Source organism: Pseudarthrobacter raffinosi (assembly GCF_023913835.1).
Classification (GTDB): Bacteria; Actinomycetota; Actinomycetes; order Actinomycetales; family Micrococcaceae; genus Arthrobacter; species Arthrobacter raffinosi.
This window is the reverse complement of sequence record NZ_JAMXBG010000027.1, coordinates 1-49,851: the sequence shown is the minus strand read 5'-3', so window position 1 is coordinate 49,851 and position 49,851 is coordinate 1. Positions and strand designations below refer to the sequence as shown.

The 49,851-nt window shown below is 65.5% G+C and carries 39 protein-coding genes, 2 tRNA genes and 1 pseudogene; 16 read left to right on the top strand and 26 right to left on the bottom strand.

What is annotated here, in order from left to right; translation table 11 throughout:
* Positions 1-366: 366 nt before the first annotated feature.
* From NG697_RS19430 to NG697_RS19420, 3 genes are read right to left on the bottom strand one after another with little or no spacing between them, the layout of a single operon-like run.
* On the bottom strand, positions 367-4,074 hold the full coding sequence (locus NG697_RS19430) for a 1,4-alpha-glucan branching enzyme (RefSeq protein ID WP_252599703.1): 3,708 nt from the start codon (positions 4,072-4,074) through the stop codon (positions 367-369).
* Position 4,075: 1 nt separating this feature from the next.
* The gene (treS, locus tag NG697_RS19425; protein ID WP_252567160.1) at positions 4,076-5,872 is read right to left on the bottom strand and encodes a maltose alpha-D-glucosyltransferase; all 1,797 of its coding nucleotides are present in this window, start codon (positions 5,870-5,872) and stop codon (positions 4,076-4,078) included.
* On the bottom strand, positions 5,869-7,950 hold the full coding sequence (locus NG697_RS19420) for an alpha-1,4-glucan--maltose-1-phosphate maltosyltransferase (protein WP_308293042.1): 2,082 nt from the start codon (positions 7,948-7,950) through the stop codon (positions 5,869-5,871). Before NG697_RS19420 ends, treS begins: the two co-directional genes overlap by 4 nt.
* 152 nt (positions 7,951-8,102) lie before the next feature.
* On the opposite strand from NG697_RS19420, the gene glgP reads away from it, so the two are divergent.
* Positions 8,103-10,721 (top strand): alpha-glucan family phosphorylase, encoded by a 2,619-nt coding sequence (gene glgP / locus NG697_RS19415; protein WP_252614977.1) that lies wholly within the window; start codon positions 8,103-8,105, stop codon positions 10,719-10,721.
* Between the two features lie 60 nt (positions 10,722-10,781).
* Here the strand turns inward: glgP and NG697_RS19410 are convergent, their stop codons facing one another.
* The 8 genes from NG697_RS19410 to NG697_RS19375 form a co-directional block, all read right to left on the bottom strand.
* A complete protein-coding gene (locus NG697_RS19410) occupies positions 10,782-11,138 on the bottom strand; it encodes a barstar family protein (protein ID WP_252599705.1) in 357 nt (118 codons plus the stop codon).
* Positions 11,139-11,146: 8 nt separating this feature from the next.
* On the bottom strand, positions 11,147-11,632 hold the full coding sequence (locus tag NG697_RS19405; RefSeq protein ID WP_252599706.1) for a guanyl-specific ribonuclease: 486 nt from the start codon (positions 11,630-11,632) through the stop codon (positions 11,147-11,149).
* Between the two features lie 18 nt (positions 11,633-11,650).
* Positions 11,651-13,762 (bottom strand): glycogen debranching protein GlgX, encoded by a 2,112-nt coding sequence (gene glgX, locus NG697_RS19400; RefSeq protein WP_252614976.1) that lies wholly within the window; start codon positions 13,760-13,762, stop codon positions 11,651-11,653.
* Between the two features lie 349 nt (positions 13,763-14,111).
* On the bottom strand, positions 14,112-15,101 hold the full coding sequence (rlmB, locus tag NG697_RS19395) for a 23S rRNA (guanosine(2251)-2'-O)-methyltransferase RlmB (RefSeq protein WP_252599708.1): 990 nt from the start codon (positions 15,099-15,101) through the stop codon (positions 14,112-14,114).
* A gap of 68 nt (positions 15,102-15,169) precedes the next feature.
* Positions 15,170-16,627: a cysteine--tRNA ligase gene (gene cysS / locus NG697_RS19390; RefSeq protein WP_252610859.1), complete on the bottom strand. Its 1,458-nt coding sequence runs from the start codon at positions 16,625-16,627 to the stop codon at positions 15,170-15,172.
* 44 nt (positions 16,628-16,671) lie between these two features.
* Positions 16,672-17,196, bottom strand: coding sequence for a 2-C-methyl-D-erythritol 2,4-cyclodiphosphate synthase (ispF, locus tag NG697_RS19385; protein WP_252599710.1), 525 nt, complete (start codon positions 17,194-17,196; stop codon positions 16,672-16,674).
* 2 nt (positions 17,197-17,198) lie between these two features.
* A complete protein-coding gene (ispD, locus tag NG697_RS19380; protein ID WP_252599711.1) occupies positions 17,199-18,005 on the bottom strand; it encodes a 2-C-methyl-D-erythritol 4-phosphate cytidylyltransferase in 807 nt (268 codons plus the stop codon).
* A 133-nt stretch (positions 18,006-18,138) separates the two neighbouring features.
* On the bottom strand, positions 18,139-18,621 hold the full coding sequence (locus NG697_RS19375) for a CarD family transcriptional regulator (RefSeq protein WP_026266570.1): 483 nt from the start codon (positions 18,619-18,621) through the stop codon (positions 18,139-18,141).
* 270 nt (positions 18,622-18,891) lie between these two features.
* On the opposite strand from NG697_RS19375, the gene NG697_RS19370 reads away from it, so the two are divergent.
* Positions 18,892-19,437, top strand: coding sequence for a hypothetical protein (locus NG697_RS19370; protein ID WP_252599826.1), 546 nt, complete (start codon positions 18,892-18,894; stop codon positions 19,435-19,437).
* Positions 19,438-19,544: 107 nt separating this feature from the next.
* Here NG697_RS19370 and NG697_RS19365 read toward each other — a convergent pair whose 3' ends face one another.
* Positions 19,545-20,225 carry a response regulator gene (locus tag NG697_RS19365; protein WP_056342479.1) on the bottom strand — a complete coding sequence of 227 codons (681 nt, stop codon included), beginning with the start codon at positions 20,223-20,225 and terminating at the stop codon, positions 19,545-19,547.
* Positions 20,222-21,430, bottom strand: coding sequence for a sensor histidine kinase (locus NG697_RS19360; protein ID WP_252614978.1), 1,209 nt, complete (start codon positions 21,428-21,430; stop codon positions 20,222-20,224). Before NG697_RS19360 ends, NG697_RS19365 begins: the two co-directional genes overlap by 4 nt.
* Before the next feature lie 202 nt (positions 21,431-21,632).
* On the opposite strand from NG697_RS19360, the gene phoU reads away from it, so the two are divergent.
* A complete protein-coding gene (gene phoU, locus NG697_RS19355) occupies positions 21,633-22,286 on the top strand; it encodes a phosphate signaling complex protein PhoU (protein WP_252599712.1) in 654 nt (217 codons plus the stop codon).
* Between the two features lie 76 nt (positions 22,287-22,362).
* On the opposite strand, the gene NG697_RS19350 is transcribed toward phoU, so the two are convergent.
* The gene (locus tag NG697_RS19350) at positions 22,363-23,109 is read right to left on the bottom strand and encodes a phosphoglyceromutase (protein WP_252599713.1); all 747 of its coding nucleotides are present in this window, start codon (positions 23,107-23,109) and stop codon (positions 22,363-22,365) included.
* A 78-nt stretch (positions 23,110-23,187) separates the two neighbouring features.
* On the opposite strand from NG697_RS19350, the gene NG697_RS19345 reads away from it, so the two are divergent.
* Positions 23,188-24,012: a class I SAM-dependent methyltransferase gene (locus NG697_RS19345; RefSeq protein ID WP_252614975.1), complete on the top strand. Its 825-nt coding sequence runs from the start codon at positions 23,188-23,190 to the stop codon at positions 24,010-24,012.
* Positions 24,013-24,018: 6 nt separating this feature from the next.
* On the opposite strand, the gene NG697_RS19340 is transcribed toward NG697_RS19345, so the two are convergent.
* Complete coding sequence (locus NG697_RS19340) at positions 24,019-24,369, bottom strand: DUF2516 family protein (RefSeq protein ID WP_056342490.1); 351 nt, start codon at positions 24,367-24,369, stop codon at positions 24,019-24,021.
* 9 nt (positions 24,370-24,378) lie between these two features.
* Positions 24,379-25,569: a trans-sulfuration enzyme family protein gene (locus NG697_RS19335; RefSeq protein ID WP_252614974.1), complete on the bottom strand. Its 1,191-nt coding sequence runs from the start codon at positions 25,567-25,569 to the stop codon at positions 24,379-24,381.
* Between the two features lie 53 nt (positions 25,570-25,622).
* Here NG697_RS19335 and tmk point away from each other — a divergent pair, with 53 nt between their 5' ends.
* From tmk to NG697_RS19310, 5 genes are all read left to right on the top strand, one after another.
* Positions 25,623-26,279 carry a dTMP kinase gene (gene tmk, locus NG697_RS19330; protein ID WP_141139516.1) on the top strand — a complete coding sequence of 219 codons (657 nt, stop codon included), beginning with the start codon at positions 25,623-25,625 and terminating at the stop codon, positions 26,277-26,279.
* On the top strand, positions 26,276-27,418 hold the full coding sequence (locus NG697_RS19325) for a DNA polymerase III subunit delta' (RefSeq protein ID WP_252610851.1): 1,143 nt from the start codon (positions 26,276-26,278) through the stop codon (positions 27,416-27,418). Before tmk ends, NG697_RS19325 begins: the two co-directional genes overlap by 4 nt.
* A gap of 21 nt (positions 27,419-27,439) precedes the next feature.
* Entirely contained in the window at positions 27,440-29,005 is a 1,566-nt protein-coding gene (locus NG697_RS19320; RefSeq protein ID WP_252610849.1) for an alpha/beta hydrolase, read from the top strand.
* 108 nt (positions 29,006-29,113) lie between these two features.
* Positions 29,114-29,186 (top strand) — tRNA-Thr (locus NG697_RS19315).
* A gap of 163 nt (positions 29,187-29,349) precedes the next feature.
* Complete coding sequence (locus NG697_RS19310) at positions 29,350-30,249, top strand: DNA/RNA non-specific endonuclease (protein WP_252614973.1); 900 nt, start codon at positions 29,350-29,352, stop codon at positions 30,247-30,249.
* Here NG697_RS19310 and NG697_RS19305 read toward each other — a convergent pair.
* Positions 30,246-30,746 carry a hypothetical protein gene (locus tag NG697_RS19305; protein WP_252614972.1) on the bottom strand — a complete coding sequence of 167 codons (501 nt, stop codon included), beginning with the start codon at positions 30,744-30,746 and terminating at the stop codon, positions 30,246-30,248. The genes NG697_RS19310 and NG697_RS19305 overlap by 4 nt on opposite strands.
* Before the next feature lie 63 nt (positions 30,747-30,809).
* On the opposite strand from NG697_RS19305, the gene NG697_RS19300 reads away from it, so the two are divergent.
* The 4 genes from NG697_RS19300 (at position 30,810) to NG697_RS19285 (ending at position 33,932) form a co-directional block, all read left to right on the top strand.
* The gene (locus NG697_RS19300; protein ID WP_252614971.1) at positions 30,810-31,817 is read left to right on the top strand and encodes a hypothetical protein; all 1,008 of its coding nucleotides are present in this window, start codon (positions 30,810-30,812) and stop codon (positions 31,815-31,817) included.
* A gap of 64 nt (positions 31,818-31,881) precedes the next feature.
* Complete coding sequence (locus NG697_RS19295; protein WP_252614970.1) at positions 31,882-32,301, top strand: DUF6788 family protein; 420 nt, start codon at positions 31,882-31,884, stop codon at positions 32,299-32,301.
* A 119-nt stretch (positions 32,302-32,420) separates the two neighbouring features.
* Entirely contained in the window at positions 32,421-33,632 is a 1,212-nt protein-coding gene (locus NG697_RS19290; protein WP_252614969.1) for an ISKra4 family transposase, read from the top strand.
* A gap of 114 nt (positions 33,633-33,746) precedes the next feature.
* Positions 33,747-33,932: a hypothetical protein gene (locus tag NG697_RS19285; protein ID WP_252614968.1), complete on the top strand. Its 186-nt coding sequence runs from the start codon at positions 33,747-33,749 to the stop codon at positions 33,930-33,932.
* Positions 33,933-33,951: 19 nt separating this feature from the next.
* Here NG697_RS19285 and NG697_RS19280 read toward each other — a convergent pair whose 3' ends face one another.
* The 9 genes and pseudogenes from NG697_RS19280 to NG697_RS19240 all read right to left on the bottom strand — a co-directional run bounded on the left by NG697_RS19280 (position 33,952) and on the right by NG697_RS19240 (position 43,682).
* The gene (locus NG697_RS19280) at positions 33,952-34,431 is read right to left on the bottom strand and encodes a hypothetical protein (protein ID WP_252614967.1); all 480 of its coding nucleotides are present in this window, start codon (positions 34,429-34,431) and stop codon (positions 33,952-33,954) included.
* A gap of 8 nt (positions 34,432-34,439) precedes the next feature.
* On the bottom strand, positions 34,440-35,126 hold the full coding sequence (locus NG697_RS19275; RefSeq protein WP_252599728.1) for a bacterial proteasome activator family protein: 687 nt from the start codon (positions 35,124-35,126) through the stop codon (positions 34,440-34,442).
* 82 nt (positions 35,127-35,208) lie between these two features.
* Positions 35,209-35,412: a YbdD/YjiX family protein gene (locus NG697_RS19270; protein WP_252599729.1), complete on the bottom strand. Its 204-nt coding sequence runs from the start codon at positions 35,410-35,412 to the stop codon at positions 35,209-35,211.
* Positions 35,409-37,712 (bottom strand): carbon starvation CstA family protein, encoded by a 2,304-nt coding sequence (locus NG697_RS19265; RefSeq protein WP_252610835.1) that lies wholly within the window; start codon positions 37,710-37,712, stop codon positions 35,409-35,411. Before NG697_RS19265 ends, NG697_RS19270 begins: the two co-directional genes overlap by 4 nt.
* A gap of 200 nt (positions 37,713-37,912) precedes the next feature.
* Positions 37,913-38,197: a DUF1540 domain-containing protein gene (locus NG697_RS19260; RefSeq protein ID WP_252599732.1), complete on the bottom strand. Its 285-nt coding sequence runs from the start codon at positions 38,195-38,197 to the stop codon at positions 37,913-37,915.
* A 139-nt stretch (positions 38,198-38,336) separates the two neighbouring features.
* Positions 38,337-41,231, bottom strand: coding sequence for an FtsX-like permease family protein (locus NG697_RS19255; protein ID WP_252614966.1), 2,895 nt, complete (start codon positions 41,229-41,231; stop codon positions 38,337-38,339).
* 1 nt (position 41,232) lies between these two features.
* Positions 41,233-41,969: pseudogene (locus NG697_RS19250) on the bottom strand (ABC transporter ATP-binding protein).
* Positions 41,966-42,577, bottom strand: a complete 612-nt coding sequence (locus NG697_RS19245; RefSeq protein WP_252599828.1) for a PadR family transcriptional regulator — start codon at positions 42,575-42,577, stop codon at positions 41,966-41,968. The pseudogene NG697_RS19250 and the gene NG697_RS19245 overlap by 4 nt, the downstream one beginning before the upstream one ends.
* A 121-nt stretch (positions 42,578-42,698) precedes the next feature.
* Entirely contained in the window at positions 42,699-43,682 is a 984-nt protein-coding gene (locus tag NG697_RS19240) for an NAD(P)H-quinone oxidoreductase (protein WP_141139438.1), read from the bottom strand.
* A gap of 109 nt (positions 43,683-43,791) precedes the next feature.
* Between NG697_RS19240 and NG697_RS19235 the strand changes: the two genes are divergently transcribed.
* The 3 genes from NG697_RS19235 to NG697_RS19225 all read left to right on the top strand — a co-directional run bounded on the left by NG697_RS19235 (position 43,792) and on the right by NG697_RS19225 (position 49,593).
* Positions 43,792-43,879, top strand: a tRNA-Ser gene (locus NG697_RS19235).
* A gap of 148 nt (positions 43,880-44,027) precedes the next feature.
* Entirely contained in the window at positions 44,028-44,795 is a 768-nt protein-coding gene (locus tag NG697_RS19230) for a VOC family protein (protein ID WP_252610831.1), read from the top strand.
* 238 nt (positions 44,796-45,033) lie between these two features.
* The gene (locus NG697_RS19225) at positions 45,034-49,593 is read left to right on the top strand and encodes an ExeM/NucH family extracellular endonuclease (protein WP_252614965.1); all 4,560 of its coding nucleotides are present in this window, start codon (positions 45,034-45,036) and stop codon (positions 49,591-49,593) included.
* Positions 49,594-49,851: the final 258 nt, after the last annotated feature.

Here is a 49,851-nt window from a genome sequence, read left to right as displayed (position 1 = left end):
ATCCAGTCAATTCAACCAATTCAATACAATAAATTGGTATCAACAAACTTGGCACACTATTGAGTTCTCAAACAACAGACACACCCGGCACCACCACAACCAACATATCGGCCGTAGATCGCTCCGGAGCAACTTTTCAAACTTACCCGCTGGTCTCACTCTTGTCAAACCGGCATCCGCGACGTTCTCAGCCTGAGGCTTTCGTGTCGGTTTTTTCGGTCTGACTCCGTGGAGCAGCGCGGAAATAAACTCTACCACCACTTTGCCGGGATGGCCAACCAAGCCCCGAACAGCCCCCCGCACCCCCACCCTGAGGGCGGCAAAAAGCCCGGAATCTCAAGGAATTCCGGGCTTTTCGCCGCGCACTTAAGAGAGCGGGTTCACACTTTTCGGTCCGCCGGCCGCCAAGGGAACGGGTTTGAAGTACGCCGCACCCAAAGGCGGCAGCGTCACGGTCAACGATGCCGGCTGGCCATCAAGCCCTTCGTCCAGGGCAATCAGCTCGCCGCCATTCAAAACACCTGAACCGCCGTAGGCCGCAGCATCAGTGTTGAGCACTTCGGTCCAGGCCCCGGCAGCGGGAACGCCGAGGACATAGCCCACATGCGGCCCGCCGGAGAAGTTAACGGCGCACACCAACGGATTGCCGTCCTTGTCCCAGCGGACAAACGTCAGGACATTGCGGTCGGCGTCCCCACCGTTGATCCACTGGAAACCACCGGGCTCGTTGTCCCGAGCGTAGAGGGCCGGCGTCGAGCTGTAGAGCTCGTTGAGGTCCTTGGTGAGGAGCTGCAATCCGCGGTGCGCCGGAATGTCGGCCAGGTACCAGTCCAGTCCATGCTGCTCGGACCATTCAGCCTCCTGGCCGAATTCGGTGCCCATAAAAATGAGCTGCTTGCCCGGGTGCGCCCACTGGTAGGCAAAGAAGGCGCGCAGGTTGGCCAGCTGCTGCCAGCGGTCCCCCGGCATCTTCCGGAGCATGGAGCCCTTGCCGTGCACTACTTCGTCGTGGCTGATGGGGAGAAGGAAGTTCTCGGTGAACGCGTAGACCATCGAGAACGTCAACGTACCGTGGTGCCACTTCCGGTTGATCGGGTCCTCGGAGGCGTACTTGAGGGAGTCGTGCATCCAGCCCATGTTCCACTTGAGCCCGAAGCCCAGGCCGCCGTGGCTTGTGGGGGCGGTGACACCGGGGAAAGCCGTGGACTCTTCGGCGATCATCACCGCGCCCGGGTGGGTCTTGTAGACGGTGGCGTTGACTTCCTGGAGGAAGGAAATGGCTTCCAGGTTCTCGCGTCCGCCAAAGCGGTTGGGCGACCACTGCCCGTCTTCGCGCGAATAGTCCAGGTACAGCATCGAGGCCACCGCATCAACCCGGAGTCCGTCGATGTGGAACTCATCAAGCCAGTACAGCGCGTTGGACACCAGGAAGTTCCGTACCTCGGTGCGGCCGAAGTCGAAGATCAGCGTTCCCCAGTCGGGGTGCTCGCCCAGGTTCGGGTCGGCGTGCTCGTACAGGGGTTCGCCGTCGAACTGAGCCAGCGCCCAGGCATCCTTGGGGAAGTGCGCCGGAACCCAGTCCAGCAGCACGCCGATTCCGGCCTGGTGCAGGGAATCCACCAGGTACCGGAATTCGTCCGGATGGCCAAAGCGCGACGTCGGCGCAAAGTAGGACGTCACCTGGTAGCCCCAGGAGCCGCCGAAGGGATGTTCGGCCACGGGCATGAACTCAACGTGCGTGAAGCCCAGCCACTTGACGTAGTCCACCAACTCTTTGGCGAGCTCGCGGTAGCCCAGGCCAAGGCGCCAGGATCCGAGGTGGACCTCGTAGGCGCTCATCGCCGAATTGTGCGGGTCACGCTGGGCGCGTGCCGCCATCCATTCGGCGTCCTTGAAAACGTAGGACGGTTCCACCACCCGGGACGCCGTCAGCGGCGGGACTTCGGTGCCGAAGGCCAAGGGGTCCGCCTTTTCGACCCAGTGCCCGCTCTTGGACTTGATCTCGAATTTGTAGCACGCCCCTGCTAAAACGCCGGGAAGGAAGACTTCCCACACGCCCGAGGATCCCAGCGAGCGGAGCGAATTTTCGCGGCCGTCCCAGGCGTTGAAGTCACCTTTGACGCGGACCGCCTGCGCGTTCGGTGCCCAGACGGCAAAGGAGACGCCGTCAACATCGCCGAGGGAGGACTTGTAGTGCTGGACGTGCGCGCCCAGGACTTCCCAGAGCTTCTCGTGCCTGCCCTCGCCGATCAGGTGCAGGTCCACTTCACCCACGGTGGGCAGGTAACGGTACGGCTCATCCACCGTCAGGGGCGCGGCACCGGCGTAGGTGACTTCCAGCCGGTAGTCGGGGACGTGGCCGGCCTGCAGCGGTTCGAGGACTGCCACCCATACCCCGTTGTTTTCGTGGGTCATGGGCACTGAGCCCACGGCAGTCACCACGCTCACTGCCTCCGCGAGGTGCTTAAGCGTTCGGACCGTCACATGGCCGTGGTCGTCAAGGTGGGCGCCGAGCACTGAGTGCGGCGCGTGGTGTTCGCCGTTCGCCACGCGGGCCAACGTGTCCGGGTCCACGTGAAGAGGCACCCGGGGCCGGTCTGTACGTGCTGAGCCTGTCATTTTCATACCTTCCGATGCTGCTCCGGCCTGATCGCCGGAGCCTTTAACGCTGAGGAGCCGCCTGGACGCATTCGTTGGAATGGCCAGCCAGTCAGGTCTGTTCCGCAATTCATATACGACTTCATAAAGGGCCTTGTCCAGCCACAATGCCACAAAGAGCGGTGAAGTCCGGTCGATGGTGCCGGGTGTGACTGCGGCATAGCCGGCAAGGAACGCGTCCGCGCAATCATCGACCCAGGACGCCGGAACGCGCGCACCCTGATATTCGCGTTCCGCCGCGCCTGCCGCATAGTCGAAGGAACGCAGCATTCCCACCACGTCCCGGAGCGGAACATCGGGGAAGTTGCGTTCGGCGATGGGCCGCAGTGGCTCACCTTCAAAATCAAGGATGGCCCACCGGCCGGGCTGGCCGCCGTGGCCGGGGACCTGCAGGATCTGGCCGAGGTGGAGATCGCCGTGGATCCGCTGCAGCGGCCCTGCGGGCACGCCGTCGAGCTCGCCAAGCAGAGCCCCTAGCGCGTCGTCGTAAGGCCCGACGGCGGCACTGGCTTCCGCCCATGCCTGCCGGACCCGCTGGGCTACTCCTGGCGCAATGAGCTGACCCGGGGCCGGTTCAACCGCTGTGCCGAGTGCTTCCGCCAGCCGCCGGTGGACTGTGGCTGTGGCAGCGCCCAGGGCATGCGCCTCGGCGGTGAAATCAGCACCGGTGCGCGCGGCATCCACGGCAAGGCGCCAGGCATCGCGGCCGCCGGCGAGGAATTCGTGGGCTACGGCAAGCTCGCCCTGCGATGGCTCCTGTGCCGGGAGCCCCGATGACGCCGGCGCTTGCCATTCCCCGCGGACCCACCCCAGCGTGGCCGGAACCTCGAAGGTGCCCTGGGCCGTCAGTGCCGCCCCTACCTCGACCTCAGGGTTGATCCCTTCGGAGAGGACACGGAAGAATTTCACGATCGCCGCGGACTCGCCGTCGTCAACAATGACAGAGCTGTTGGACTGCTCGCCGGACAGGACTTTGACCATTCCGTGGGCGGTAGGCAGTCGGTGCTCCGACCGGGTGCGGTGGCCCGTCGCCGAGCCCGTGTTCGAGCCCGCTTCGGACCGGATCAGCTCCAGCCAGGAGGACACAAAGGATGGATCGTGAACGGCGTCGTAGATCCAGGCCATGCCGGCCTCGGGAGCCTGGCCTACCAGTGCCCGCTCCGCTCCGGCAAGCGGACTTGCCCGGTAACTCAGCGGGACCTGGACCACGTCAGTCCGGAGACCGCCGTCGGCCGTCCGGGAGGAAACAGCCAGCAGGAAGATCTCCAGCCGGGCCTGCCCGGCGGCATCTTCAAGGCTCAGGCTGCCTGCCTGTTCCAGCGAAAAATCGGCTGTCTTCACGGGGAACCACCGCTGGCGCGGAAGCCATTCGCGGAGGACGGCGCTTAGTGGGGCTGTGAGGGTGGGCTGGGCCATGTCAGTTCTCGATGGACAGGATGGGCAGTGCCTGCGTGTACGGGGAGGCTGGATTGGACGTCGCCGAGCGGACCCGTAGCCAGAAGAAATCATGGCTTCCCAGGGTCAGCGTCAGTGATCCGTCGTCGTCGATCCCGGGGAACGGCTGACCCCCGAACACATCGCGCAGCCCGCGGCCGGCAAACTGCGGAATCCGCAGTTTTGCCGCGACGGGGTGCTGCGAAAGGTTGAAGGCGCACAGAATGGTTTCGCCGGGCAGCCCTGCAGTGTTGTCATCCGACAGTTCGCGAAGATACGCCACCACGGCGTCGTGGTCGGCTTCGACATGTTTGAACGCGCCCAGCCCGAAGGCAGGGTGGTTCTTGCGGACGCTGAGGATCTGCCGGGTCCAGCGGAGCAGGGAACCGGAGTGGGCGGCCTCGGCTTCCACATTGGCCATGCCGTAGCTGTACACCAGCGACTGGATGACCGGCAGGTAGAGCTTGCCGGGATCAGCGTTGGAGAATCCTGCGTTCCGGTCCGGGTTCCACTGCATGGGGGTGCGCACAGCATCGCGGTCATCGAGCCAGATATTGTCCCCCATGCCGATCTCGTCCCCGTAGTACAGGAACGGGCTGCCAGGCAGTGACAGCAGCAGGGCATTGATCAGTTCGATCTCGGCCCGGGAATTATCCAGCAACGGTGCAAGCCGGCGCCGGATCCCGATGTTGGCGCGCATCCGGGGGTCCGGGGCATACCAGCCCAGCATCGCCGCACGCTCGTCGGCCGTGACCATCTCCAGCGTCAGTTCATCGTGGTTGCGCAGGAACGTTCCCCACTGCGCCCCTTCGGGGATCTCCGGGGTGTCATGCATGGTCTCGATGATCGGAGCGGCCTTCTGGTCCCGCAGGGCGTAGTAGAGGCGCGGCATGATGGGGAAATGGAAGGCCATATGGCATTCGGGCTCTTCCGCTGTTCCGAAGTACTCCACCACCTCGTTGGGCGGCTGGTTGGCCTCGGCGATGATGACGCGGCCCGGGTAGCCTTCATCCACCATGGCCCGCAGCTTGCGCAGGAAGTCATGGGTGGCCGGCAGGTTTTCGCAATTGGTCCCCTCTTCCTCGAAGAGGTACGGGATGGCGTCCGCCCGGAAACCGTCGATGCCCTGGTCCAGCCAGAAACGGACCACGTCAAAGAGCGCTTCGATGACCTTGGGGTTCTCAAAGTTCAGGTCAGGCTGGTGGCTGAAGAAGCGGTGCCAGAAGAACTGCCGGCGGATGGGGTCGAAGGTCCAGTTGGACTCCTCCGTGTCCACGAAGATGATGCGGGCGTCCTGGTACTTCTCGTCAGTGTCGCTCCACACGTAAAAGTCGCCAAAGGGACCGTCCGGGTCCTTGCGCGATTCCTGGAACCAGGGGTGCTGGTCCGAGGTGTGGTTCAGCGGCAGGTCAATGATGACCCGGACGCCGCGGGCATGGGACTCGGCCACGAGCCGCTTGAAGTCGCTGATGGTCCCGAACTCATCCAGGACGGAGTTGTAGTCCGAAATGTCATAGCCGCCGTCACGCAGCGGCGACTGGAAGAACGGCGGCAGCCACAGGCAGTCCACGCCAAGCCACTGTAGGTAGTCCAGCCGGTCGATCAGGCCGGAGAAGTCGCCCGAACCGTCGCCGTTCGCATCCGCGAAGGCCCGCACCAGCACCTCATAGAACACAGCTTTCCGATACCAGAGCGGATCGTGGGCCAGGCCAGGGGCGTTCAGCTCAAAGGTGCTCTTGGGGGTGAAATGCTGGCTGGAACTCTGCGGGTTAAAGCTCACTGATGCAATCTCCTCACGCTCAGGATGTGGGCGGGTTCAACGTGCGCGTCCAGGCGGACGTAGTTGTATTCGCCCCATTCCCAGGATTCACCGGAAATGAGGTCATCCACCCGGAACCCGCCGTTGGGCGACAGATCCTCGGGGTCCAGTTCCAGCGCAGCCAGATCCAGTGAAATAGTGCTCTCCCTGATGGCGTGCGGATCAACGTTGACCACCACAATGATGGTGTCCTTGGTGCCGTCCGGCAGGGTCTTGTGCTTGGAGTACACCACCGTGGCGTCGTCGGTGCTGTGGTGGACCGTGAGATTCTGCAGGTCCAGCAGCGCCGGGTGGTTGTGCCTGATTGCGTTGAGCCTGGTCAAGTACGGCGCCAGGGTCCGGCCTGAGGCAGCGGCAGCGTCCCAGTCACGGGCTTTGTATTCGAATTTCTCGTTGTCGATGTACTCTTCCGCGCCGGGGCGGGCAACATGCTCATAAAGTTCGTAGCCGGCATAAACGCCCCACAGGGGGCTGGCGGTGGCGGCCAATGCGGCGCGGATCTTGAACGCCGCCGGACCGCCGAACTGCAGGTATTCCGTGAGGATGTCCGGCGTGTTGACAAAAAAGTTGGGCCGGAAGTACGCCGGCGACTCGTGGCTGACCTCCGTGAAGTAGGTTTCGATTTCCTTTTTGGTGTTCCGCCACGTGAAGTAGGTGTAGGACTGCTGGAAGCCCGCCCGGCCCAGGGCGTGCATCATGGCAGGGCGCGTGAACGCTTCCGCGAGGAACACTACGCCAGGGGTCTTCTTGTTGACCTGGCCAATGAGCCATTCCCAGAACCACACCGGTTTGGTGTGCGGATTATCCACCCGGAAGATCTTCACGCCATGGCTGACCCACAGCAACACGACCCGCAGGATTTCCTTCGCAAGCCCTTCCGGATCATTGTCGAAATTGAGCGGGAAAATGTCCTGGTATTTCTTGGGCGGGTTTTCCGCGTACGCGATGCTCCCGTCAACCCGGGTAGTGAACCATTCCGGGTTGGACTGCACCCAGGGGTGGTCCGGCGCGGCCTGCAGCGCCAGGTCCAGGGCGACTTCCAGGCCCAGTTCGTTGGCGCGGGCAACAAAGGCGTCGAAGTCCTCGAACGTGCCCAGTTCCGGGTGGATGGCGTCGTGGCCGCCCTCCTTGGCGCCGATGGCCCAGGGCGAGCCGGGATCATGCGGGCCGGCAATCAGGGTGTTGTTGGGGCCCTTTCGGTGCTGGATACCGATGGGGTGGATCGGCGGCATATAGAGAACGTCGAAGCCCATTTCCGCCACCGCGTCCAGCCGCTTCGCCGCGGTCCTGAAATTCCCGGACGTCCATGCCCCGGTGGTGGCGTCCCTGACGGCGCCTTCGGACCGGGGGAAGAATTCGTACCAGGCTCCACGGCCTGCGAGATCGCGCTCCACCAGCAGCGGGAACTGCTCGGAAACGGTGATCAGTTCGCGGATCGGCTGGCGGTCCACCACGGCGGCGACGTCCGCGCCGAAGCCGGCTGCCAGACGCTCCTCATCGGTGAGGGACCCGTTGCCCAGAATGGAAGACGCCATGCGCAGGGTACGCCGGTCCGACGCATTGCGGGAGGCGTCGGCGGCCGCCTCCGAGAGCAGCGCCGATCCTTCGGCGAGCATCAGCTCAACGTCGATGCCTGCCGCCACCTTGACTTCGGCGTTGTGGTGCCAGGTTCCGTAGCGGTCGTGCCAGGCCTCGATGAAAAACGTCCAGTTTCCAACGGCCGACGGCGTGAGGATGCCCTCCCAGCGGTCGGTACCGAGGCCGCGTTCCCCCCTGGGCGGCGCCAGCCTGACGCGCTGGCGTTCCTTCCCGCGGGGATCCAGGAGGACCGCGCTGACACCCAGTTGGTCATGCCCCTCCCGGAAGGCCGTGGCGCCCACCACAATTCCCTCCCCCGGCAGGGCCTTGGCAGGATACTTCCCACTCTCCACCACAGGCTGCACTGCAGTGATCGGAAAACGGCCAATTCTTAGCCCGTCGGTGATTTGGCCTTTCGGCTTTTTCTTTGAGGCGGCAGGGGTTACTGAGTTAGTCGTCACAGGCTCGACGTTAGCGAGAAATGGTCCAGATTGCTAAGCCTGCGCTGCTTTTTGTCGCGGCGATTCGACTTATCCGCCACGCCAACTGTCATTTACCTAAAAGAAAGCCAAAGCAGTTCCAGACGTTGATGTTGTCGGTTAGTGTGGCGCAGGTGAAGGCAATCCGCAGATTTACCGTCAGAACAGTCCTCCCGGAACCCATCAGGCCGCTGGCCCTGTTGGCCACCAACCTCCGCTGGTCCTGGCACCGGCCCACCCGTGAACTTTTCGCTGGCCTGAACCGCCGCATCTGGGAGGAATCCGGCCAGGATCCCGTCAGTTTCCTGGGCCGGGTCAGCCGCGAAGAGTTCCAGCGCCTCGCCGCCGACCCCTCGGTAGTGAACCAGGTCCGCGCCGCCGCCGAGGACCTTGACCGGTACCTTGAGCAGCCCCGCTGGTACCAGAGCCTGGGCGAGGATGCCCCGGCCGCCATCGCGTACTTCTCCCCAGAATTTGGCATCACCGAAGTCCTGCCGCAGTACTCCGGCGGCCTGGGCATCCTGGCCGGCGACCACCTCAAGGCCGCCTCGGACCTGGGTGTGCCCCTGATCGGCGTTGGCCTGCTGTACCAGGCTGGTTACTTCAAGCAGTCACTCTCCCGCGACGCCTGGCAGCAGGAAACGTACCCGGTACTCGACCCTGACGGCCTCCCCCTCACTCTGCTTCGTGAACCGTCCGCCGACGGCAACGGCCGGCCTTTGCAGATCTCACTCCCGCTCCCCAACGGGCGCCGGCTGCTGGCACACATCTGGCGTGCCGACGTCGGACGCGTTCCCCTCTTGCTGCTGGACTCCAACGTTCCCGGCAACGACGACGCCGCGCGCAGCATCACCGACCGCCTCTACGGCGGCGGCGGAGACCACCGGCTGCAGCAGGAGCTCCTGCTGGGCATGGGCGGAGTCAAGGCGCTGCGCGCGTACCAGCAGCTCACCGGAACCGCCGCGCCCGAGGTGTTCCACACCAACGAGGGCCATGCCGGCTTCCTGGGGATTGAGCGCATCCAGGAACTGATGGCCGGCGACGCCGCCCTCAGCTTCGACGAAGCCCTCGCCGCCGGCCGGGCGTCCACGGTCTTCACCACCCACACTCCCGTTCCGGCCGGCATCGACCGTTTCGAGATTTCCCAGATCCACCACTTCTTCCAGGCCGGGCTTGCGCCCGCGGTACCCGTGGACCGGATCCTGGAACTGGGCCGGGAAAACTACGCCGACGGCAACCCGTCAGTCTTCAACATGGCGGTGATGGGACTCCGGCTGGCACAGCGGGCCAACGGCGTCGCCAAGCTCCACGGCGAGGTATCCCGCGGGATGTTCTCGGCCCTGTGGCCCGGGTTCGACCACTCAGAGGTGCCCATCACGTCCGTCACCAACGGCGTGCACGTGCCCACGTGGGTCGACGGGCGCATCTCCCAGCTCGCGAGGGAACAGTTCGGCACCGAGGCCGAAGCCCTGGGCCGCTGGGACCTTGCCTACAACGTCAGCGATGCCGACGTCTGGGCGCTGCGCCGTGAAATGCGCACAGCGTTGGTGGAGGACGTACGCCGCCGGCTCCGGGCTGCGTGGAAGAAGCGCGGCGCCGCCGACGCCGAGCTGGGCTGGACCGACAACGTTCTGGACCCCGACGTGCTGACCATCGGCTTCGCCCGGCGCGTCCCCACCTACAAGCGCCTGACGCTGATGCTTCGCGAGCCGGACCGGCTCAAGGCGCTGCTGCTGCATCCGGAACACCCGATCCAACTGGTGATCGCCGGCAAGTCCCACCCGGCAGATGATGCCGGGAAGAAGATGATCCAGGACCTGGTCCGCTTCACGGACGACCCCGAGGTCCGCCACCGCATCGCCTTCCTGCCGAACTACGACATCGCAATGGCCAGGACGCTGTTCCCGGGCTGCGACGTGTGGCTCAACAACCCGCTCCGCCCCCTGGAGGCCTGCGGTACGTCGGGCATGAAGGCCGCCATCAACGGTTCGCTGAACCTTTCTGTGATGGACGGCTGGTGGGATGAAATGTACGACGGCGAGAACGGCTGGGCGATCCCCACCGCCAACAATGACGCGTCCCCCGAAGAGCGGGACGACATCGAGGCCGCGGCACTGTATGAACTCCTGGAAACCCAGGTGGCGCCACGCTTCTACGGGAACACGGTGTCTGACAGCGCCGGTGCTGCCGGACCGTCCACCACGGGCACCGAGAAAGTCCCGACGCACTGGGTGTCAATGATCAAGCACACGTTGTCCCATCTGGGACCGGCCGTTTCCGCGGAGCGCATGCTGCACGACTACGTCAACGTGCTCTACCGGCCCGCCGCCGAGGCCGGACGCAGGGCCGTTGCCAACTCCTACGCCCAGGCCCGTGTGCTGGCGGCATGGACTGCCAAGGTACGTTCGGCGTGGCCTCTGCTGCACGTCGAACATGTGGACTCCGTGGGCGTTTCCGAGGACCCGCAGATCGGGGACACCCTGCAGGTGAACGCCTACATCGCGCTGCACACCCTCTCACCGGAGGACGTGTCCGTGGAGGTGGCTTATGGCCGTGCCGAGGAAAGCGACACCCTGGCGGACGTCACCCTGATGGAGTTGAACTCGAAAGAGGACCTGGGCGAGGGGCGCCACCTGTTCAGCGGCTCGCTGGTCATCGACCGCTCCGGTCCCTTTGGCTACACCGTCCGCGTCCTGCCACGGCACGAGGCATTGGCTTCCAAGGCGGAGCTGGGGCTGATCGTCAACGCCTGATCCGTTTCCAGATATCCGGCGTTCGTTTTGTGGCAACTGCGCGGCGGTTGTCGACGTTAGTTACAGGAGGACGGCCGTGACCGCGAGGTCACGGCCGGCGTAGCTTTCGGCATCCTGGAGGACCTCGCAGATGATCCCGAAGGACCTGTCCCCCCGGAACGCCGCGGCCACCTGCCAAAGGATTGTGACCGGCGCGCTACCGTTCTCGCCGATGCTGTCCGCGAAATCGTGCAGGGAGTCGTTCAGGGCGTCCATGTTCACGCCGTAATGTTCAGGAAAGGCGAGCACTCCGCCGAAGGTTTCCAGGACAGCCTTCTTGCTGTCGGCGGCGGGGACCACCAGGCTGCGGCGGCCGTCGTCGGCAACCTGTTCCTGAAGTTCTTCGATGGTCCAGGTGTCGGCGGAGTAAATTTTCATGAGGGTGTTCAGCCGCCTTCTGCGATGAATTTGAACGAGTCGTAGTGGTCCTGCGTGTAGTATTTTTCGCCCTCGGCGCCGGTGACGATGCGGCGGGCTCCCCGGTCGGATTCACCCGGGGTGGGCACGGTGTACTCGCGGTAATAGCCTGAGCCCTGCCGCGGGAGAATGCGCTCGAAGTTGCCGAACGTCTTGTTGTCCTGGCTGTAGCCGTAGGGGCCGCCGGCACGGATGGCAGCGAGGGTAGTCCGCGCTTCGGCCGGCAGCTGGGATTCCTTGATCGCGGGCAACCCGGACGGGTTGGCGGGGACTACCGCCGGGGCCGGAACCTCCGCAGGACCCTGGACGGGAGCGCCCGGGACCGGGGCCGCGCTGGAACTGGCTGCCGGCGTCGTACTTCCCGTTAGAGTCTCAAGGAGCCCGGGGCCGCCGAAAGCGAACGCCGCTATGGCCAGCAGCCCGGTCAGCAGCAGGGCAATGGAGCGGTTGCGCAAATTTGGTCCCCTCCGCAGTTACGTGCGGTAGATGTTAATCGAGTTCGCCTCGATGCTGTCCGTCTCGCCGGACGCCACGCGGCTGCCCTGTCGAAGCTCGTGAAGCGGCGACGTTGTCAGCCGGAGTTCGAACATCCTGCGGGGCGTTCCGTCGTCGTTCTTGAGTTCCGGAAGGGTGATGTTCACGTCGGAGCCGCTGCCGTTGACCACTACGAGGCCCGCCAGCGTGCCGTCGTCCGAGCCAAGCAGGAGCTGCATGACCCGGTGCCGGGGATCATTCCACTGATCCATGGACATGGGTTGTCCGGCGTGATCAAACCAGTAGATATAGGACTGCTCATCCCGAGAGGGAAAATCATGGGGTTGGCTTGCCAGGAACTCCTTGCGCAGCCGGACGTAGCGCTTTGTGCTGCGGAGCATCTCTGCGGATTCCGGCGTACGCGTCCAGTCGAGCCATGCCAGTGGGTTGTCCTGGCAATAGGCGTTGTTGTTTCCCTGCTGCGTGCGTGCCAGCTCGTCGCCGGCGGTGATCATGGGCACACCGAGCGAAATCAACAGGGACGCCATGAGGTTCCGTCGGGACTGCGACCGCTGCGCCAGGATGCTCTCGTCCTCGCTCCGGCCTTCGAAACCGTGGTTGTAGCTGCGGTTGTCCCCGTGCCCGTCCCGGTTCTGCTCGCCGTTCGCCTCGTTGTGTTTTCGGTCGTAGGACACAAGGTCGTTGAGCGTGAAGCCGTCGTGTGCCGTGATGAGGTTGACCGACGCCAGCCTGGAACGGCCCGACGCTTCAAAGAGCCCGGCAGACCCGGACAGGGCATCAGCCAGCCGCGCCACGGACCCGCCCTGCCCGCCGGCTTCGATGGCCGCCCGGTCGGCAAGCCAGAAGGAGCGGACGCCGTCCCTGAAGTGGTCGTTCCAGTCAACCCAGCCGCCCGGGAACCGTCCCGTCTGCCAGCCGCCATAGCCGACGTCCCAGGGCTCGGCGATCAGTTTTACGTCAGACAACACGGGATCGGCGGCCACAGCCACCAGGAACGGGTGGCGGGGATCAAACTCGTTGTCCGCGTTCCGGCAGAGCGTCACGGCCAGGTCGAAACGGAAGCCGTCGATGTGGAATTCGTCCACCCAATACCGGAGGGAATCCAGCACCAACTGGACCACCCTGGGCTGGCCGAAATTCAGGCTGTTGCCGCAGCCCGTAGTGTCGATGTACTTCCCGTGGCCATCCGTTCTGTAGTACGTGTCCTCACCGAGTCCGCGGAAGCTAATGGCCTGGCCGTCCGGGCCGCCCTCGGCAGTGTGGTTGTAGACGACGTCGAGAATCACTTCCAGCCCTGCCGCGTGGAGCAGCTTGACCATTCCCTTGAACTCGTCCTGGACGGCGTGCGGTCCGGCATCCCGCGCCGCCTGCGTCGCATAGGCTGCCTGCGGTGCGAAAAACGCGGCCGTGTTGTAACCCCAGTAGTTGGTCAGGCCGAGGTTCTGCAGGTGCAGCTCATCGAGGTGGAAGTGCACCGGGAGCAGCTGGACAGCGGTAATGCCCAGGCTCTTGAAATGCTCGATGATGGCCGGATGAGCCATTCCGGCGTAGGTGCCACGCAGCTCCTCGGGGACATCGGGATGCAGCATGCTCTGGCCGCGGACATGAGCCTCGTAGATGATGGTGTTCCGCCACTGCGTCCGGGGACGTTCGTCGGTGCCCCAGTCAAAATCGCCGGCCATCCGGACGCTCGTCAGGAAACCCTCCCGCTGGTCCACCGCCCGGCCGTAAGGATCGAGCAAAAGAGGCTGCCCGCCGTCGTCGTCCAGGTCCACGATGGGGACCGCCAGCGGCAACGGGTCCGCCTTGGACGTGGCACGGAAACCGTACAGCGATCCGTACGGGAAATCCTCAACAATTCCATGGTGCACGCCGTGCGTGACATTGGGCAGGGTCTGCAGATGCCACTCGCTGCCCGGGGCCTTGTAGGCAATCTCAAGGTTCTCCACGGCCGGGGCGTACACGGCGACGTTGGCGCTGGACTGCACGCTGTAATCCGCTCCCGATCCCGGGCGCGGGACGCTGACACCTAGCGGATATGCCGAAGAGGCATCCCTGGTGGAAGCGGTATCGAAAAGCGGCATGACCATCACGTCCATGGTAGCGGCCAACGGCTGTTGAGCTGCACCGGCGCTTTTATGACGTCACCCGGACCCACCGCAGTCCAACGCTCTCGCAGTTTTCGCGCCTTAAACAGAAACGCTCTCTCACCAGTTCAAGTTGACCGGTGGGAGAGCGTTTCTGTTAAACCCACCAAAGGTGAGAGAGCGTTTGGCAGGACGACGATACAGCCGTTGCGGCCGTTTTGCCAGGGAGCGCATCGCCGACCAGAGCCGAAGAAGGCCGCCCGCGGCCGAATGAGGCAACGGGAGGTGTCTAAGCGACGGCAAAGCGGTCGCGGCGGCGACCCCGCTGCCGTGCCGCCTCCCGCACCGAGGACTACTTGACGGCGCGCTGCCTCGAGATTTCGTACAGGGAGATGCCAACGGCCATGGAGGCGTTGAGCGATTCCATGGCGGAGTTAATCGGGATGGAGACGATCTGGTCGCAGTTTTCGCGGACCAGGCGGCTCAGGCCCTTGCCCTCGGAACCGACCACAATGCAGACGGGCTCGGCGGCCAGGGTGAGGTCAGGCAACGAAACGTCGCCGTCGCCGTCGAGCCCCAGGACAAAGATGCCCATGTTCTTGAACTGCTTCAGGGCACTATTCAGGTTCGCGGCGCGTGCCACCGGAACACGCACGGCAGCGCCGGCGCTGGTCTTCCAGGCCGAGGCTGTGACGCCCACGGAGCGGCGTTCCGGGACGACGACGCCGTGGCCGCTGAAGGCCGAGACGGAGCGGATGATGGCACCAAGGTTGCGGGGGTCCGTGATGCCGTCCAGGGCAACGAACAGCGGGGCGTTGGATACGTGGCCCTTCTTCCAGCGGTCCACGGTTTCCTCGGCCAGGTCATAAGCGTCCTGGTACTCGTACGGCGGGATCTGCAGGACCAGGCCCTGGTGGATGGCGTCATCCGTCATGCGGTCAAGTTCGGGCTTGCCGGTCTCGAGCAGCGGGATTCCGCGTTCGGCGGCGATCTTCAGCGACTCCTTGACCCGGTCATCCATTTCAATCCGGATGGCGATGTGCAGGGCCTTCGCGGGGATCCCGGCGCGGAGGGCTTCCACCACGGAGTTACGGCCGGTGACGACTTCCTCGGTGGCGCGGCCCTTGGGACCCGTGCGGGAGGCGCCGGCGCTGCGGGCACCCGTGCCGCGCTTGGCGGCCGAACGTTCGGCAAGCTGCTTGCTCTTGTGCGCCTTGTGGTACGGGCGGTCCTCCGCCTTGGGCGTGGGACCCTTGCCTTCCAGGGCCTTACGGCCATGACCACCGGTTCCGATGGTTGGCCCCTTCTTTGCTTTGACCGACCGGCGACCGTTGTTGGCCATGATTTTCCACCCTTGATTGTTTGACTGAGTCTGCTTACCAGTCTACTGAATCAAGTAAAATCGCCCGTTCAGTCCCGTTGCAGGCTCCAGGTAGCGCCGTTTGGGCCATCTTCGACGACGACGCCGGCCGCCTTCAGCGTGTCGCGGATGGCGTCAGAGGCAGCCCAGTCCTTGGCGGCCCGGGCCTGGGTGCGGGCAGCAAGCTGGGCTTCCACCAGGACGTCGAGGGCGGCCGATTCCCGGGTGTCCGACGCCGGGCCGGACGCCACCGCATTCAGGCCCAGGACCCGCAGCATGTCATGCACGCTGTGCAGCGCCTGCTGTGCGTCCTCCAGCTTCCCCTCCGTCAAGGCAGTGTTGCCGGCACGGACTGTTTCGTGGACCACGGCGAGGGCCTGCGGCACGTTGAGATCGTCATCCATGGCGTTCTCGAACGCCTCGGGAACCTTGCCATAGGTGGCGAAGGTGTAGTTCCCACCGGCAGCGAGGGCCCGAACGGCGCGGCTGATGAAGCCGTCAATGCGTTCGACGGCGGCCGCGGCCTCGTCGAGCGATGTGGGGCGGTAGTCCAGCACTGAGCGGTAGTGGGCCTGCCCGAGGTAGTAGCGGACCACCCGCGGCGACGCGATGTCCAGCATCTCCGAAGGGCTTATGGTGTTGCCGATGGACTTGGACATTTTCTCGCCCTGGTACGTGACCATGCCGTTGTGCATCCAGAAGTTGGCGAACCCGTGCCCTGCGGCCTGGGACTGCGCCATTTCGTTTTCGTGGTGCGGGAAGCGCAGGTCCAGTCCGCCGCCATGGATATCAAATTCGGTGCCGAGGTACTTGGTGACCATGGCGGAGCATTCCAGGTGCCAGCCCGGACGTCCGGCGCCCCAGGGCGAGGCCCAGCTCGCCGTCGTCGGCTCTCCTTCTTTGGAGCCCTTCCACAGCGCAAAGTCGCGGGGGTCCTTCTTGCCGCGGGGATCCGCGTCCGGGGCGCCCTGCATGTCGTCAATGTTCTGGCGCGTCAGTGACCCGTACTTGTCCCAGGACCGCACGTCGAAGTAGACGTCGCCGGAATCGTCCGGCGCCGGGTAGGCGTGGCCCCGGTCGATCAGCTGCTGGATCAGCTCATGCATTTCGGGGATATGGCCGGTTGCCCGTGGCTCATAAGTGGGCCGGGAAACGCCGAGCGTGTCGTAGGCCTGCAGGAACGCCTGCTCGTAGCGGTAGGCCAGGGCCCACCATTCCTCCGCGCGGACAGCGTCCGGTCCGGCTTCGAAGTCCGGGCTGAACGATTCGGCAGACTTGGCGAGGATCTTGTCGTCGATGTCCGTGACGTTGCGGACCGCGGTGACCCGCAGCCCCCGGTACTCGAGCCAGCGGGTGAGCTGGTCAAAGGCGATCGCCGAGCGGATGTGGCCTACGTGCGGCATGCCCTGCACGGTTGCTCCGCAGTAGTACAGGCTCGCTTTTCCGGGGACGAGGGGAACGAAGTCACGGACTTCGGCGGACGCGGTGTCATAGAAGCGGAGAGTCACCGCTCCAGATTAGCGGAAAAGGCCTGTGTGCCGGCCCCCGCGCGTTATCCGGCCTGAACAGCGCTGGGTTGAATCACCGGATAGACCAAAGCGGTGGCGACGGCGGAAATCCCCTCGCCCCTGCCGGTGAAACCGAGTCCGTCGCTGGTGGTGGCCGTGACACTGACCGGCGCCCCTGCCGCCTCGCTCAGCACGCGTTGGGACTCTTCCCGCCGCGGGCCGAATTTGGGCCGCGTAGCCACGAACTGCACTGCCACGTTGCCGATCTCAAAGCCAGCCGCACGGACAATCCTCGCCGCCTCGGTCAGGAGCGTGACGCCGGAGGCTCCAGCGAACTCCGGACGGTCGGTGCCGAAATGCGTGCCGAGGTCCCCGATGCCGGCGGCCGAGAACAGGGCGTCAGCGGCGGCGTGGGCCACCGGGTCCCCGTCCGAATGCCCGGCCAGTCCACGCTCGCCTTCCCAGAACAGCCCGCCCAGCCAGAGCGGACGGGGAAGGTCAGGGGACGCGTACGCATGGACATCCAGACCGATACCCGTGCGCGGCAGGATCATCTTGGCTTCACTCATGCCTAACCCTCCACCCAGCGGATGCCCAGCGGGCCTTCCAGCAGCCCCTCGGCAATGATCAGGTCCAGCGGCGTGGTGATTTTCAATGACTGTGTGGAGCCATGGACGGCGTGCACGGGAACTCCCAGGAGTTCCACCAGCATGGCGTCGTCGGTGACCGCGGCAGCCTGTTTCTCGTCAAAGTCCGCCGCTGCCTGATGGGCCTGGATCAGTGTGGACAGGCGGAACCCTTGGGGCGTCTGGACCGAACGGAGCTCCTCCCGCGGCGCGGTCCCGGTCACGAGTTCCGGAGCGATGCTGCTGTCGTCACCGGTCGTGGGGGTAACCATCTTCACCGTATCCACCACCGGTACGGCAGGAATCACTGCAACGGCGCCGGCAGCCAGGGAATCGACGACACGGTGGAAGACATACTCGGGCGTCAGCGCCCTGGCGGCGTCGTGGACCAGCACAGCTTCGGTGCCGTCCAGCAAGGCCGCCAACGCCGACCGGACGGAAGCGGCACGGGTGGCACCGCCGTCGACCGTTGTCAGCACGGGAAGCGGGTTCTCCTGGTTGGCATCGTGCCCCGCCCGGAGTTCCTCGGCGAAGGCCGCGCACAATTCCTGCATGACCGTATCGCCGGGCGGCAGGGCAACACAGATCTGCCGTGCGACGTCGGCGGCAGCGACGCCCCGGAGGGCATGCGTAAGTATGGCGTCACTCCCCAGCGGCACGCGCGCCTTGGGCATGCCGTAACCCAGCCGCTCACCGGAACCTGCGGCCACAATGACGACGGCGGTGACGGGGCGGGGAAGTCCGTTGTTCATGCGGTCCAGCCTACGTGCCCGCCTGCCCGGCGTGCCTAATCCCAGCCGCGCGACGCGCCTGCCGCTGAGGGCTGGACCGAAAAAGGGCAAAAAGAAACCCCGGAGGCACTTGCGTACCCCCGGGGCTCAATTCTTAGGAAGCCAGGACCTCGTCGAGAACGCTTGCAGCCTTCTCTTCATCAGTCTTTTCAGCCAGTGCAAGTTCTGAAATCAGAATCTGACGGGCCTTGGCCAGCATGCGCTTCTCACCTGCGGAAAGGCCCCGATCGTGATCACGGCGCCAGAGGTCGCGAACAACCTCTGCTACCTTGATGACGTCACCGGAAGCAAGCTTCTCCAGATTTGCCTTGTATCTGCGCGACCAGTTGGTGGGTTCTTCAGTGAACTCAGCCCGGAGAACATCAAATACGTGCTCCAGACCTTCCTTGCCCACTACGTCACGGACCCCAACAAGGTCAACGTTCTCTGCTGGAACTTCAATGGTCAGATCACCCTGAGCCACCTTGAGCTTGAGATACATTTTCTCTTCGCCCTTGACAGTGCGCATCTTGATTTCTTCAATTTTTGCAGCACCGTGGTGAGGGTAAACTACTGTCTCGCCGACCTCAAATACCATGTGGACATTCCCCTTTCCCGCAGACCAGTTTATCACGATTCAGGCATATGACTGGCCTCGAACCGGCCCCGGAACCCCGGAAATACGCGGAAAATGGGCAGAATAGACCCCCTTCACCCCCTTGACGAATGCAGATAATAGTGCATGTGCGGCCTGCTGCCAAGGGCAATATGACCGTGCGGAATCCTCGTTTGGCCCGGTTTGCCGCTAGGCTATGGCTGAATAATGTTTCAAGACTCTCGAGGAGTACGTGACGTGCGTTTCACTGCGATGAACCGGGCCCAGGGCGGCAAACTGGCACTGGCGGCAGGTTCCCTGGCCCTCGCCCTGGCGACGATGACCGGCTGTGGCTACATCAACCCCCAGCAGACTTCTCACCAGTACGCGGCGTCGGACGGTATCCGCGCCGACCTGGGTCCGCTGCAGCTGCGAAACATGCTGGTTGTCTCCGCCGGCGCAGACAAGCCCGGCCGCCTGCTCGGCGCCGTTTACAACTCCTCTTCACAGGACGTCAAGCTCACGGTCAACGGGGCCGAGGGTTCACAGACGCAGGTGCCGGTGAAAGCCAACTCCTACACCCTGCTCAACGACTCCACGGATGAAGCCATCCTCAGCACCAGCGGCGGCATCGCCGGCTCCCTCGTCGATGTGAAGATCACCGAAGACGGCACCAACGTGAGCAAGACTGTCCGCGTGCCTGTCCTGGATGGTTCCCTCGCGGAGTACAAGGAGTACCTGCCGGCCGGCAGCGAACCGACCGGATCCGCCACACCCAGCCCGTCGCCGTCGGCCACCGGCACTGGTGCGGCCCACTAAGCAGCAGCAAAGCACAAAAGGAGGGGCTCCCCCCGCGGGGAGCCCCTCCTTTTGTGCACTTGAAGTCTGGTGCGCCTGATGCCCGGCGTGCCATACGGCGGAGAGGCCTACGGCTCGAACTTGTAGCCCAGGCCGCGGACGGTTACCAGGAAACGCGGTATGGACGGGTCGGGCTCGATCTTGCCGCGCAGCCGCTTGACATGCACGTCCAGGGTTTTGGTGTCCCCCACGTAGTCCGAACCCCAGACCCGGTCGATCAGCTGGCCGCGGGTGAGTACGCGGCCGGAGTTGCGCAGCAGCATTTCCAGCAGCTCGAACTCCTTCAGCGGCAAGAGGACCTGCTGGCCATCCACGCTGACCACATGCCGTTCGATGTCCATCCGGACAGGGCCGGCCTGGACTGTGGCCGAGATCAGTTCCTCAGGTTCACCTTGCCGGCGGAGTACGGCCCGGACGCGGGCCACCAGCTCGCGGGAGGAGTAGGGCTTGGTGACGTAGTCGTCAGCGCCCAGCTCCAGGCCAACCACCTTGTCAATCTCGGAGTCCTTGGCCGTCAGCATGATGACCGGAACGCTGGAGCGCTGCCGCAGCTGGCGGCAGACCTCGGTGCCCGACAGGCCGGGGAGCTGCAGGTCCAGCAGCACCAGGTCCGCCCCGTTCCGGTCGAATTCGGTGATGGCGTCGAGGCCGTTGTCCACCACTTCTACCTCGAACCCCTCCTTGCCCAGTAGATAGGACAACGGATCACTGAACGATTCTTCGTCTTCGACAATCAAAATCCTGCTCAAGCGCTAGCTCCTTGCTCATGTACACCGCGTTCTTTTCTGCGCACGGGTACGGCTGGTTCTTTGACACCTGAGGTATCCGGTGCGTCCTGGCTTTCCATCTCAGGCAGCCGCAGGGTGAAAGTGGAACCCTGGCCGGGCCGTGACCACAATGTCACTTCACCGCCGTGGTTGGAGGCAACGTGTTTGACGATGCTAAGGCCCAGGCCCGTTCCGCCAGTGTGGCGCGAACGCGCCGCATCCACCCGGTAGAAGCGCTCAAACACGCGCTCCTGGTCCTCCGGGGTCAGCCCCTCGCCCTGATCCGTGACCGACACTGCGATCAGCCCGTCCTTTGACCGGACGCCCACGCCCACCCTGGTGTTCTCCGGGGAGTAGCGGATGGCGTTGTCGATCAGGTTACGCAGAGCGGTAACCAGCAGGTCCCGGTCACCAAAGACGGTGGCCTTAACCCGCTCCCCCACCACGATCCGGATGTTCTTGCTTTCAGCGGGGAGCTGGGAACGGTCCACCGCTTCAGTGATGACCGCGTTGATGTCCACGGCCTTGCCCTCTTGGGACACGCTGGCACCTTGGAGGCGGGACAGCTCGATGATGTCCTGGACCAGGGCGGCCAGCCGGCTTGACTCCTTGTGCATGCGCTTGGCGAACCGGCGGACTGCTTGTTCGTCGTCGGCCGAGGACTCCAGTGCCTCGGCCAGCAGGGAAATTGCGCCCACCGGGGTCTTCAGCTCGTGGGACACGTTGGCCACGAAGTCGTTGCGGATCTCTTCCGTGCGGGTAATTTCGGTGCGGTCGTCGGCCAGAAGCACGATATATTCCTCGCCGAGCATGGCCGCCCGGACCTGCACGATGATGGTGCCGTGGCCCAGCGGACCCCGCTGCAGCTCCAGCCGTTTTTCCAGGATCACGCCGTCGCGCCGCACACCGGCCGTCATGTCCAGAAGTTCTTTGTGGACCACCGTGTGGCCGCGCACCAGTCCGTATGCATAGGCTGCCGGGCTGGCGCGCACCACGCCGTCCACCGCGTCAACCACCACAAAAGCCCGTCCGACGACGGCCAGCACTTCCGCGGCGCCGGCCGGCAAAGCGAGTTCCTCCACGTCGACGTCAACAAGCTTTCGCTGCTTTTCACTGATCCTGAAGGCGAGCACGCCAAAGGTGCCGAGCGACAGGCCGACCAGGCCGGCGATGACACCGATGAGCATAGGATCCACAACTCCAGCTTAGGCCGTGGTTCCTGTCGAGACGGTGCGTCATGGCCCATTACGGGGACGGTTCAGCTAACGTTCATCTACAACCGACTAATCGTTTACCGCACGCTGACAAAGTTATATGTTGGAGTGCCGAATGGCGACATGAGTTCCGTCTGCCACCCGAGGGGCGGAGTTCCAAAGAAAGGACGCCCACGTGCGTAAGGTTTTTCAGGAAGAGCTGACCCAGGTGGGTGAGCAGCTGGTGGAGATTTCGCGGTTGGTCAGCGAGGCATTGGCGAAGGCCTCGACGTCCTTCCGGGTTGCCGACGTTGATCTGGCCGAGGACGTCATCGCCGCGGACGCCCGTATCGACTTTTTGCAGACCAGCCTGGATGAGCGCGCTATCGACATCCTCGCCCTGCAGGGGCCGGTGGCCAGCGATCTGCGGATGATCGTGGGCTCCCTGCGCATGAGCGCTTCCCTGGAGCGGATGGGGGACCTGGCCCGCCACATTGCCCAGCTGGCCCGGCTGCGTTTCCCGTCCACCGTGATCCCTGCATCCATGACGGAAACGTTCAACAAAATGGCCGAGCAGGACCAACTCATCGCCGACAAACTTATTGTCCTGCTGGAATCCCGGGACCTCGAAGTGGCCCGCGACATCCACAAGGCCAACAACACCATCGACGATCTCCACCTGAGCGTGTTCAAGGCGATCGCCGCCCCAGACTGGGCCGAGTCCCCCGCCACCACCGTTGACGTGGCCCTGGCCAGCCGCTACTTCGAACGGTTCGCTGACCACGGCGTGTCCGTGGCCCGCAAGGTCACCTACCTCGTCACCGGCGAATGGCAGGGGCAGGGCTTCTAGCCGCTCCCTAAACTACATACGACGGCGGGCCGGTCACCACAGGTGACCGGCCCGCCGTCGAACGTTAACTACTGCTTTATTTCTTGCCCTGGTTCGCCACTGCCAGGATGGCTTCCGCAGCGGCGTCCGGGTCCAGGTAGGTGCCGCCCGGCTTGATCGGCTGGAAGTCCTCGTCCAGGTCGTAGACCAGCGGGATGCCCGTGGGGATGTTCAGGCTGGCGATGGCGTCGTCGCTGATGCCGTCCAGGTGCTTGACCAGGGCGCGCAGCGAGTTGCCGTGGGCGGTGACCAGGACGGTCTTGCCGGTTTTGAGGTCTTCCTTGATGTCCGACTCCCAATAGGGAAGCAGGCGGACCAGGACATCCTTGAGGCACTCGGTGCGAGGCAGTGCGTCGCCGAGGTCCGCGTAACGGGGGTCGCGGGCCTGGGAGAACTCGGAGTCGTCGGCCAGGGGCGGCGGCGGGGTGTCGTAGGACCGGCGCCACTCCATGAACTGCTCCTCACCGTATTCGGCCAGGGTCTGTGCCTTGTCCTTGCCCTGCAGGGCACCGTAGTGGCGTTCGTTCAGGCGCCAGTCCCGCTTGACGGGGATCCAGCCGCGGTCGGCCTTGTCCAGGGAAATGTTGGCCGTGTTGATGGCCCGCTTCAGGAGCGAGGTGTAGAGGACATCCGGGAGAAGATCGTTCTCAACCAGGAGCTCGCCGCCGCGTGCTGCTTCCTCGCGGCCCTGGTCGTTGAGGTCAACGTCCACCCAGCCGGTGAACAGGTTCTTGGCGTTCCATTCGCTGTGGCCGTGGCGCAGCAGAATCAGCTTGTAAGTCATGATTTTTATCCTAGCCGAGGCACGGCGCCGCCCGCCTTGCGTTACAAGGGCCCTGCGTTACAAGGATAGGGTTGGGCAGTGGTGCAAAAAGCTGAACGCGTGAGCGCTCCCCATGGCCGGAGCGGCAGGCCGGTCGGAAACGTCACACGGGGCACCACCAATCCCAACCGGATGCGGCGGGTGGACCGCTGGCTCACCGGCCCCCAGGCCTGGCGCCTGCGCGCTGCCGAAGACCCCCTCGTGGTTGACCTGGGCTACGGCGCAACGCCGGCCACCGCCGTCGAACTCTTTGAACGTCTCCGCGCAGTGCGGCCGGATGTCCGCGTGTGCGGAATCGAAATCGAGCCGGAGCGCGTCCGGATCGCCAAGGCGCTCGAGCGGCCGGGGCTGAGCTTTCAGGTGGGCGGTTTCGAATTGCCGCTGCCCGGGCACCCCGTGCTGGTCCGCGCCTTCAACGTCCTGCGGCAGTACGAAGAGGCCGATGTGGCGGGGATCTGGCGGCTGGTCCAGGGCCGGCTCGCCCCCGGCGGGCTCTTTATCGACGGTACCTGCGATGAAATCGGGCGGCGGGTGACGTGGGTTGCCCTCGACGCCGAGCGGCCGTTGTCACTGAGCATGTCCGTGCGGTTCGGCAGCTTTGACCTGCCATCGGAAATTGCCGAGCGGCTGCCGAAGGCGCTGATCCACCGCAACGTTCCGGGAGAGCCTGTCCACCGGCTGATGCAGGCCATGGACCGGGCTTGGCTGGAGTCGGCGCCGCTGGCGTCATTCGGCAGCAGGCAGCGCTGGCACGCCATGTGCAGGGCACTGTCCGACGGCGGGTGGCCGGTTCAGGACGGCCCGTCGCGGTGGCGCCTGGGCGAACTAACGGTGGTCTGGGACGCTGTGGCGCCGTCGGTCTAGTGGTGGTCACCAGCCGCCGTAGGGCCCCGTATTACGGCTACCGCCGCGGCCCGCGTCCTTGACCGCTGGCCGGACGTCTGCGAGGTAAATGGACGCTGCCACCACGGCGGCGAGCCCAAAGAGGCCAAGCGTGCCGAAGATTCCGCCGCTGCTGAAGAGCGAGATGGCGCCGATCAGGGTGGCGCCGCCGGTCAGTGCCAGCCAGAAGGTCTTGGTTCGTTTTCCGGTCGCTTCAAAGGCGGCGGACTTGTGCCTGACGCAGTCCAGCAGAGCCCACACTTCAAGTCCGAATGCCACCAGGGCAAGGATAAAAAACACTGCCAGCTCTACAGGCCGAATTATCAGTTCACCGTCCACCGTCCAAGCCTAGCGGCCCAGCGAGTCGAGCGCCTGCTTCAAATCGGCCCAGAGGTCCTCAATATTTTCAATGCCGACGCTCAGCCGCACCAGGTTGTCCGGGACACTCAGAGGCTCAGCGGCGTGCCGGCGGCGCCGTTCGATCAGCGATTCCACCCCGCCCAGGGAGGTGGCTGGCAGCCACAGCTGCAGCGCGCGGACCAGTTTGTCCGCGTCGTCTGCTCCGCTCAGGCCGGCAACCGGCGCGATCTGCACGCACACAATCGAACCGAAGCCCGACATCTGGGTCTTGGCCCGTTCATGGCCGGGATCCGTGGGGAGGCCGGGGTACCGGATGCTATCGATCAGGGGGTGTGTGCTCAGGCGTTCCGCCAGGACCGCTGCAGAAGCCTGCGACCGTTCCACACGCAGCGCAAGGGTCCGGAGCCCGCGCAGCGCCAGCCATGCCTCGAACGGCCCGGCAATACCGCCATGAATGATGCGGTGGTGCAGCAGCGCTGCCCGGATGTCCGGGTTGGACGTCACCAAGGCGCCGAGGACGACGTCGGAATGTCCGGCCAGGTATTTGGTCACCGAGTGAAGAACGACGTCGGAACCCAAGCTCAGTGGCTGCTGGACCAACGGCGTGGAGAACGTATTGTCCGTCACCACAATGGCGCCCACCCGGTGGGCCGCCGCGGTGAGCTCGCGGATATCGGCGATGCCCAGCATCGGGTTGGTGGGGCTCTCAAGCCACAGCATCCTGGCCGCTTTCGCGTCCGGCCCCTGCGGCGCGATCTGTGCTTTGACTGCGTCAGTGTCCGTGATGTCCACAGTCCGCAGTTCCAGGAAGCCCTTCTGCGCCAACTCCGTGGCCATCACGAGCGAACCCGCATAGCTGTGCGACGGCATCACCAGGACGCCGCCGGCGGGCAGCAGGGACAGTGCCGAGCTGACGGCCGCGAGTCCGGACGCGTAGAGCAGGCCGGGCAGTTCAGATCCTTCAAGCAGGCCCAGGGCCTCCTCAAAGGGATCCCAGGTGGGGTTGGAATAGCGCCCGTAGCCCCGGTCCCCGTCGCCCAGAGCTCCCGTGCCGAAGTACGTCGAGGACAGCACGATGGGCGGGTTGACGGGCTCGTCCCGCTTACGCGCCGGCCGGCCGGCGGCAACCACCACGGTTTCGGCCGACAGGGACGCAGCATACTGTTCCGAGAGACTCATGGAGAAAGCGTACTTGGACGTGCGGCGGCTCCCGAAGTCGGTAGTCTAGACCAGTGACCACCAACAGCCCTGGACTTTTCATCGCCTTCGAGGGCGGCGACGGCGCCGGCAAGTCCACCCAGGCGGCCCGTCTTGCCGAGGCTCTGGAAACACGTGGCCTGACGGTCCTGCGGACCCGCGAACCCGGCGGGACGCCCATTGGCGAAAAACTGCGTTCCCTGGTCCTGGACCACGGCCATGGCCACATCGACGCCCACACCGAGGCACTCATCTTTGCTGCCTCCCGCGCGGCCCATGCCAGCCAGGTGATCCGCCCGGCACTGGAACGCGGCGAGGTTGTCCTGACGGACCGCTACATTGATTCGTCCGTGGCGTACCAGGGGGCCGGACGCGATCTGGGTGCCGACGCCGTGCGTACCCTCAACGAATGGGCGACGTCCGGGCTGCAGCCCGACCTCACGGTGTTGCTGGACGTGGACCCAGCTGACGGCCGCCGCCGCCGCACAGCCGGCGATGCCGCCGAAGACCGCCTTGAGTCAGAGGCCGATGAGTTCCATTCAACAATCCGCGGGGCGTTCCTCGAACTGGCCTCCAGCCGGCCGGATACGTATCTGGTCCTGCCGGCGGATCTGCCCGTCAACGAACTGGCCGCGCGGATCCTCACTCGCGTTGATGCCTTGCTCGCGTCTGCAGGCCGGGGCGCCGCATGACTGTCTGGGACGACCTTCAGGGCCAGCCCGCCGTCGTCGAACAGCTCCGCCTTGCCTCGCGGGGCGAAGGACTGACCCATGCCTGGCTGTTCACGGGCCCGCCCGGATCCGGGCGTTCCAACGCCGCGAAGGCCTTCGCGGCCGCCCTCAACTGCGATCAGGACGACGTGGCCAGGCGCGGCTGCGGGGAGTGTCCAGCCTGCCTGACCATCCTCGGCGAGACCCATTCGGACGTGACGTACGTCCGGACCGAGAAGGTCACCATCACCATCGATGAAGCCCGCGACCTGGTATCCAAGGCGGGCAACCGGCCGTCGTCCGGGCGCTGGCGGATCATTGTGGTGGAAGACGCCGACCGCATGGCCGAGCGGACCACCAATGTGCTGTTGAAGGCCATCGAGGAGCCCACGCCGCGGACCATCTGGATGCTGTGCGCACCGTCGCCCGCAGACGTCCTGGTGACCATCCGTTCGCGCTGCAGGGCCGTGGCCCTGCGGCTGCCGCCGGCCGCCGACGTCGCCGCTTTGCTCGTCAAGCGCGACGGCGTGGACCCGGCACTCGCCGACCGCGCTGCCCGCGCGGCGCAAAGCCATGTGGGGATCGCCCGCCGGCTGGCGCGGGACCCCGAGGCGAGGGAACGCCGGTTGGAAACGGTGAGGTTCCCCCTGGGTCTGCGCGGCGTGACCGCAGCGGTGATGATGGCGGACAAGCTGGTGAAGATCGCCACCGCCGAAGCCAACAGTTCCAATGAAGAGCGCGACGCCGCCGAGAAGGCTGCGCTGCTGGCCACCCTGGGTGCCCCGGAGTCAGGGACGCTCCCGCCGACCATGCGCAGCCAGGTCAGGCAGCTTGAAGACGACCAGAAACGACGGGCCAAGCGATCCATCACGGACTCGCTGGACCGGACGCTGACGGACCTCCTGTCGTTCTACCGGGATGTGCTGATCATCCAGCTCGGGAACGCCGTGGAGCTGGTAAACGTTGAGCTCAGGGGTGAGCTGGAGGAATTCGCCGCCCGGTCTGCGCCGGAGACCACCCTCGCCCGCCTGGACGCCATCAACAAAGCCCGCCAACGCATCACCACCACCAACGTTGCACCGCTGTTGACCATTGAGTCCATGGCAGCCAGCCTGATCTAGCAACTACTAGGAGACCGCTCGATGACTGCACGCCCCCTGCCCGCACGCTCCCGATCCCTGGTGATTGGGCTGCGGGCTGCCGGCGCCCTGATCCTGGCCCTGACGCTGGCCTCGTGCGGCCTCTTTGGCGGGGACACCCCGGACGCGGCCCCGGCTACGGCGAAGGCAGACCCTGCTATCGTGGCGTCCGCGCCCGCCGGCTTGGACACCTTCTACGCCCAGGAGGTTGTGTGGGAGCCCTGCGAAAACGGCTTCCAGTGCGCCAAGGTCACCGTGCCGATGGACTACGCGAAGCCGGACGGCGACACGATCCAGATAGCTGCGCTGAGGGCTCCCAGCACGGGCAAGAAAACCGGCAGCCTGCTGGTCAACCCGGGCGGTCCGGGCGGGTCCGGCTACGACTTCGTCAAGGATGCGGCCGGAACGCACTTCTCGCAGTCTGTCCGGGCCAACTATGACCTGGTGGGCTTTGATCCGCGCGGCGTCAAACGCTCCGCCCCTGTTACGTGCCTGACGGACGCCGAACGGGACGCGTCCCGGGCAAAGGTCTACGCGTTGGAGACCGACGCCGGGCTTGCCGCCGCGTTGGCCGACAACAAGGCCATCGCCGCGCAGTGCGCCGCCAAGACGGGTCCGGTACTGGGCCACGTCGACACGGTCAGCGCGGCCAAGGACTTGGACATCCTGCGCGCCGTGGTCAATGACTCGAAGCTCAATTACCTCGGGTACTCCTACGGCACGTTCCTTGGTTCAACCTACGCCTCGCTGTTCCCGGACAACGTGGGCCGCATGGTCCTGGATGGCGCCCTGGATCCGTCCATCAGCAACGAGGAGCTGACCAGCGGCCAGGCCGTGGCGTTCGAAAAAGCCATCAGGGCCTACGTGGCCAGCTGCCAGCAGGAATCCTCGTGCCCGCTCAGCGGGAACGTGGACAGCGGGGTCCAGCAGATCCGCGACCTCATCACCGCCGTCCAGAACACCCCCTGGCAGGCTAAGGACGGCCGCCTGGTGAACGCCACGATGTTCGTCAGCGGCCTCATCACTCCGCTGTACAACGACCAGAGCTGGCCCGCCCTGACCCAGGCCCTCGAAGCTGCACTGAACGGTGACGCCAGCCTGATGCTCCGTCTGGCGGACCTCGGCGCTGACCGCGGCGCCGACGGGAAGTACACGTCCAACTCCACCTTCGCCTTCGGCGCCATCAACTGCCTGGACTACCCCATGGTGTCCGATACTGCCGCCATGCGCGCGGAACAGCAGCGGCTTATGCAGGCCTCCCCCACCCTGGGCTACTTCTTCGCCTACGGCGGCACCAACTGTGTGGACTGGCCGTACAAGAACCTGCGGACCCCCGCCCCGGTGGAATACACCGGTGAAGCCCCGATCGTGGTTGTCGGAACCACCGGCGACCCTGCTACCCCGGTGGAATGGGCCGCATCCCTGCGCAAACAGCTGGGCAACGCCTCCCTGCTCACCTGGCAGGGAGAGGGCCACACCGCCTACGGCCGGGCCAACAGCTGCCTCGAAGACGCCGTGGATAAGTACCTTGTGGACGGAACGGTTCCCGCCGACAACACGGTCTGCTGAGGAGTTCTGCCGAAGTGTTTGGGGCGCCCATTTTGACCCGGGCGCAGGGACTCTATTACAGTTGACTCTTGCATGAACCGCCCGGTTACGCCGGGCGAATTGTGCGGTGCTTCCTTAGCTCAGTCGGTAGAGCGTTTCACTCGTAATGAAAAGGTCATCAGTTCGATTCTGATAGGAAGCTCGGGACAAACCCCGTATTGTCGTTGATTTCGACGATGATACGGGGTTTTTCGCTGGTTAAGCCCTTCGACAGCCCGCCGCATTGAGCTGGGCCGCCGACGGCAGTTTCCCTGTGGTCCACCGAAATTCATCCCGCCGTCATCTTCCACTGCTAATGTCCGGCCATGGACGAACTATTGCTGGTACCGGGTTCTGCTGCTGCACGTGATCTGTCGAACCGGTCGGGGTACGACGTCGCCTTCCTGGGTGTACAGGTTCCTGTACCGATTCTGGCCGACACGAAAACGATCCTGCTGCCCTACACCCATTTCTCGGTGCTCATGCGGCTGGACAAGCGCCTGGCCGCCGTCACGGCCCTCGGCATCGACGGGGAGAAGCTGATGGATCTGGATCGATCCGGGATCCAATGGCAGCTGGATCCAAGGTTGGCCGAGGACCAGCAGACCGGTGAGCAGCTCTACGCCCGGAACGACCTTGATAGGGGACACCTGGTCCGGCGCGCCTCAGCCGTCTGGGGTGATACCCGGCAGGAGGCCGCCCAAGCGAATGAGGACACGTTCCACTACACGAACGCCGTGCCCCAGGCTGCGAAGTTCAACCAGAGCCTGGACCTGTGGCTCGGGTTGGAGTCCTACCTGCTGGAGCATGCCGCCGACCACGGCCGGCGGCTGATCGTGTTCACCGGACCCATTTTCGGGGACAATGACCCGGTGTACCGCGGCGTGGACATTCCGCTGCTGTTCTTCAAGGTCGCCGCATTCCTCCAGGACGGAGAGCTTGCGGCCACCGGCTACATCGTGGACCAGACACCACAGCTGGCCGACCTGCCCGATGTGCCCCGCCCGGGCGCCGTGGACGATGCCCCGCCCCTGGGCCCGTTCCGGACCTTTCAGGTCCCCGTCCGCGATATCGCCGCCGTCACCGGCCTGGATCTGGACCAGCTTGTGGCCGTTGACCGGATGCCCATCGCCGCAGAACTACCCACCGCACGGGTGAAGTCGACGTGGCGGACGCTCGTGTCTCCGGAGGACCTGGACCTGGACTTCGATCTGAACGGAGACTAGAGCCGCGGCCTGACCGTGAGTTCAACCGGCGAAGCTTCCACGGGACCGCCGCACTGGGCCGAGCCGCCCACCCGCTTCCAGTCCAGGTCGGCTTCCTTCTCGGCGAGGACCTCGCCCGTGGCAGACAGCGCTTTAGCGGTCACGTGGTCAGGGGAGCTCATGCTGACGGTGAACCGCCAGGTATCGGCGTCGATCCTTTCAGCGTAGAACGGGGCCATGGTGGGCTGGGCTTCCGGGGTGTGCGGAGCCCTGGCATCCAGCGGTGTTGTCACGACAATGCGCGGTGCTGCCGTCCCAGGCTCCGGTCGCAACTCCGAACAAGCGCCATCGGCGCACAGCTGCACGGTATCCACACGCGAGACGTCCCCCGCCAGTTCAACCGTGATGGAGTTGACCCACCCAATGGCCGGACAGACGTTCGAGCAGCCGGCAACCGGGATGCAGACTGCCAACATCAGAACGGCCGGCCGGCCAAGGAGCCCCCACACTCTTCTCATGCGGCCAGTCTAGGCGGCACACATACCCTTCGGCTCTGGAGCCCGCCCCCTATGATGGCGAGCATGGATGACAAGGCGCTGACGGCTATCGCGTTCGAACTGTATGCCCTGCCTTTCGAGGAGTTTGTGGCTGCCCGGACCGCCGCAGCCAAGGCAGCCGCCGGTTCCGGGAAGGATCTCCCGGCTGCCGTCAAGGCGTTGCCAAAACCGTCAGCGGCGGCCTGGGCGGTCAACATGCTGGCCATCCATGAGCCAGGAGCGCTCGCGCAGCTTTCCGAGCTCGGCCAACGGATGCGGTCGGCCCAGACATCCCTCGACGCCGCCGCCCTCCGGGAACTGGCGCGGGAGCGCCGCACCCTGCTGGCGACCGCCGTCGAGACCGCCCGCGCTGTTGCTGAACGCCAGGGGCGCAGCATCAGCGCCACCATCGCCGCCGACGTCGAGCGCACCCTGCAGGCGATGACCGCCGACGAAGGTGCCACTGCCGCCGTCCAAAGCGGACTGCTGGTCCAGGCGCTGTCCGCCGACGGCGTGGACACGGTTGATCTCGATGGGGCCGTAGCGGTGCCTGGGGCAGTGCCGGCGCCACGCGCCACCACGCAGGGCCGTCCCAAACAGCCACCGGCCACTGTGCCGGAAGAAGAAGAGGAAGAACGGACGATGGCGGAACCTGGCACCCGCAAACCCGCGGACCAGCCGCGCCTCAAGGCTGTCCGGGAGACTCCGCGGCCGGCGTCCCCCTCGGCGCTGGAGAAAGCCAACGCTGCCTTGGGCGAGGCCATGGCAGCCGAAGAGGAGTCCGCCCGGCTGGCCGCGGACCGGCAAAGTCAGCTGGCGGGCACGGAGGCCGAAGTCGCGGGCCTGACCCGCGAAACACGTGAGCTCCGCGACCGGCTCAAAGCCGCGGAGGAGCAGCTGGACAGCGCCAGGAAAAACCTGGGCACGGCGGCCGCCGAGGCCAAGCAGGCGGCCCGGGCAGCCGATAAGGCCAAACGTTCGGCCATGCTCGCGCAGGAGCGGGTGCTACGCCTGGGCAACACGCGGGAGGGTGTGCGTCAGGAATATAGGTGATCGCTTTTGAGTCCGTGACGGGGCTAATCTGGTTGTGAATATAACAACCAGATTAGGAGTGGCAATGGTGAACCGATCCTTGGAAGAGCTGGAGGCGGAGCGTGCCGGGCTCTATGGGCAGCTGGCCGCGACTGGTGATTTCCGCCGGGGCAGTGTCAGTGAGAACTACCGGCGGTGCGGGAAGCCCAATTGTGCGTGTGCCCTGCCGGGGCATCCCGGGCATGGGCCGAGGCAGTTGTGGACGCGCACGGGCCCGGGCGGCAAGAGGAGGGGCCGGCAGCTGGCGGCAATTGAGGTGGAGAAGGTCCGTGCCGAGCTGGACGCCTATGCCCGGTTCGCCTCACTGACCGAGGCCATCGTGGAGGTCAACGAGGCGATCTGCGAGGCCCGCCCGGTCACGGCAGTCCCGGCCGCGGGGTCGCCGCCGGGAGCGGGCCTGCTTGAGGACCCCGCCGCGACAGACGGGGAAAAAGGGGGCTCTTAAGCCGGATCCGGGACGACTTCGCCACTGAGGTTGAGTCCCTGGCGGCGCTGGCAGCCCGCGGCGTGGGCGGCGTCGCCGGTGGGGGACTGCCGGTGTTGGAAGAGGCGATTCGTGCGGCCATGACCGCGTTGGGCGCTTCGCTGTTGGAGGGCCTGCTCGCTGCCGACCCCGGCCACCGCGGCCCCCGCATCGCGTGCGGGGCCGGGCATGTGGCCGAGTTCATCTCCTACCGTGCCAAGGCCATCGATACCGTGCTCGGTCCGATCCGCCTGCAGCGGGCGTATTACCACTGCAGGGTATGCCAGGCAGGGGTGGTGCCCCGCGATGCCGAACTCGATCTCTGCAGGGAATCCCTTTCGGGCGGGTTACGGGCGATGATCGCCGCCACCGGCGCCGCTGTTCCCATCGCGCAAGCTGCGACCTTGATCAAGGACCTGGCCGGGATCACCCTGAGCACCAAACGGGTCGAACGTGCCGCCGAGGCTGTCGGTGCCACCGCAGCCGCCGCCTTGGACGCGGATACCGTCGCGGTACTGGCTGGCCAGGTGGTGCCCCTGCCGCCATCAGTGCCAGCACCGGAGATTTTGTACATCGCCGTGGATGGGACCGGGGTGCCGATGACGCCAGCCGAAACGGCCGGACGGCCCGGCAAGGGCCCGGACGGCCGGGCCCGTACCCGTGAGGCGAAACTGGCCTGCCTGTTCACCCAAACCGGCCTCGATGATGACGGCCGGCCGGTGCGGGATCCGGACTCAACGAGCTATCTGGCCACCCTGGAACCGGTGGAAAAATTCTCGGATCTGGTCGCCGCCGAGGGCCGCCGGCGCGGTTCCGAGCACATCCGTCAGCTCGTCATGCTCGGCGACGGGGCGCATTGGATCTGGAATCTGGCCACCGCCCGTTTCCCCGAAGCCACCCAAATCGTCGACCTCTTCCACGCCCGAGAACACCTGCATGAACTCGCCGACCTGCTCGCGTTCATCATCACCGAGGACCCCAACGACTGGTACCAGGCCCGGCGTACCGAACTGGACAACGGTGATATTGAAGCCATCGTTAAGGCCGCCATGGTCTATCCGCTCGTCGGACCCAGAGCCACCCAACGCACCAAGGCGCTGGCCTACTTCCAAACCAATGCCCACCGCATGCGCTACGCCCGCTTCCGCCGCCTGGGTATGTTCGTCGGCTCCGGCACCGTCGAAGCCGGCTGCAAAGCCGTCGTGGGCCAACGCCTCAAACTCTCCGGCATGCGCTGGTCCGGCCCCGGCGCCACCAGCATCATCACCCTGCGCTGCCAAAACGCCAGCACCCACCAGGCCACCGCAGCCTGAGCGCCACCAACAGCCCTGAAACCGCCACCACGAACAACTACCTACAAATCTGACGCACACCCCACGCGGGACTGATGAACGGTTAATGTCAGACCCCGGTTGCAGACTGGACTTATGGAGAACCAACTTGCACAGGAATTTCTTGTCACGTACTTCGACGCCGATTGCGGCCGGATCAGCAGTGAAAGCTTCGATTCCCTGAAGGACGCCGAGCGTTTCGCCAGCCGGAACTGCAGCACCGAGGAATCGTGGGCCGTTATCGACGCTGTTGCCATAGAGCAGGCCAGGATCGCCGCCTGAGGTCATCCGGAAATACCGCTCAGCCGGAAAGGCTTTCGGGCTGGCCACCCGCGGCGGCATCCTCGGCGAGGCGTCGTTCGGCGTCGGCCACCTGCTCAAACACCGATTCCGCGCGGCGGCGCACCGAAGCCGCCCCCACCGGGATGGGACCGACGGCAAGCCGCAGCATGGCGGCAGCCTCGGCGGTGGTGGCCAGCGAATTGCCTGCCTTCGACAACGACCGGTGTACACCTGCCAAGTCCCCGGGAATGTCCAGACCTTCGCTGGGCGACCGCCGCTGGGCTTCGACGCAAACAACACGGACGCGCTCCATGAGCCCCGCCAGCTCGTTGGCTACTTCCACCAGTTCGGCATAAAGCTGCTCGTCTTCGACACCTTCGAGGACCTGGTGATAGCGGTCCAGGCCCCGGTGGAAGCGATCGTGGGCGCGGCGCCAAAGGCCCTTCCCCAGCTCAGCATCGTCTTTGCGCCCTTGGCGGGCGGCAGTTAAGAATCCCACGCAGGAACCTAGAGGTACTGGCCGGGACCGTGGTCCGGGTCCTCCGGCCGGCCTGACTGCACCGGACCGGAATGCTGGCTGGCGGCGGCCCTCTGCGGCTCGCCGTTCTCCCCGATAACCACGCCAGGGGCGATCATGGTGCCCGGCGGAAGCTGCTTCAGGTGCAGCTGCGCGGCGGCCTGCTCCCGTGCGGCGTGCTGGGCGGCGATGGCCGTCTGGATGCCGTGGAAGAGGCCTTCCAGCCACCCCACCAGCTGCGCCTGGGCGATCCGAAGCTCGGCGTCGGACGGTGTGGTGTTCTCCGGAAAGGGCAGGCTGATCCGTTCCAGTTCTTCAACGAGCTCCGGTGCCAGCCCGTCCTCCAGCTCCTTGATGGAACGTTCGTGGATCTCGGCCAGGCGTTCGCGCGCGGCGTCGTCCAGCGGTGCCGACTTAACCTCTGCCAGGAGCTGCCGGATCATAGTGCCGATCCGCATGACTTTCGCGGGCTCGTCCACGAGGTCCTGCAGGTTGCTGCCCTTGGCCTTGCTCCCGAGTGACGTGCTCGACGCCGCCGGGCCTGTAGTTGCCGGACCTGCAGCGCCTGGGCCGGCTCCAGCCGGGATGGGCACAGCCGGCATGGCCGGTTCGCCGTTGTCGAGGGTCCTGCCCTCAACGGGTACGTCATCAGGCTGAGTGTCTGTCGGATCGCTCATGCGTTCATACTCTCACGAGCCGAGGACGGGCAGTCCAGTTGATGAAGCCGGCCAGCCGGTGAAGGCTGGCCGGCCGTCAGCGTCAGCAGCACCGGCCCTGCGGGTTGGAGTCCTGGCGGTCCGTCCGGTCCCGCCAGAACTCGCGTTCCGTCAGAGGTGGCTCCCCGTGTCCGGCCGCGTGGTGGTGCTCCAGGTACTTGGCGTACGCATCAGCACCGAGCACGCCGCCGAGGAACCGGGCGAAACCCCGGAACCCTGTTGCGACCGCGGCCAGACCGGGGCTCATTTGTGGTGACCTGCCCTTTCGAACCGCAGCTCGGCCGGCAGCTTGTTCCACTCGGCCTGCAGCTCACGTTCCGCGGGTGTGGGGATCAGCCCGGCGGGTGCGAAGACCTTCGACGGCCGGGCCTCGTCCTCGTTGTCAACGTTCGGCAACCCAGCCGAATGGTTGCGGAAGGCCTTGATGGTGGCCACCAAGGCCATGGCGATGACGATGATGCTCAACACCACAAAGATGACGGACAGCCAGCCCTGGATGGCGGTGTTGCGCACCACGGCTTCCATGGCCGCGACGCTCTTGGCTGTGCCGAACTCGGTCTTGCCGTCCGCGAGTGCCTTGCTGAAGGCTGCGTTGTTGGCGAAGTAGCCGACGGCAGGCGTTGACGAGAAGATCTTCTGGTAGCTCGCGGTGATAGTCACCACGGCGGCGAACGCCAGCGGTACGGCCACGATCCAGAGGTACTTGAAACTCCCCCGCTTGGCGACGATGGCCAGGCACACAGACAGCGCGATCGCGGCCAGCAGCTGGTTGGCGATGCCGAACAGCGGGAACAGCGTGTTGATGCCACCCAGCGGATCGGTCACGCCCATGAGCAGCACGGCACCCCAGGCGGCCACCATAACGGCGGTGCACAGCCAGGCTCCCGGCCGCCACGAGTGCTCCTTGAACTTCGGGATGAAGTTGCCGATGGAGTCCTGCAGCATAAAGCGCGCAACGCGTGTACCGGCGTCGACCGCGGTGAGGATAAACAGCGCCTCGAACATAATGGCGAAGTGGTACCAGAACGCCATCAGGGCCGTCCCGCCGATGAACTGCTGCATGATGTGGGCGAGTCCCACGGCAAGTGTGGGCGCGCCGCCGGTCCGGGACACAATGCTTTGCTCCCCGACGTTGGCTGCCGTCTCCGCGAGCATGGCCGGGTTGACGTTGACTCCGGCGAGGCCAAGGCTGTTGACCCAGGCGGCCGCGGTTTCCACCGTGCCGCCGGTCAGGGCGGCCGGCGAGTTCATGGCAAAGTACAGCCCGCGGTCAATGGAGATGGCCGCGACCAGCGCCATGATGGCCACAAACGACTCCATCAGCATGCCGCCGTAACCGATGAAACGGGTCTGGCGTTCCTTCTCGATGAGTTTCGGGGTAGTGCCCGAGGAGATCAGGGCGTGGAAGCCGGATAGGGCCCCGCAGGCAATGGTGACAAACAGGAACGGGAACAGGGCACCGGGGAAGACAGGTCCATTGTCCCTGCTGGCGAACTCGCTGAAGGCCGGGACAGTGATCTCCGGGCGGACCACGATGATGGCCAGTGCCAGCATCACGATCACGCCGATCTTCATAAACGTGGAGAGGTAATCGCGGGGGGCCAGGAGCAGCCAGACCGGAAGGATGGCGGCAATGAAGCCATAGACAATGAGGCCCCAGGCAATGGTCACCTTGTCCAGGGTGAAGAACGCGGAGCCCCATTCGGTCTCCGCCACCAGGCCGCCGCCGATGATCGCGGCCATCAGGAGCACAAAGCCGATCAGGGAGACTTCCATGATCTTGCCCGGCCGGATGTAGCGCAGGTAGACGCCCATAAACAGCGCAATCGGGATGGTCATGCCCACCGAGAACACGCCCCACGGGCTTTCGCCCAGGGCGTTGACGACGACGAGCGCGAGGATCGCCACGATGATCACCATGATGAGCAGCGTGGCGATCAGTGCTGCCGTGCCGCCGATGACGCCCAGTTCTTCGCGGGCCATCTGGCCGAGGGAACGGCCGCCGCGGCGCATGGAGAAGAACATCACCAGGTAGTCCTGGACAGCACCTGCGAGCACAACGCCGATGATGATCCAGATGGTGCCGGGGAGGTAGCCCATCTGGGCCGCGATGATGGGTCCGACCAGCGGGCCGGCACCCGCGATGGCGGCGAAGTGGTGGCCGAACAGCACGTTGCGGTCCGTGCGGACATAGTCCTTGCCGTCAGCCTTGTATTCCGCCGGCGTGGCGCGGCGGTCATCCGGCTTGGTGATGAGGCGTTCGATCACCTTGGAGTAGAAGCGGTAACCGATCAGGTAGGTACAGACCGAGGCAAAAACGAACCAGATCGCATTGACGGTTTCGCCCCGGACGATGGCCAGCATGAACCAGGCGACGCCGCCGAGCAGTGCGATGGCTGCCCACAGGGCGATCTTGGCCGGGGTCCATTTCTTGTCCTCAGCCTCGCGGACGGCCTCATCCACTGCCGTTGGCGGAAGCTTCGGATCGGCGGTCAATGGGCCGCTTCCTTTCGCTGCACGTACCGGTTCGTCAGGCCTGCTGGCCATGTCTCCTCCTTGAGAATTGGTGCTTCAGTGAGTTGCTCAAAGGCACCCTACCAACGCCTCACCAACGAGGACGCGGCATTGTCCCCGCGCCGCGTGTCATTGCGGTGAACGGCAGGCGGGAGTCGCCGAGCGCACAAAAGCCCCCGTTCAAGGTTTCCTGGACGGAGGCCTTCGTGACTAATCCCGAGCGGGAGCCGTTGCTACGCGTGTGCGTAAGTAAGGCAGTCCGCGTTGTCAGCGCCCGGGCCAACATGGACTTCGGGGGCGTTGCACATCAGGTGGTCGTTGTGGATGCACTCGGAGCGCTGGCATGCTCCGACATCTGCCAAGACCTTGGGCAGCCCGCCATGGATGCCCGTGTCGATGAACGTGGCGCAGCTGGCGTGGTCTTTGCTTCCGCCCACCGTGATGGCGTGGGCCGTACAGCCTTCGTGGTCATTAAACGAGCAACGGGTAACACTGCAATCGGCAACATGCGTTGTCATAAGAGGTCCCTCCGTATTTCGGCCGTCCGGGACGGACAGCGTCCTAGGCCCCACGGTAGGCCTGTTGGGCCCAATCAAAAAGACCCAACTGTGTGACCTAATTACGGCGCTCCCCTGCTCAGCTCCCCCCCCGTACCGCTCAGGTCCCCACCTCCCGGCGGGACACCGGAAGCCCCGCCCGCGTAAACAGCCAAGCCAAGGCCGCACCGGTGAGCGGCACCGCGATCAGCAGCGCCACGAGCTGGAGCCAGGGAACGACGGCGGTCCGCGCCATCCCGGTTGCGGTCACCAGCAGCACGGCCGGCACTATCCCGGCAACACTTCCCAACACAGTTCCGAGCCCCGCCGTCATCAGCGCCTGCGAACCCGCGAGCGCCTTTCGCAAGCGCGGGGCCGCACCCACCCCGGCAAGGGTGACATGGTCTTTCCGCGAGTCCGCCATGGACAGGCCCGTGGTGATGCCTGCCGCGCTGAGTGTGATCACCGCGCCCAGGCCCACGATGGCCCAGAGGATCAGCGAGGCGTCCCGCTCGGCTCCGGGCTCCACGTACATTGACCCGTAGCGGCCCGCATAGACGCCGGCGAGGGCGGCAGACACCTTGTCCATCTGGGCGGCATCCGGGTAGGCGGTGAGCTGGACCAGCAGCGCGCTGTCATCCAGGCGCATCCCTGCGGCCGCGGCACCCTCCGGGGACACAACGCCGTAATACTGCACGTCGACTTCCGGCTCCAGCACTACCGCAGCCACATCCGTCCGCCCCGTCTCCTGGTACCCCAGGAAGGCGCCAGTGGCGGGGTCGCCGGGCGCCGGTTTGCGAACGTCCTCCGCCACCAGGGACGCATGCCCGTCGCGGACGAACACCGGGTTGGTCACCACCATGCCTCCGGCCGCCAGCACGTCGCGGGCTTCCGCCGTGGGAGCCGTTCCGAAGAGCCTTTCCACGTCATCGGCACTTCCGACGATGACGGAGTTGATACGTCCCTGCGTCTCGTAGGGACGCATCGCTCCCCGGCAACGCCAATCCTCCGGATCAAGGACGCGCTGGCCGGCGGTCACAGGGCACGCGTTACCCTCCGGCGTGGCCAGCGAATATTGCAGGCAGCTCGACGTCGGCGTCTGTGCCGGCGACGCGTCGGCCAGTTCGGGCCGCATTTCGCAGTTCCGGGTAGCGGAAGTTCGCACTACCGCGGTCCATTCGACGATGTCCACCGCCCCATCCAATGCGGACGCCACCGCAGCAGGGTCAATCCGCGCCGGATCCGGCATTGTTCCGTCAGCCAGTGGGGGTTGCCACACGGACAGCGGCAGGACAGCCTGGTTCTTCAACGCGGACCAGTAGTGGTTTTGCTGCTCGTTCGCCTGCTGGCTGGCGGCCAGCACCATGCCGGCACTGGCCAGGGTGGCGGCCGCGAGGACTGCGGCAACCGCCGGAACTGTCCTGCTGCGGTTGCGGGACGAGTCACGGGCGGCCATTCGCGCAGCCAGGGGGAGCCGTCCGGCACGCTTGGCCAGGAGGGCCACCAGCTTGCCGGTCAGCAGCACCAGCGATGTGACGCCCAGTACCGCGCCTCCCAGCAGGAACCAGGCAATGACCGGAGTCCTGGAAATGAACACGTCGGGGTCTTCGCTGTTGGCGGCAAGCCACGTGCCGGCGGCGAGGGCCGCGGCGGCAACGCCCAGCAGGGCAGCACCCACCACGGTGGACGCCTTGCCGGCCGACGCCGGGGCCCGCCCCGATTTGAGCGCGCCCAGAACGGCCTGGCGCGCCACCTGCCGCGCAGGGGCCAAGGCAGCCAGCAGGCACGCCACGTAGCCCATGACCATCACCAGGACCGTCAACAAAGCGTCCGGATGGAAGCCCGGAAAACGGACCGATCCGTTCAGGCGTGCCACGATCACCACCACGGCGGCGGCTACGAGTCCCACAGCAGCGCCGGCCGCCACGCCAAGGCCGCCGAGCCACAGGCCAGCCGCCATCACCACCGAGCGGATAGTGGGGCTTTCGGCCCCCGTCGCGGCGAGCAGGGCCAACTCCCGGACCTGCCCCTTGGCGCCCACGGCGAACGCGGCTCCCGCCAGCAGGCCCACCTCCAGCAATGCGAGGGCGCCCAGGAGCGCCCCGGCCGCGTAGGTGGTGAGGGGCAGCGACGCGCTCGATGAGGTCCCTGCGCCCTCCGGCCCGCGTTCCTCTTGGGACGGCGGATTCAGCACCACAGACCTGGACAGCACCGTGACACCCACGGCGTTGGCCGCCAGGACCCGGCTCCAGGCTACCGGCTCGGAACCCACCAGGTAATACATGGTGGCCTTGATGGCCGACGCGGTCGGCGGCGGACCGGCGGAGGCAGGCGCCGGGGCGCCAACGCTGCCCTGGCCGGGCCTGAGGTAGACGATGGAGTTGCTGTCCGAATAGCCCGCATCGCGGAGCGTTCCGACCGCGACAAACGTCCCGGCCGACGTCGCCAGTTCCTCCCCCAGTTCCAGCCCGAACCGCTCCAGCAGCCCCGGCGATACGAGCATCTCGGCATCGGTCCCGGGGGCCCTGCCGTCCAGTAGCGTGTATTTTCCGGCAAATGCCGGGGCCATGGCGTCCACTGCCCGGCCCACCAAACGCACGTGCGCCGCACCCGACTCGGCGGTGAGGTCCAGCGTGGATTCTGTGAGCACGTCGTAGCCGGCTGGAATCGCATCCTGCGGATCAGTAGGCGTGAAGTCGGGGTTAGTGTCCCAGTTGTTCGTGGTGATGTGCAGCTCTTCGACCGGGTCCTGGACCATGATCCCGTTGGCCATGGGCATGGGCCGGAACCGCGCCTGGGTGGTACCGAGCTGGTACTGCACGCGTTCGGCCGCGGTCTCCTGCATGCTCTGGACCAACGTGGCCGCCCCGGTCATTCCCGCCACGGGGAGCATGATGAGCAGGATGATCAGAAGGGAACGCCCCTTGTGGCGGCGGATATCGCGCCGCGCCATCCGCACGGCGACGCGGAAAGCCTGCCGGCGCCCGCCAGGCGCCGGTGCGAGGGTGAGTGCCACGTCAGTGGCCGGCCTGCGTCAGGAGCATGGCGGGATCGTGCATGGCAGCTGCCTGGTCCACGATCCGGCCGTCCCGGAGGAACACCACCCGGTCAGCCCACGCGGCATGCCGGGCCTCATGGGTCACCAGCATCACGGCCGCACCGGCATCGGCACGTCCGCGGAGCACCTCCATGACGCCATGGCCGGTGGTGGAATCGAGGGCTCCCGTTGGTTCGTCGGTTAGGATCAGCCTGCGGTTGCCCACGATGGCCCGTGCGATGGCCACCCGCTGCTGCTGTCCGCCGGACATCTGGTCCATAAAGCGGTCCGCGAGTTCCGGGATGCCCACCTGCCGCAGCGCATCGATGGCCTGGCGTTGCGCCTTCCTGGCGGCCGTCCCGTCCAGCTCCAGCGGCAGCGCCACGTTCTCGGCAGCCGTCAGCGTGGGGACAAGGTTGAAGTCCTGGAAGACATAGCCGACGGCGCGGCGGCGCAACCGGGCGAGTTCGTTCAGTCCCAGCCCGCCCAGTGGTGTCGATTCCACAAGACACCGCCCGACGTCGGCCGGTCAAGTCCCCCGGCCAGTGCCAGGAGGGAGGATTTTCCGGAACCTGACGGACCCATCACCGCGACGAACTCTCCGGCTCTGATACTGAGGTCCACCTCGCGCAACGCGGCGACCGCCGTCGCGCCTTCACCGAACGTCCTGCTGACCTTGGCGAGTTCCAGGACCTGATGCGGCCCCTGGACGCTCACCGGCGGCTATCCGCGATGAGCGGGGCTGCCTCTTCCACAGTGACCCCGTTGGACGATTTGCGTGGTGTTGCCTGGCCCGCGGTCTGCGCCTGCTGCAGCATCCGCGCCTCGCAAAGGTCCAGCCAGCGGACCTCCGCTTCCGTCTGGAAGATCAGCGAATCCAGCACCAGCAGCCAGGCGGTATCCGCCGCCCGCTGGTTGGCGGCCGTGTCGCGGCGGGCCTTGGTGTAGTCCTGCAGCGCACGGATGGACGCCACCCGCTGGGCCTGGATGATGGCCTGCACATCCACGCCTGGCAGCGTGACCGCGAGCGCCAGTTTGATGGCAAGCTCGTTCCGGGGCGGGTTGTTGCGCTCCACGGGGGCGGCAAACCAGTTCCGCACTTCCGCCTTGCCGGCGGCGGTGATGCTGTAGATCACGTGGCCTTCGCCGTCACTGCCGTCATTGCTGACCAGGCCGTCGCGTTCGAGCCTGTCCAGCGTGGTGTACACCTGCCCGATGTTCAGGGACCAGGTGGACCCGGTGCGGTTCTCGAACTCAACCCTGAGCTGGTAGCCGTAACGCGGCTGGTCCTGCAGCAGGGCAAGGAGGCTGTGGCGGATGGACATGGTGCTCCTAGCGGTGGCGTCAGCGTCGGTATGCACGGACCCCCCAAGACCCGTGCATACCGCGTATAGAGTGAGGCTAAGCCAGTCCACGGCGCAAAGCAATACTCAGTATCTACCGTGGCTACATTACCAGCAGGATCTTGCCCACATGGTCGCCGCTGTCGAAGTACCGGTGGGCGGCCGCAACCTGGTCCAGCGGGAAGGTCTTGGCCACCAGCGGGCGGATCCGGCCGTCCGTGATGAGGGGCCACACGGATTCGCGCACGGCGTTCATGATGGCGCCCTTTTCCGCCACCGGGCGCGGCCTCAGTGCCGTGGCAACCACTGCCGCGCGCTTCCGCAGGAGCTGGCCAAGATCCAGCTCACCCTTGGCTCCGCCCTGCAGGCCGATGACAACGAGCCGGCCGTAGTCCGCGAGCGCATCAACGTTCTGCGCCAAGTACTTGGCACCCACAACGTCGAGGATCACGTCGGCGCCCTTGCCGCCGTTCTGCCGCCGGAGGCTTTCGGGGAAGTCCTCTTCGGTGTAGTTGATGGCGATGTCCGCGCCCAGGAAAGCCTTCGCGGTCCCCACCTTTTCCGCGCTTCCCGCGGTGGTGGCGACCCTGGCGCCGAAGGCCTTGGCCAGCTGGATGGCCATGGTGCCGATCCCGCCGGTGGCGCCGTGGATTAGGACAGTCTCGCCCGCCTGCAGCTGAGCCGTCATGATCAGGTTGGAGTAGACCGTGGCTGCGACTTCCGGCAGCGACGCAGCGGTGACCACATCAACGCCGTCGGGAATCCGCAACACCTGCTCCGCCGGCACCGCTACCTGCTCCGCGTAGCCTCCGCCGGCCAGCAGCGCCACCACCTTGTCCCCCACGGAGAATGCCTTGGTGACGCCGGGACCGAAACCGGCGATCCGCCCCGAGACTTCCAGCCCCGGGATCTCGGACGCGCCGGGCGGGGGCGGGTAGAAGCCCCTGCGCTGTTGCACGTCCGCCCGGTTCAGGCCGGCGGCGACAACGTCGATCAACACCTCGCCCTGCCCGGGCACCGGCGCGTCCACTTCGCGGACTTCCAGAACCTCCGGACCACCGGGTTCTGCAATGTAGACGGCTTTCATGGAGAACTCCCGTTTTCTAGCTGATTCGTGCCCCAGAACCAGTGTGCACCGGACGCACGGCAGACTCTGTTTTGTTGCAGCCAACTGCCTATGAAACACTACTCGTTAGGGAAGGTTGTCCGAGCGGCCGAAGGAGCTAGTCTTGAAAACTAGTGTGCGGTAACCCCGTACCAAGAGTTCGAATCTCTTACCTTCCGCGAATGGAACCCCGGTACGCCACATGATGGCGGACCGGGGCTTATTCGTTTAACCGGCACAGGGTCCGCCGGAGCTAAACCATTGAAACTGTCCGAGCCCGGACATAGGGTCGTTCCTTTTGCCACCCATCGACAGCAAGAGCCCATCATGCCTTCACCCGAGATCACCGCCGGCGCACCCTGCTGGATCGACCTCATGACGTCAGACATCGACAAGGCCCGCCAGTTCTATGGCGAACTCTTCGGCTGGGAGTACGAGACCGGAGACGAGGAGAAATACGGCGGTTACACCACCGCGCGGAAGAACGGCAAGACCGTGGCCGGACTCATGCAGAAGGACGAGGACCAGGCAGGCATGCCCGACGTCTGGTCCACATACCTCCGCTCGGACGACGCCGAGGCCACCGCGTCCGCCGTCGCGGCCAACGGCGGCCAGGTCTACATGCCGCCCATGGATGTTCCGGAACAGGGCCACATGGCCATCTTCGGCGACTCCGCCGGAGCGGCAATCGGCGTGTGGCAGCCGCGCGAGATGAAGGGGTATGAGCTCGTTGCCGAGCCCGGCGCCGCCGCCTGGCACGAGCTCCACACCAAGGACTACGACGCCGCCGTGAAGTTCTACGAGGAGGTGTTCGGCTGGGATACGGATGTTATGAGCGATACACCGGACTTCCGGTACACCACCCTGGGCGCCGGGGACTCCGCCAAGGCCGGCATCATGGACGCCTCCGGGTATCTGCCGGCCGACGTTCCGTCCAATTGGCAGGTCTACTTCAACGTCGAAGATGCGGACGCTTCGATTGAGAAGGCCGTTTCGCTCGGTGCCACCGTCATTGACGGACCGGAGGACTCTCCGTTCGGCCGCCTCGCCTCGTTGGCCGACCCCACCGGTGCAATGTTCAAGATCATCGCATAAGTAAATTCCTTCGACGAAATACCGGCCGGCAGCTTTCATTAAAGCTACCGGCCGGTATTGTTTTGCCCCACGGACGTTTCGCCAAGTGCACGCACCATCAACCTTGCGTTCATGCGGCGCTGCTTTGCTGTGCCGGACACCACCTGATCAAACGTGGAGTCCGGACACTGTCCGTCGGTACAACCCGGACACACTCCATCGGGTCCCCTACCGGGACGCCCCTATGAAAGTAGAGCGGATGCACCATTCACCTTGGAAATTAGCTCTGGGAACAGCGGTGTCTGCGGGGCTCATCGCAGCTCCGTTGGCAGCGGTCCCCGCCTTCGCCGTCGACGCAGCACCAGCCGGCACTTCACCCGTTGTCATCAACGAGGCCTACCTGAGCGGCGGCAGTTCCGGCGCAGCGTACAAGAGCAAGTTCGTTGAGCTCTACAACACCTCCGACGCCGCGGTCTCCCTTGACGGCTGGTCAGTCCAGTACCGTTCAGGCGCGGGAACTGCGGCGCCCACCAGCGTGGCTGCCCTCACCGGTTCCATCCCTGCCAAGGGCCACTACCTCATCCAGGGCGGCAGCAACAACGGCGGGGTTGAAGGTGCGGACCTGCCGACTCCGGATCTTGTGGCAACCTCCCTGAATTTCAGCGGCTCCGCCGGCACCATCATCCTGGCGAAGCAGGCCGCCGCCGCCCCGCTCGCCACCGGATCCGTTATTGAACCGGCCGGCGTGGCAGACCTCCTCGGCTACGGTTCCTCCAACACCTTTGAAACGCAGGCCGCCGTAGCGCCCGCCGGCAACACCGACGTCAAGAGCCTGAACCGCAGCGCCGGGACGGACAGCAACAGCAACCGGGCAGACTTCACGCTGAACACCGCCGTCACGCCGACGGCGGCGGGCGGCACCGTGGACCCCGTCCCGGACCCAACGCCGGACCCCGACCCAACACCGGACCCGGTCCCCGGCACCAAAACCATTGCCGAAATCCAGGGCACCGGCACCGCCAGTCCGCTGGCCGGCACTGCCGTAACAACGCGCGGCAAAGTCACCGCGGCCTTCCCCACCGGCGGTTTCGCCGGCTACTACGTCCAGACCCCCGGCACCGGCGGCGACCTCACCCCGGCCGGCCACACGGCGTCGGACGCTGTTTTTGTCTACTCCCCGGCCACCGCAGGCTCCGTGCAGACCGGCGACTTCGTGGAAGTCTCCGGCACGGTTTCCGAGTTCTTCGGCATGACCCAGGTCAGTGTGGCGGACGCCGCCGGGCTGACCAAGCTCACCGACGCCGCCCCCGAGGTGAAGGCCACCGCCTTCACGCTCCCGGCGGCCGAGTCCTTCCGCGAGGCACTCGAGGGCATGCTGCTGGCACCGCAAGGGCCCGTCACCGTCACCGACAACTACTCGCTGAACCAATACGGCGAAATCGGCCTCTCGGGCGGGACCACCACGCTGGTGCAGCCCACCGCCGTCGCGCGTTACGGCTCGGCCGAATACCAGGCCGCCGTGGCGGACAACGCTGCCCGCGGCATCAAGCTCGACGACGGCTCCACCACCACTTTCCTCAAGGACGCCACCACCAAAGCCCAGGTGCTGCCGTACCTGACGGCCACGGACCCGGTCCGGGTGGGCTCGCCGGTGACGTTCGCTACCAACGTGGTGCTCAGCTACGCCAACAACGCCTGGAAGTTCCAGCCGCTGACCCATCTCACCGAGGCCAACAAGGGCACGGTCCAGCCGGCCAGCTTCGGCGCCACCCGGACCGAGGCTCCCGCCAGCGTGGGCGGCAACCTGAAGATCGCCTCCTTCAACGTGCTGAACTACTTCCCCACCACCGGCGACACCCTCACGGGCTGTTCCTTCTACAAGGACCGCAACGGCAACCCCATCACGGTCCAGGGCGGCTGCGATGCCCGCGGCGCGGCAAACGCGGAGAACTTCCTCCGCCAGCAGGACAAGATCGTCGCCGCGATCACCAAGACCGGCGCCGACGTGGTGTCCCTCATGGAAATTGAAAACTCCGCCCAGTTCGGCAAGGACCGCGACGACGCCCTGGCCAAACTGGTGGACGCCCTCAACATCGCGACCCCCGGCATCTGGGACTACGTGCGGACACCCGCCAACGCTCCCCCGCTGGCCGACGAGGACATGATCCGCACCGCGTTCATTTTCAAGAAGGCCGTGGCCGAACCTGTGGAAGAGTCCATCATCCACAACGACACTGTCGCCTTCGCCAACGCCCGCAAGCCGCTGGCGCAGGCCTTCAAGCCCGTAGGCGCCGGGGACGACAAGAAATTCATCGCCATCGCCAACCACTTCAAGTCCAAGGGTTCGGCAGCAACGCCGGATGACACGGACAAGGGCCAGGGCGCGTCCAACCTCGCCCGCACCGCCCAGGCCAAGTCGCTCCTGGACTTCGCCGCCGGGCTGCAGGCAACCAAGGGCACGGACAAGGTTTTCCTGATCGGCGACTTCAACTCCTACGCCCAGGAAGACCCGATGAATGTCTTCACGGACGCCGGCTACGTCAACCAGGACGGCAAAGCGACGAACGCCGACGGCTCCGCGAAGCACTCCTACCTTTTCGGCGGCCTGGCGGGTTCGCTGGACCACATCCTGGCCTCCCCCGGCGCTGATGCGGTGGTCACCGGCGCGGACATCTGGAACATCAACTCCGTAGAGTCCGTGGCGCTGGAGTACAGCCGGTATAACAACAATGTGACCAACTACTATGCGCCGGATCAGTACCGCGCCAGCGATCACGATCCTGTGGTGGTGGGCCTTGACCTGCCTGCCGGCCCGGTCACGCCGGCCAGCGTTGAGCTGAACTTCCTGGGCATCAACGATTTCCACGGCCGCATCGACACCAACACGGTGCTGTTCGCCGGCACCATCGAGAAGCTGCGCGCCGCCGCACCCGGGGCCACGGCCTTCCTGTCCGCCGGCGACAACATCGGGGCATCACTGTTCGCCTCGGCCGTTGCCAAGGACCAGCCCACCATCGATGTGCTGAACGCGCTGGAGCTGGACGCTTCCGCCGTGGGCAACCACGAGTTCGACGGCGGCTGGGCGGACCTGCGCGACCGCGTCATCGCGGGCGGCACCAACGCCACGTTCCCGCTGCTCGGGGCGAACGTTTACAAGAAGGGAACCACGGAACCGGTCCTGCCGGAATTCACCGTGCTGGACATGGACGGCGTGAAGGTCGCCGTCATCGGCACCGTCACCCGGGAAGTCCCGTCCCTGGTGACGCCTGCCGGCATCGCCGATCTTGAATTCGGCGATCCTGTGGACGCCATCAACCGCGTGGCTGCCAGGATCACGGCGGAGAACCTCGCCGACGTGATCATCGCGGAAAACCACGACGGCGCCGGTTCAGGAACGCCGGACGGCGCCACCCTCGAGCAGGAAGTGGCAGCGGGCGGCCCGTTCGCGAAGCTGGTCACCGAAACCTCCCCCGAGGTGGACGCCATCTTCACCGGCCACACGCACAAGGAATACGCCTGGAACGCACCGGTCCCCGGGGCTTACGGAAAGACCCGTCCGATTGTCCAGACCGGCAATTACGGCGAGAACATCGGCCAGATCCAGCTCACGGTGGATACGGCCACCAAGGAAGTCACCGCCTCGAAGGCCGGGAACGTCAGGCGGACCACAGATGCCGCCGCCGGCCTCGTAGCCGCTTACCCGCGGGTGGCAGCGGTAGATGCCATTGTGAAGAAAGCCCTGGCCGACGCCGCCGCGATCGGCAACCAGCCGGTGGGTGCACTGACCGCAGATATCACGACAGCGTTCACCCCGGACCCCGCCGGCGGCCCCGCCAAGCGCGATGACCGTGCGAGCGAATCCACGCTGGGCAACTTGGTGGCCGACTCACTGTTGGAGTCGCTCCAGCCGGCTGAGCTGGGCGCCGCGGAAATCGGCGTCGTCAATCCCGGCGGCCTCCGCAACGAGCTGTACTACGCCCCGGACGGCACCATCACCTACTCGGAGGCCAACTCGGTCCTGCCGTTTGTGAACAACCTGTGGACCACGTCCGTGACCGGTGCGCAGTTCAAGGCACTCCTGGAGCAGCAGTGGCAGACCAACGCTGACGGCACGGTCCCCAGCCGCGCCTACCAGCAGCTGGGCCTGTCCAGGAACGTCAACTACACGTACGACGCCACCCGCGCCGCCGGTGACCGGATCACCTCCATCCGGGTGGCCGATGCGCTGATCGATCCGGCGAAGTCCTACCGGATCGGGACGTTCAGCTTCCTGGCCACCGGTGGCGACAACTTCCGAGTCTTCAAGGACGGAACCGGCACCAAGGATTCGGGTCTGGTGGACCGGGACGCCTGGATCACGTACTTGCAGGGTCACAACCCCGTGTCGCCGGACTTCGCCCGGCGGACGGTGGCCGCGGTGAACACCACGGCAGCCGAGGTCAAGGCCGGGGACGCCATCACCCTGGCGGTTTCCAAACTGGACCTCACCTCGCTGGGCAGCCCGGTGAATACGTCGCTGGCTGCGGTGTTCACCGACAGCGCCGGGACTGTGACGGACCTTGGCACGGTGCCGGTTTCTGCCGGCGCCGCCGCCGTGAATCTCGCCGTTCCTGCCGGCGCTGCTTCAGGATCCGGAACCCTGGCGCTCACGGCTGCCGAGTCCGGCACTGTGGTGAAGGCGGCAGTCCAGGTGGCTGCCAGCGGACCGGTTCCGCCGGTCTGCACGGCACCGGTACCGCCCACCAAGTGGTACGACGTCCTGGGGTGGATCCGTTACGGCGTTGCCTGGATCCAGTACCAGCAGTGCCTGCGCGGCTAGCACTAATCTGGAGCGCCTGACGGCGGGCCAGCTTTAAACAGAGAGGCGCCCCTCCCCGGCTGAAGCAGTTGGGGAGGGACACTTTCTTCCTCTCGAGTTTTTGCCCAGATGATCCGTTTTTCCGGGGGCGAAGGGGCCGTTATGTGGACAAAAACTGGCTCTCCTGACTCTTCCGTGGGTTAATTTCGGCCCGGGAGCATTGGTTTGGGACCGCCGAGGCTGAGCATGGCCAACGCGATGAGTGCGTCTGGGGATTTG

Coding starts and splice junctions, on each gene's coding strand:
- NG697_RS19430 (WP_252599703.1), bottom strand. CDS start 4,074: ATGGCCCAGCCCACCCTCACAGCCCCACTAAGCGCCGTCCTCCGCGAA.
- NG697_RS19410 (WP_252599705.1), bottom strand. CDS start 11,138: ATGAAAATTTACTCCGCCGACACCTGGACCATCGAAGAACTTCAGGAA.
- glgX (WP_252614976.1), bottom strand. CDS start 13,762: ATGGTCATGCCGCTTTTCGATACCGCTTCCACCAGGGATGCCTCTTCG.
- rlmB (WP_252599708.1), bottom strand. CDS start 15,101: ATGGCCAACAACGGTCGCCGGTCGGTCAAAGCAAAGAAGGGGCCAACC.
- ispF (WP_252599710.1), bottom strand. CDS start 17,196: ATGAGTGAAGCCAAGATGATCCTGCCGCGCACGGGTATCGGTCTGGAT.
- ispD (WP_252599711.1), bottom strand. CDS start 18,005: ATGAACAACGGACTTCCCCGCCCCGTCACCGCCGTCGTCATTGTGGCC.
- NG697_RS19375 (WP_026266570.1), bottom strand. CDS start 18,621: ATGGTATTTGAGGTCGGCGAGACAGTAGTTTACCCTCACCACGGTGCT.
- NG697_RS19370 (WP_252599826.1), top strand. CDS start 18,892: ATGAACCGGGCCCAGGGCGGCAAACTGGCACTGGCGGCAGGTTCCCTG.
- NG697_RS19360 (WP_252614978.1), bottom strand. CDS start 21,430: ATGCTCATCGGTGTCATCGCCGGCCTGGTCGGCCTGTCGCTCGGCACC.
- NG697_RS19350 (WP_252599713.1), bottom strand. CDS start 23,109: ATGACTTACAAGCTGATTCTGCTGCGCCACGGCCACAGCGAATGGAAC.
- NG697_RS19335 (WP_252614974.1), bottom strand. CDS start 25,569: ATGAGTCTCTCGGAACAGTATGCTGCGTCCCTGTCGGCCGAAACCGTG.
- NG697_RS19325 (WP_252610851.1), top strand. CDS start 26,276: ATGACTGTCTGGGACGACCTTCAGGGCCAGCCCGCCGTCGTCGAACAG.
- NG697_RS19320 (WP_252610849.1), top strand. CDS start 27,440: ATGACTGCACGCCCCCTGCCCGCACGCTCCCGATCCCTGGTGATTGGG.
- NG697_RS19310 (WP_252614973.1), top strand. CDS start 29,350: ATGGACGAACTATTGCTGGTACCGGGTTCTGCTGCTGCACGTGATCTG.
- NG697_RS19305 (WP_252614972.1), bottom strand. CDS start 30,746: ATGAGAAGAGTGTGGGGGCTCCTTGGCCGGCCGGCCGTTCTGATGTTG.
- NG697_RS19300 (WP_252614971.1), top strand. CDS start 30,810: ATGGATGACAAGGCGCTGACGGCTATCGCGTTCGAACTGTATGCCCTG.
- NG697_RS19295 (WP_252614970.1), top strand. CDS start 31,882: ATGGTGAACCGATCCTTGGAAGAGCTGGAGGCGGAGCGTGCCGGGCTC.
- NG697_RS19290 (WP_252614969.1), top strand. CDS start 32,421: ATGACCGCGTTGGGCGCTTCGCTGTTGGAGGGCCTGCTCGCTGCCGAC.
- NG697_RS19285 (WP_252614968.1), top strand. CDS start 33,747: ATGGAGAACCAACTTGCACAGGAATTTCTTGTCACGTACTTCGACGCC.
- NG697_RS19275 (WP_252599728.1), bottom strand. CDS start 35,126: ATGAGCGATCCGACAGACACTCAGCCTGATGACGTACCCGTTGAGGGC.
- NG697_RS19270 (WP_252599729.1), bottom strand. CDS start 35,412: ATGAGCCCCGGTCTGGCCGCGGTCGCAACAGGGTTCCGGGGTTTCGCC.
- NG697_RS19265 (WP_252610835.1), bottom strand. CDS start 37,712: ATGGCCAGCAGGCCTGACGAACCGGTACGTGCAGCGAAAGGAAGCGGC.
- NG697_RS19260 (WP_252599732.1), bottom strand. CDS start 38,197: ATGACAACGCATGTTGCCGATTGCAGTGTTACCCGTTGCTCGTTTAAT.
- NG697_RS19245 (WP_252599828.1), bottom strand. CDS start 42,577: ATGTCCATCCGCCACAGCCTCCTTGCCCTGCTGCAGGACCAGCCGCGT.
- NG697_RS19240 (WP_141139438.1), bottom strand. CDS start 43,682: ATGAAAGCCGTCTACATTGCAGAACCCGGTGGTCCGGAGGTTCTGGAA.
- NG697_RS19230 (WP_252610831.1), top strand. CDS start 44,028: ATGCCTTCACCCGAGATCACCGCCGGCGCACCCTGCTGGATCGACCTC.
- NG697_RS19225 (WP_252614965.1), top strand. CDS start 45,034: ATGCACCATTCACCTTGGAAATTAGCTCTGGGAACAGCGGTGTCTGCG.